The following is a 57,415-nucleotide window of genomic DNA, read 5'->3' on the forward strand; positions in this document are numbered from 1 at the left end:
CCCAGGTTTCCGATGATCCGGGTGATCGGATCCCAGGACATGTCCACGATCTGCGCGGGCTTGCGCCCTTTCTGCCGGGCCTCTGTTGTCATCGGCGTCGCTGACCTTTGCTGTGGGGGAGTCGGTCGGTGGGGGTGGGGGTGAGGTGTGTCAGGGGCGCCAGCGCGGGGCGTAGCCACTGGTGAGCTTGCGCTTGTTGTGGCGCCACTTGGGCTCGTGGTTGACCAGTTCGTTGGTGAAGCCGCGCAGCCTGCGGATGACCGCCCCGTACGGCTTGATCGCGAGCGAGGAGAGGGTGCCGCCGGGCGGCTCGTCCATGAACGGCATGAACGCGTCGGGGAAGCCCGGCATGGTGCAGCCGATGCAGATGCCGCCGACGTTCGGACAGCCGCCGATGCCGGCCATCCAGCCCCGCTTGGGCACGTTGCAGTTCACGACCGGACCCCAGCAGCCCGTCTTGACCAGGCACTTGGGCGAGTTGTAGTCGGCCGCGAAGGTCGCCTGCTCGTAGTAGGCGGCGCGGTCGCAGCCCTCGTGGACGGTGCGTCCGAACAGCCACTGCGGCCGCAGCATGTGGTCCAGCGGCGGCGGGGGAGCGGTGCCGGCGGCGTGGTAGAGCACCCAGACCAGGGTCTCCATGAAGTTCTCCGGCTGGACCGGGCAGCCCGGGATGTTCACCACCGGCAGCCCGCCCTGCGACTTGTAGTCCCAGCCGAGGTAGTCCGCGAGGCCCATGGCGCCGGTCGGGTTGCCGGCCATCGCGTGGATGCCGCCGAAGGTGGCGCAGGTGCCGACGGCCACCACCGCCCAGGCCCGGGGGGCCAGTTCGTCGATCCAGTCGTTGAGGGTCTGCGGCTGGCCGGTCTCCGGGTGGTTGCCGAAGGACGTCCAGTAGCCGTCGCCCTCGATGATGTTCTGGTTCGGGACGGAGCCCTCGATGACGAGGATGAACGGCTTCAGTTCGCCCCGCGCGGCCGCCCGGTACGGCGCGAGGAAGTCCTCGCCGCCGAGGCTGGGCGAGAGCACCTTGTTGACCAGGTTGACCTTCGGCATCCCCGGGATCAGGCCCAGGACCAGGTCCTCGATGGAGGGCTGGTCGGCGGCCGTCACGGAGACGGTGTCGCCGTCGCAGCTCATGCCCTCGGAGATCCAGAGGATGGTGATCTCGTCGAACCCCTGGTGTTCGCCGTCGGCTCGGCCGGGTTCGGCGGCGACGGCCGCGGTGCCGTTCTTGCTGGTGCTCATACGCTAGGCCTCCGATGGAGTGGGCCCCGGGGACGGCTCGGCAGCCGCCGCTGGATCCGGGACGTCGGTGCCCCCGAGCGGCTCGACTTCGTCGGGCCGGAAGTAGTGGAAACGGCCGTACCAGCCGTGCAGTTCGGCCGCCGGGTCGTCGTCCACGGTGACGGCGAGATGGGTGCTGCCGTCCACGTCGTGGAAGACGGCGGCCACGGTCGCGGTCCGGCCGGCCAGGAACATGTCCTGGGCGTCGGCGCCCCTGCCCCGCGGGCACAGCCGCACCGGGCTGCCGCCGCCGACCCGCACACCGTCGACCAGCACGGTGTCGGTGGCCGGGGAGAGCCCGTCGTCGCCGCACTCCTGCCACCAGGCGGGCCGGGATCCGCCACTGGCGGCCTCGCCGGCCGGGCTGAGTGAGCGGATGGCGCCGTGCAGCCGCTCGAAGACCTCCGGCGGCATGGTGTCGACGCGGTCGAGGATCTCGGCGGCCCGCGGGTCGGTGGCCCGCGCCTCCCGCTTCTCCTCGTCCGTCAGCAGCATGGTGCGCAGGGTGAGGATCTCGTCGATCTCACCGGCGTCGTGCAGATCACCCGGGCTCTCCGGCGCCACCTGCGGATGGTCGGGGAGGATGATCGGCGAGGAGAGCAGCAGGGCGGACACCGAGCCGTCCGTGGGGGCGGCGGCGGGGGGAACGCCGCCGAGTACCGGGAAGGTGAAGTCGTTGCGGCAGTTCCGGGCGGCATCCTGGAGGGCGGGGCCCGGGTCGATCAGGGAGACGAACTCCGCGCCCTCGACTGCGAGGAGGGTGTGGGTGGCGATGAGCGCGTGGCGCAGGGCCCGGTCGCGCGGGGCGTGCGGATCCCCCACGTGCCCTTCGTTCGCGGTGCGCACCCGGAGCCGCAGGAGACCGTCGCCGAGCCGCTCGGCCACGAGGACGGTACCCGCCCGTACTTCCTCCCGGCGCCGTACGACCCGCCCGGCGCCGGAGGGCAGCTCCGCCGTTCCGGTGCCGCCCGGGGAGCCCACCGGAAACACGTGTTCGCCCTCGGCCAGCGCGACCGTGAACTCGGCCTCGCGGGTCACCGCCTCCTCGAAGGTCAGCTGCACGGTCCCGTCGTCGCAGCCCAGCGACTCGACCGGCCGTCCGGCGCCGTCCTCGACCTGCTTGTGCTGCACCTGCAGGTACCGCACCCGCAGCCGTAGGACCGCATCCGGCCGGTGCACCCGCACCAGACATTCCGTCTGCTGGTACCAGGAGTCCGCCGAACCCGACACACCCGGGCTGACCGGACCGTCGGCCTCCACCCAGTCCCGGGGGAAGAGGACCCCGAACTGCCAGCGGGCACGATTCTTCGGCGAGGACCGCCGATAGGGGTAGAGGAGGTAGCCCTCGTAGAGCACGGCATCGGCGACGGCACTCATCTGCTCGAAGGTCGGTACGGGGCGGCCGGAGCCGTCCACCGGGGCAGTGCGGGGCGCTCTGCCGTCGACCAGTCCCTCGGCCATGCAGCCTCCTCGGATCCGTGCGCGCGCCCATACCTTCCACCACGGTCACACCGGTCACGCCCGCTCGCCTCTTCTGGCCGAGCGGCGTTGGGCCGGACGGGGGAGTGGGGGTGGGTGGTGCGTGGGCGTACGCCGGGTCAGCGGGCCGAGGGGCCGGTCAGGGCGCGACGAAAAGGGCGGGGAAGCGGGGCCCGAGCCAGGGCTTGCGGCCGAAGGCGAGCACCTGGCCCCGGGCCATCGCCAGCCACGGGTTGCGGCGGCCGAGGGCGATGAGCAGGAAGGCGACCGGATCGATGAGGATCGTGCAGTCCGCGCGGTCCTGCGGTTCCGGCGCCACCTGGACGGCACCGTCGGTGAGGGTGACGCCGAAGGCGCTGTCGGCTCCGCGCAGCCGGATCGTGTAGCGGGCGGTCAGGCCGGCGGTGGCCGAGCCGTCCGCCACGGCCGGCATCACCGAGAGCATGAAGGGCATGCACCAGGCGACCCGTTCGGTGTCGATCATGTGCGGGCGCCGCAGGGCGCGGGCGAGATCGTAGCCGTGCCCGAGCATGTGGGTGAGCAGGTAGGAGGCGAGGACGGACCGGTCCATCGGGCCGAGCGGGGTCACCGGCGCCGGGCCGTCGGACGTCGCGGCCAGCGCGTCGGCGCAGCGCTCCGCCTGCTCGGTGATCATCGCCGCGAGCGGCGCGGCCCGGCGTTCCCCGAACGCGGCCAGCGACTCGGTGTTGGCCGCCGCCAGGCTCTGCGGTGTGCCGTCCCCGTACGGGCGTTCCCGGCCCTGGGCGAGGTCGGCCATCAGCTCGTTGGCCAGCGCCAGATGGGCCGCCGCCTCGCCGACCGTCCACTGCGATCCCGGTACGGCGCCGCTCGTGTCGGAGACGCCGTCGAGCACGGCCGTGATGTCGGCGGCGGTCTGCCGTATCGCCTGCCCGAGCCCCGTGGGCAACGCCCCTCGGGCGTCCTGCCCTGCCGCCTGATCCACGCTGGTCACCCCTGTTCTGTCGCGCGGTACCCAATCAGACGTACGGGCGCACCACAACCCCCGCGGCGATCACCGCGCCCCGAGCCCCCGCAGGAAGGTGTCGACGACCGTGTCGGCGGCCTGGGCCGCGCTGAGCTCGGGCAGCTGCTGCGACGCCAGATGCATGAGCTGCGGCAGCAGTGAACTGGCCCAGGCGAGGGGGAGGTCGTCGCGGAGCAGCCCCTCGTCGGTGGCCCGCCGCAGGAAGCCGTCGACCTCCCGGACCAGGGCGTCGCGCCGCTCCCGGATCGTGTCGTCGGCCTTCAGCCGGGTGAGCTCCACCGGCCACGTGCGATTGACGCCGATGATCTCCTCGACGTACCGGTGCAGCGCCACGGCGACCGGGGCCTCCCGCAGCCTGGCGTGCTCGACGGCCCGCTCGACCGCGTCGTAGCGCGCCTCGTAGACGGCCGCCAGCAGCTCGTCGCGGGATGCGAACCGCCGGTAGACGGTACGCCGGTCGACACCGGCCTCGGCGGCGATCGCGGCGATGCTCGCGCCCGGGTCGGCGGCGAGCATACGGGCCCCGGTCGTCAGGACGGCTTCCAGATTGCGCGCTGCGTCGGCTCTCACGCGCCGAGCATAGCCGCGGATGTGGAGCCTGCCACACCTAATGGCACATCAATGAGTCGACACAGGCTCTAAGTGCTACATTGATGTGACAGATAGTGGACGGCGGCGGACAGTGACGGACGGCAGGACCGGTTCGCCTGGTTCGCCCGGTTCGCTTGCATCCCCAGGAGAGGGCACATGATCACTTACGACCGTCTGTACATCGCGGGCTCCTGGACGGCGCCCAGCGACCCGGAACTGCTCGACATCCGCTCACCGCACGACCAGGCCGTCATCGGCCGTGCCGCCCAGGCCCGGCCCGCCGACGTCGACCGCGCCGTGGCCGCCGCGCGGACCGCCTTCGACGAGGGCCCCTGGCCGCGGACGACCCCGGCGCAGCGCATCGCCCTCATACGACGGCTGAACGCCCTGCGTGAGGCCGACGCCGAGCGGATCGCCGACCTCGTCTCGGCCGAGAACGGCTCGGCCCGCTGGTTCACCCGGGCCGGTCAGCCGGGGCTCACCCGGCAGGCCGAGGCCTACCTCGGGGCGGCGGAGGGGTTCGGCTGGGAGGAGACGCTGGAGTCCGCCTCCTCGGTGCGGACCGTGGTGCGCCGTGAGCCGATCGGTGTCGTGGCCGCCGTCATCCCCTGGAACTCCCCGTTCTCGGCGGCCATGGCGAAGATCGTCCCCGCGCTGCTGGCCGGGAACACGGTCGTCCTGAAGGTGTCGCCGGAGAACTCGCTGAGCATGGGGCTGCTCGCGGAGCTGCTGGAGCGGACCGGGCTGCCGGAAGGCGTGATCAGCGTGGTCCCCGCCGACCGCGCGACCAGTGAGTACCTGGTCTCGCACCGCGGCGTCGACAAGATCGCGTTCACCGGCTCGACCCGGGCCGGCCGCAGGGTCGCGGCCATCGCGGGGGAGCAGCTGAAGCGGGTCAGCCTGGAGCTGGGCGGCAAGTCGGCCGCGGTCATCCTGCCGGACGCCGACCTCGACCGGGCGGTACAGGGGCTGAAGTTCGCGTCCCTCCTCAACAACGGCGAGTCGTGCATCGCCCAGACCCGCGTCCTCGCCCCGCGCAGCCGGTACGAAGAGGTCGTCACCGCGCTCAAGGACCTCGTGGAGTCGCTCAAGGTCGGCGATCCGGCCGACCCCGACACCTTCATCGGCCCGATGGTCCGCCGGGACCAGCAGCAGCGCGTGCGCGACTACATCGAGCTCGGCATCGAGGAGGGCGCCCGGCTCGTCACCGGGGGCCCCCAGGTCCCGCCGGGGCTGGAGAGCGGGAACTACGTCACCCCGACCGTCTTCGCCGACGTCGACAACTCCCTGCGGATCGCCCGGGAGGAGATCTTCGGCCCGGTCCTCGTGGTCATCGCCTACGACGACGAGGACGACGCCGTACGGATCGCCAACGACTCCGAGTACGGCCTATCGGGCGGCGTGTGGTCCGCCGACGAGACCCACGCCCTCGAGGTCGCCCGCCGGCTGCGCACCGGCACGGTCACCGTCAACGGCGCACCCATCTCCTTCGACGGCCCGTTCGGCGGCCACAAGGCCAGCGGCATCGGCCGCGAGTACGGCGCGGCGGGGCTTGCCCAGTATGTGGAGTACAAGTCGGTGACGCTGCCGGCGTCCGGGGCCTGACCTGGAACGTCGCTGGGCTGGTCGGACGCTCTGACATCGCGTCGGCAACTCGCGCGATGTCCCTGGATTCTCGGGGATTTCCCGGGATTTTCCGCTCGGTGTGCACTGCGTCCGATGACCCGGGCGATGGGGGACCGGCGATGCACACGGTCGGTGTGGCGGGCGCTGATTCAGTGCCGTTCTCCGTATTGTTCTGCGGTCTGCTGATCTTTCTTCCGGGTGTGGTTCCGGGTGCGTGGATTTTCCGGGCGAGAGTCCTTCCAGGGAAAGGGTGACTGCCATTTGATTCGGTGGTTGTGCATTGTGCAGATGGAAAGGGTCGCGTATTTCGGTTGCTTACGCGCCCGGTCGCGACGGTGGAGGACGCCTGCCCAGAGGGTCGAGAGCGCCGCGGTCGTGACGAGTACCAGGAGCAGCTGGGAGGTGTGGGAACCGGCGCTGTCCGCGGCGCGGGCGACCGGGTTGGGAGCGCCGAGGCGGTCGAACAGCCAGCCCAGGGCGGCAACGGCGGTGAGAGTCGCGCAGGTGCTGCGCAGGGCCGAGTGCCGGGGGAGCCGGGACAGCAGGAGCAGGCTCGGCAGCGCGAGGACGACGAGCAGGAGCTGCACCGCCTCGATACCGAGGTTGAACCCCGCGAGACTGAGGGCCAGTTGGGAGGTGGAGAGGTTCATCTCGGCCAGGGTGAGGGAGAACGCCAGGCCGTGCCCGAGTCCGAACACTCCGGCGACGACGGCCTCGTGCCCCGGGAAGAGCGGCCGCATGGCGTGGACCGCGCCGACGAGGATGCTCAGGGCGATGAACACCTCCACGGGTTGGGCCGGGATGTCCAGGCGGCCGAAGGCGCTCAACGCGAGCGCGAGGGAGTGCCCGACGGTGAAGGCGAGGGTGGTGCGGGCGATGCGGCCCGCGGCGGTCCGGGCACCGACCGTCCCGCGCCAGCGCTTCCGGTCGGTGCGCATCGTCGCGGGCAGCAGGAGGATGAGCAGGAAGAGCAGGTGGTCGGTGCCTTCGAGGATGTGGGTGGCGCCGAGCCGGAACATGGCGTAGGTCCCGCTCCAGGCGCTGCCCTTCTCCAGGTCGACGGTGAGGTTCGGGACCGTCATGTTCCGGGTGTTGATCCGGATGACGCCCACCTGGGTGGCGGCGTCCCGGCCGGTGCCGGACACCTTGCCGGTGGCCCAGTCCTGACGGACGGAGACCAGGGCGACGTGGGTGACGACCTGGTGGACGATCACGTCGTAGCCGAGGAGGAAGTGGCGTGGATCCCCGCCGGACGGCGGCGTGAGCGTGGCGTGGACGGTCAGTTCGCGGTAGGTGCCGGTGGAGGTCTGCTGCGCCCGGCCCAGCGCGATGTCCCCGAAGGAGACCGCCCAGGCCTTTCCGCTGACGGTGGTGGGGTGCAGGTGGGCGGCCAGATAGGTGCGGATCGCGGCCGTCCTCGCCGGCAGCCCGGCCTTGGTGGTCTCGTCCAGCTCGATACCGCTGGCCCGGGAGAAGTCACTGACCGGAAGCTCCAGTTCGGCCGAGACCGAGGTCTCGTGCACGTCGAGCAGGAGCACCGAGTGAGGCATGGGGTGCGCCACGGCGGGCGGCGCTGCCAGAAGCAGCGCCGCCATCACCGCTACCGCGACCCCTGCCATCATGCGCAGTGCTGATGACGGTGAAGTCGGCGGACGGTTCATCAGAACGTGAACTCCCCTCCGTAGTCGGTGTTGTGGTCGCGGTAGACGGAGTGGTAGTGGATCTGGCTCGTGTAGACCACGCCGTCCTGGCAGACGAACTCGATCCAGACCCCCGGCCCGTCGATGCGCACGTAGTCGCCCTGGGTGTCCAGCGCGGTGGTGCCGGAGTACGAGATGTAGGTCTCGTCGAGTTCCGACTTGTACGTGCTCAGCGTCGAAGCGGCGGTCGTGTCGTCCGCGACGTCGACCCAGGGCTCGATGGCGTCCAGCACCAACTGCTGCTGGGCGTCGGTCAGATCGCCGACCGAGAGGCCCTCCTTGGTCGTCGGGAAGGCGCCGTCGTCGTCCGGGCCGAGCAGCACGTCACTGAACGACTCGGAGAGTTCTGCCTCGGCCAGCTCGTCCGAGCTCAGGCTGTCGACCATCGCGAGCATCGCGTCGCGCATTCCGTCCAGGGGCGCGTACGAGGTGCCGTCGTCCGCCGTCCAGCTGGACGGCTCCACGCCGACGAAGAACGGGGTGGTGCCCTCGACCTCGCCGTCCTTGTAGGTGAGGTTCACCGCGAGGTGGTGGCCGCCGAAGTGCAGCTGCCAGGTGCCGGTCGTGCTCGGGGTGCCGAGGAAGGCCAGGTAGTAGTTGCCGCTGCCGTAGCCGCTGGCGGTCTCGCCGAGCTTGTCGTCGGCGGCCAGGATCTGGGTGATCTGGTCGTACCCGGTGTCCGCGGTGGTGCCGGCCGCCGCCTTCAGCACCGCCTTGGCCGCGGTCAGCTGGGTGTCGCTGAGCGTGCTCAGCTCGATGCCGACCCGGCAGGTGGAGCCGCACGGGAGATTGGACCAGGCGGTGGCGTTGGCCTCCGTGAAGTCCAGAAGCGCCTCGGACTGCTGGTCGCTGTCCAGGGTGTCGACGAACGCCTCGGCGGCGTCGACCACGTCCGAGACGCTCGAGTCCGCCGTGGTCGCGGCGGTGGTCGCGGCCTCCGAGGGCTGCGAGGCCTGGGGCGTGGCACGCTCCTGGACGGACGCGGCGTTCGCGGTGGCGTACACCGCGCCCAGCAGCGCGGCGGATGCGGCGGCCACGGCCACGATCGCCTTCCGACGCCTGCCCTGCGACCTGCGGTGTGTGTGTTGCGTCTGCAATTCAAGACTCCCTTCCGGGAGAAAATCGGCAGAGCTTCCCCGGGGAATTGATGCCAAGCGGGTTTCGGGAAATCCTGCCGCAGTGGATTGGTGTGGAGGATCACACCGCCCAGTGCTGTGGTCCGCATAAACAAGTTCTCTGTCCGAGGCGTGACTGACTGTCAACTTCCTTAAGGCGCAGGTAAAGCGGGGTGCCGGAGCGGAGCGGGCGGGAGAAGTCGCCAGGGGCGCACCGTGACCTCCTGCCCGGTGGCGGCGGGGCGCCCGGACCGGGCACAGTGGTCCCACAGCTCGCAGTGGAATCGTCGCGGCATGACCGCAGCTGCTGTGACCCGTGGAGGCCGCGTTCGGGTGCTCATCGTGGACGACGAGCCCGAGCTCACCGAGTTGTTGTCCGCGGCGGTGGCCGAAGCGGGATGGCGTCCCTTCGCGGCGCGGGACGGTCGCGGCGCGCTGCGCATCGCGCGGACCTGCGCACCGCACGTCGTCGTACTCGACGGGATGCTTCCCGACCTCGACGGGGTCAAGGTGCTGCGGCAGCTGCGGCGGGAGAACCGGAAGCTGCCCGTGCTGATGCTCACCGCCCGGGACGCGTTGGAGCACCGGCTCGACGGACTGTCCGCCGGTGCCGACGACTACGTGACCAAGCCGTTCTCGCTGGAGGAGGTCATGCTCCGGCTGCGCGGTCTGCTGCGCCGGGTCGGTGGGGAGGAGGCCCCGGACAACGGGTCCGTCCGGATGCTGGGCGACCTCGTGGTCACCGCGCGCTCGCGCGAGGTGCAGCGCGGCGGGGAGCAGGTCCAGCTCACGGCAAAGGAGTTCGACCTGCTGTGGTTCCTCATGCGCCACCCGCACCAGGTACTGAGCAAGGCGCAGATCCTCGACCACGTGTGGAACGCCGGGTTCGACGGTGAGGGAAACCTGGTCGAGGTCTATGTCCACAGTCTGCGCGCGAAGATCGACAAGGGCCGGGGGCGGATGATCCACACGGTGCGCGGGGTCGGCTATGCGATCAAGGCCACGGAGTAAGGACATCGCGACGCACGACGGCACCCGCGGACGGGGGCGCTCGCTCCGGGCCCGGCTGGTGCTCTTCATCTCCGTGACCATGATCGTCGTGTGCGGGGTCATGGCGCTCACCACGGTCGTCGTGCAACGCGTCTACCTGCTGGGGGACCTGGACCAGCGGGTCACCGACGCGGCCGCGCGCAGCCAGGGCGGACTGCAGCGCAGGCCGGGCGGCGCCACCGATCTCGGGTTCCTCAACGAGCGCGGGCAGCCGGTCGGCACACTCGCTGCCCGCTTCGACGACAACGGAGGCGTGCTCGCCGCCGAGGTGGTCACCGGGGACGGCCGTCAGCGGGTCCTGACGGCCGCCCAGCGGGAGGCCCTCGCCGGAATCACCGCCGACGGCGCCCTGCACACCCGTACCGTTCCGGGTCTCGGCACCTACCGGCTGACCGCGCTCGCCGGCGACGGCGTCCCGGTGCTGGCCGGGCTCCCCATGGGCGACGTACAGCGCATGATCGACGGCCTTGTCCTGGCCGAGGCCGTGATCGCCGCGCTCGGACTCGCCGCGGCCGCCGGTGTCTCGGCGGTGGTGATCAGGCGCCAGCTGCGCCCGCTGGGGCGGGTCGCGGCCACCGCGGTCGAGGTGGCGCGCGTGCCGCTGGACCGCGGCGAGGTGGGCGCGCTGACCCGCGTCCCCGGCCCGGACACCGACCCGGGCACCGAGGCCGGACAGGTCGGGGACGCGCTCAACCGGCTGATCGACCACGTCGAGCACTCGCTCGCCGAACGCCAGCGTGTCGAGGACGGCATGCGGCGTTTCCTCGCCGACGCGAGCCATGAGCTGCGCACACCGCTCGCCTCGATCGCGGGGTACGCGGAACTCATGAACCGCGGGAACGAGCGTATCGAGCCCGGGCTGGCCTGGCGTCGTGTCTCCGCCCAGTCGGCCCGTATGTCGGGGCTGGTCGAGGACCTGCTGATGCTCGCCCGCCTCGACGAGGGACGACCCCTGCAGCTTACGGACGTGAACCTCGCGACCCTGGTGGCGGAGGCGGTGTGGGACGCGCGGGCGGTCGGCGTCGACCACGAGTGGCAGCTCTCCCTGCGCCTCGACGCGCCCGCGACGGTCGTCGGCGACCAGGCCCGGCTGCACCAGGTGGTGGCCAACCTGCTGGCCAACGCACGCGTGCACACACCGGCGGGCACCAAGGTCACCGTCGTCGTGGAAGCCACCGGGGCGGGCTGTGTGATCCGCGTCCAGGACGACGGCCCGGGGATCCCCGCGGACCTGCTGCCCTCGGTCTTCGAACGCTTCACCCGTGCCGACGCCTCCCGCACGCGGGCCACCGGCGGCTCCGGCCTGGGGCTGGCCATCGCGGCCGCGATCACCCAGGCACACGGCGGGCACATCGGGGTCGAAAGCGCATCGGGGCGTACGGAGTTCTCCGTACGGCTGCCCGCGACGCGTACTTCTTCCCGCGCCGCCTCCGCTGCCGCCGGCCACTGACTGCTCTCCGGGCCGGGCGGCGCCGCGGCGCCGGCTCGCGTGGGCCTGACGAACTCTCAGCGTCCCCACAGATGTGCAGGTCAGAGCTTTGCAGATGCCCGATTCGGGCAGCTTGGCCGCTCTTGCGACTAAGGCCTGGCTAAGGTCGGGGTCCCAGAGTCGTGACTCCACGGCCGTTCATCAGCGACGTGCCACGACGAAGGGACTCAGCGACGATGCCCGAGCTCGACGCCGCACAGCCGAAGGACCGGGAGCCCGACTCCGATCACGCGGGCGCCGCCCTTGCGAGCCGTCGCAACTTCATGCGGAGGGTGTTCTTCGCGAGCGGCGCCACCGCGCTCGTCACGATGGGCGGCGCGGGGGCCTGGGCCGCGATGGCCGACGACTCCACCGGCACGGCCGACGCCTCGGCGAGCCCCAGCCCGAGCGGTCCCCCCAGCGGTGGTCCGGGCGGCGGGACCGGCGGCCCCGGCAACCAGTCGATCACCGAGGAGTTCTTCGGCCTCACCACCGACGGCAGCCGGATCGACGACCTGTTCACGGTTCACCGCACGGGCGTGACCACCGCACCGGTCGTCTCCGCCGCCAACGCCTTCCTGGCCGGTCTGACCGACACCCAGAAGACCGCGACGCAGTTCACGGTCCACTCCACGGAGTGGCGGCTGTGGAGCAACGTCGACTCCTACGCGCGCCAGGGCGTCTCCCTGGCGGACCTGACGGATGACCAGAAGGCGCTCGGCAAGGCCCTGTTGAAGTCGGCCCTGAGCGCGGACGGTCTGGAGAGCACGGAGAAGATCCGCAGGATCAACCAGGCGGCCGGGGAGGCGATCGGCAACACCACCTCCTTCAACGAGGACGCCTACTACTGGACGCTGATGGGCACCCCGTCCGAGACCGAGCCCTGGGGCTTCCAGTTCGACGGCCACCACCTCGTCATCAACTACTTCGTGCTGGGCGACCAGGTCGTGATGAGCCCCTGCTTCTGGGGTTCGGAGCCGACGACGATGGAGATCGACGGCGAGACGGTGACGGTCTGCCACGAGGAGGTCGCCGCGAGCCTGGCCTTCATCGACTCCCTGACCGACGCGCAGCAGAAGGTCGCCATCGCCTCGTCGACCAAGACCAGCGAGTCGATGAAGGCCGGCGCCTTCTCCGACAACACGGTCCAGGCGTACGAGGGCCTGCGCGGCAACGCTCTCGACCCCGCCCAGAAGAAGAAGCTCCTGGGCATCGTCGAGGCCTTCGTGGGCCGGGCGAAGGCGGACGCCGCGAAGGTGCGGATGGCGGAGGTGCGCAGGTACCTCGACGACACGTACGTCACGTGGGCGGGCGGTACCGGAGACGACGACGCCTTCTATGTGCGGGTGCACAGCCCCGTCGTCTGGGTCGAGGTCGACTGCCAGGCGCCGGGCCCGCTGCGCGGCGCCTACGGCGGCGCCGACGGTGTGCCCACCCAGATGCACGTCCACTCGATCATCCGTACCCCCAACGGCAACGACTACGGAAGGGAGCTCCTCAGGCAGCACTATCTGACCTCGCCGCACCACCGATGAGGGACTGTCCTCCCCGCGACCGGCCTCGTCCTGAACCGTCGGGCGGTGGCCGGTTCGGACTGCGCCGTGGCTCCGCTACCGGCTGGGTGTTGCGGGTCAGGACGTCGGTGACGGCGCATAGTGGTGGGCAAGACTGGTGGCGAGGTCGCGGAGGTGAGCCCTGGCTTCGATAGGGCCGTGCACAGTGATGGCGTTCCCGAACGGCAGGAGTGCTCGCACGTCCTCCAGACGCAGGAAACGGATCGTCACCTTGCGGCCGGTGGCGGATTCTTCATGGTCGTCCAGGACGAGTCGTAGGCCGAAGATCCGTTGCGCTCGCTCGATCTGGGTCTGGTCGATGGTGGCGCTGACCTCTATCGCGTGGTTGTGCTCCCACTGATCAACGAGCGCTGCAGCGACGGTGGCCAGGGTCTGGCTCTCGCGGATCCGTCGTGGCTGGTCGACTTCCTTCCACGTCGTGATCCGTTCGAGTCGGTACATCCGCGGCACTCGGGAACAGTCGGCGACGAGGTACCAGATGCCGGCCTTGGCGAACAGCCCGTAGGGATCCACGACCAGGTCGCGTGGGCCTGACTCGCGTGGGCTGTCGTACGCGATCCGTAGCCGGCGACCTCGCCGCACCGCGCCGATCAGCGAGGCCGGGGTCGTGCCGGAAGCTCGTGCCTGATGCCAGGGACGGCTGTCGACGTGCACTACGTCGGTGAGCGGCAGGAGCTCATGAACTCGACGTGGCTGTGCAGCGGCGATCTTGGAGAGCGCGCGCCGGCTTTCGACCGATGCGTCGAGCTCCGCACGTTGCTTCTCGTCCAGCCCGGTGAGCGACAGATGATCACGCTCGCCCGGTGTGAGCCGCGTGAGGTCGAGCCCGGACCCCGGCAGCATGGTCACGCCTCCGAAGCGGCCCCGGTGTGCGGTCACCGGCAGACCGGCGTCGCGGAGCCAGTTCAGGTCGCGGGTGATGGTTCGCAGGGACACTCCGAGCGCTGAGGCAAGTTCCTGTGTGGTCACGGCATCCCTCGATTCGAGGAGCAGCATCAGGGTGAAGAAGCGATCCGGGGTCACACGCAAATTTATTCAGGAATTGCGACACGATGCGGCGCATATCCCGGTCAGGCTGCTGGATGCGTACCTCCGACCTGGGAGAAGGAACAACCATGACCGCATCCGTCGTGTCCATCGTCTACGTGAACGACGCTCCCGCCGCAGCTCGTTTCTACGGCGACCTCCTCGGCATGAGCCCCTCGTTCGAGACTTCGGGATACATCACCTTCGACCTCGGGCCGGGCGCTGACCTCGGTCTGTGGTCCGGCCAGTTCGAGGACCTGTCACCGGACGTCCCGCGCACCAGTGAGGTCTGTCTGGCCGTCGACGGTGGACCCGACGAGCTCAACGCGACCTTTGAGCAGTGGATTTCCAAGGGGGTCACGATCCTGCGCGAGCCGCATGACGCGGGGTTCGGGCTGACCTTCCTCGCAGCCGATCCTGACGGGAACCGTATCCGCGTCGCACCGCGGGGCTGAAAGGCCGCAATGCGGCAGGCGCGCACTACAGGTGTCGCGGCTGCCGTCGTCCGACTTCGAGCGTCTGGTCGTCGCCACAGGGATGACCAGACGCACGCTGCCCGGCACTCGCGAGCCGGCCGGCGTGCACACCCTGTGCACCGTCGACGACGCACGTGTCCTCCGGGCCGAACTCGACCACGGGCCACGGGCGGTGGTGGTCGTCGGAGCCGGCCTCATCGGCGCCGAGTTCGCCGCCGCGGCCCGGGCACGGCGGTTGGACGGCTGCGTCGTCGAGGCTCAAGCCACGCCCATGGCCCACCTGTTCGGCGAGGCGGCGGAGGTCGAGTTGGTCGGCACTGCTTGGGCACCGAGGGCGGCGTACGCGCCGAGGACGTTCTTGAGCGGGGGTCGGCTGCCCGGGCAGGGGTTGCCCGCCGCGCGGGCCTGCGGGTGTCGGCGGGCGGTCCGTCGGGAGAGGATCTTCCCGTGAGCCAGTCAGTCAGCCTATGCCGCAGTTGCCTAGGCCCGACTAGCTCTTCTGCAGGGCGCGCGTGACACCCGCGATGACGGCGGTCGTCAGGATCCAGCCGAAGGCGATCAGCAGGTAGGCCAGCCACTGGAGGCTGCCGTTCGGCCAGTACCAGGCGGTGCGCTGGCCCAGGCCGCCGATGGGGATCAGGAGGTCGAGTGTGTAGACCAGGGGTTGGAACGGGGCGCCTTCGCCCCGTTGAACCGGCCTGGGGGCGTGCGTGCTGAAGGACAGTGCGCCCAGCAAGGTCAACGCGAGGAGCCAGACGCCGGCCAGCCAGGGGCGGTAGCCGTAGCCGACGGTCACGTCGAGCAGGTGCCCCCACGCGCGCGCGGCCCATGGCAGGGTTCGACGCCGATGGCGCTGTTTGGCCAGGAGCACGCGGCGGGCTTCGTCGTCGTGACCGGCCTTCCGGTACCAGCTCGCCAACTGTTCGTAGGGCTGGGGGTTGTAGCCGGGGCAGCGTCGTATCCACGCCACACGATGGGGCACGGAGTTCCGCCGGCGCGCTGCCTCCCGCCGTCCGGCCGCCTCGTCCACCTTGATGGAGCCGTAGACGAAGCCGTCCAGCTCCACCGCCTCCGGCCAGCTGTGCTCGCCGTCGTGGAGGTGGGACACCTGCGCGCCCTGGAGGTCCACTGTGCCGGACGGTGGCCGGGCGAGGGTGAAGTCGAAGTCGACGGCCTGCATCAGCGGAGCGACCAAGGAGGGGCCCCGGCCGTCTGGCGGTCCGTTCAGGACGGCTCCTTCGAAGGTCAGGGTGCCCGAGGCCCGGGTGCCCTGCAGCCGTACGGTCCCGTTCGCGGTGAACCCGCCGGAGAAGTCGAGTGTCGAGGCCACGGCGTTGTCCAGGGCGAGCGCCACTCCGCGTGGCCCGGGCTCCGTCAGCTGTGCGCCCTGCATGAACAGTCCGCCCGGCAACTGGGCACCCAGCAGACGCACTTCACCTCGTGCGAGGAACCCGCCCCGGCAGAACACGCCCCCTTCCATGACCAGGCCACCGGCGGCCACGGCCCAACCTCCGGGCGCGTTGATCTCGGCCTTGTTGAGGACGATTCCGCCGGTCACCCGGGCGTTGGTGAGCGACAAGGCGGTGATGTCGTGGTTGAAGGGCGAGGAAGCGCCGCTCTCCAGGAGTGAGCGGCGCAGGTCGACGTTTCCCTCGATGTGCGCCGACCCGGCGTCGATGCCGGGTACCCGGCTGCCGGTGATCACGAGCGTCCGGGTCGACGCCCCGAACAGGTTCACGGGTTCCTCGAACCAGCAGTCCTCGAACCAGAGGGACTGGCCGATCTGCGCGCCGGCCAGATCGAGGGGCCCGGTTATCCTCGCCCCCGCGAGCCTCAGACATGCGACGGCGCCCGGCTGCGTGGTGTTCATGCCCAGAAGGAGCGCCACGATCACGGCGGCCCGAACCGTCCGCCCCGCACCCCACTGCCCGCCCTCGACGACACGGTCGTCCTCGGGAACACCCGTACGCAGGTCCACCCGGCGTCCCTCGGGGAACGCGTCCCACAACTCACGTTCCGGTGAAGTCAACTCGTCGTATGAGAGCACCCATGCAGGGTAGTGATCGGGCAACCTGAGCACGACCAGAACCTGTTGGAAGAGAGGCCCGAGGGAGGTGGCTCCCCGCTTCCCCACCTCCCTGGCTCACGGAGTGCTCAGTCGATACAGAACTCGTTGCCCTCGATGTCCAGCATCGGGATGCACGACTCGTTCTCCTCGTCGGCGTACAGCGTCTGCACATGGGTCGCACCGAGCGCGACCAGCCGTGCGCACTCGGCTTCGAGCGTGGCGAGGCGCTCGTCCCCCACGAGCCCGGTGCCGACCCGGACGTCGAGGTGCACCCGATTCTTGACGGTCTTGCCTTCCGGGACGCGCTGGAAGTACAGGCGCGGGCCCACGCCCGAGGGATCACTGCAGGCGGCCCACGATCCCTGCTTCTCGGCAGGCAGGGCGCGGTTGAAATCGTCCCAGGTGGTGAACCCCTCCGGAGGAGGCGGTACGACGTACCCCAACACCTCGCACCAGAAGCGGGCGAGGCGCTCGGGATCCGCGCAGTCGAAGGTGACTTGGAACTTCTTGATCGCCGACATCGGCGCACCGTACCCCGTATCAGGGGTTCCCTGCCGGCGGTGAGCCGTTTCGATACGCTCCCGGCCATGAGACTGCGGAACTCCCGTTCGCTGGACGCCGGTTCGGCACATGTGATCGTGACGGGCGGTTCGAGCGGTATCGGGCTGGCCACCGCCCGGCTGTTCGCGGCCCGCGGGGCGAAGGTGTCGCTGATCGCGCGGGGGCCGGAACGGCTGGGCGAGGCCGCGAAGGAGCTGTCGGCCGCCGCGCGGGCGGCCGACGTGTCCGACCAGGCGGCCCTCACCCGTGCCATCGGGGAACTGGAGGAGGAGCAGGGCCGGCCCTGCGACGTCCTGGTCACCTCGGCGGGGCTCGCTCGCCCGGGGCACTTCCTGGAACTGCCCGACGAGGTCTTCCGGCAGATGATGGACGTCGACTACTTCGGCACGCTGTACGCGATCCGGGCCGTGGCCCCCGGCATGGTGGAGCGCGGGCACGGCAGCGTCGTCGCCGTCTCCTCGGCCGCCGGGCTGATCGGGATCTTCGGCTACAGCGCCTACGGACCGGCCAAGTTCGCCGTACGCGGGCTGCTGGAGTCGGTACGGGCCGAGCTCGCACCCCGCGGGGTGCACGTCGGGGTCGTCTTCCCGCCGGACGTGGACACCCCGCAGCTCGCCGAGGAGAACCAGTGGAAGCCGGCCGAGACCCGCGCGGTCGGCGGGACGATCAAGCCGCTCACCGCGGAGCGGGTCGCGGCGGCCATCGTGGACGGCATCGAGCGAAGACGCTTCGTGATCTGCCCGGACGCGGGCACCCGCGCCCTGGCCCGGTTCGGCAGCGTTCTCCTGCCCTTGCTCAACCGGGAGTTCGACCGGAGGGCCAGGGCGGTCAGCAGGCCGTGATCGCCTCAAGGCCCGTGAACGGTCGCGTCGGGCGGCATGCCGTCCGGCGGTTCGCGGCGCAGGGCCTGCCGCGTCAGCCGGCGTTGATGACCACGCACTTCACCTGCGTCCAGTCCTCCAGGTAGTCGGGGCCCATGGAGCGGCCGAAGCCGCTGTGCTTGTAGCCGCCGAAGGGGGCGCCGATGGCTCCGGCCGGCCCGCCGTCGCCGAGGGTGTTGACGGCGATCTGGCCGGCCTGGACCCGGCGGGCCAGGCGTACGGCGCGGCCGACGTCCTGGGTCCAGACGGTGGCGGTGAGGCCGTAGCGGGTGCCGTTGGCGATGGCGACGGCTTCCTCCTCGTCCTCGTAGGTGAGCACGGACAGCACCGGGCCGAAGATCTCCTCCTGGGCGATGCGCATCCCGGGCCGGACCCGGTCGAAGAGGGTCGGTTCGACGAAGTACCCGTCGTCGTACGGCGCTCCGGTCAGCTTGCCGCCGCCGACGACCACTTCGGCGCCCTCCTCGCGTCCGACGGCCAGGTAGTCCAGGACCCGCTTCTCCTGGCGGGCGTTGATGAGCGGCCCCATGTCGACGGGCTGGTCCCACAGTCCGACCCGGACGGCGCGGAAGGCGTCCGCGACCTCGGTCACGAGCCGGTCGTGCAGCGAGGGGTGCACCAGGACGCGGGAGCCGGCCGCGCACACCTGGCCGCTGTTCATGACGATGCTGCGCACGATCGCCGGGACCGCCTTCGACAGGTCGGCGTCGGGCAGCACGATCTGGGGGGACTTGCCGCCCAACTCCAGTTGCAGCGGTATGAGGTTGCGGGCGCAGGCCGCCATCACGGCGGTGCCGGTGGCGGGCGAGCCGGTGAAGCTCATCTTGCGGATGCCGGGGTGCGCGGGCAGCGCGGCGCCGGCCTCGGCGCCGTATCCGGTGACGACGTTGAGGACGCCGGGCGGGAGCCCCGCCTCCTGTGCGAGCCGGGCCAGGTACAGCGCCGTGAGCGGGGCGTCCTCGGCCGGCTTGAGGACGACGGTGTTGCCGGCGGCGATCGGCGCGGCCGTGTTGAACACCGTCATCGGGCCGGGCGCGTTCCAGGGGATGATCGCGCCGACGACGCCGTACGGCTCGCGCAGGGTCAGGCCGAGCAGGTCGGGGGAGCGGGTGGGCAGGGTGTCGCCGAAGACCTTGTCGGCCTTGCCGGCGAGGTAGGTGAGGCGGGCGGCGATGGGGGAGGGGCCGACGGGGTGGCCGACCTCCATGGCCTCCAGCCGGTTGATGTCGTCGTCGTGCTCGCGCACCAACTCGGCCCAGCGGTAGAGGAGTTCGCCGCGCACGGCGGGGCTGGTGTCGCGCCAGGCGGGCAGTGCCGCCTCGGCGGCGCGTACGGCGTCGTCGACGTCCTCGGCCGTGCCGCGGGGCACCCGGGCGAGCAGGGCGCCGGTGGCCGGGTTGACGACTTCCAGTACGGCTTTGGAGCGGGCGGGGACCCACTCGCCGGCGATGAGGTGCGTGCCGTCGGGCAGGAGCGCGGCGATGTCGAAGGAGGCGGCGGAGGCGGGGGCGGTGGCGGTCATCGAGTTCCTTGTGAGGCGGGGGTGGTGGGAGAGGCAAGGCCTGCCGGGTGGCCAGGCGGGGCCCGCTGGGTGGTCAGGCGGCTCCGGCCGGGGACCGGAGGGGCACGGCCGTACCGGCGGCGATCTCGTCGCGGCGGTGGCAGGCGACGGCGACCCCGTCGTGCTCCACCAGTTCGGGCTGGTCGGACCGGCAGATCTCCTGCGCGAACGGACAGCGGGCGGCGAAGGCGCAGCCCGCGCCGGCACCCCCGGTCACCGGGCCGGCCGGGACGGTCGTGCTCGCGAGGCGCCGCTCGGCCTGGCGGCGGCGCTGGACGATCGGGTCGGGGACCGGGGCGGCGGCCAGCAGCGCCCGGGTGTAGGGGTGGGACGGGTGGTCGGCGACCAGGGCCGCCGGGCCGCGCTCGACGACCCGGCCGGCGTACAGGACGACGACGGTGTCGCTGAGGTAGCGCACCACGGCCAGGTCGTGGGAGATGAAGAGGTAGCTCAGGCCCCGGGTCTGCTTGAGGCGGGCCAGCAGGTTGAGGACCTGCGCCTGCACGGACAGGTCGAGGGCGCTGACCGCCTCGTCGCACACGACGAAGTCCGGCTCCATGACCAACGCACGGGCGATGGCGATGCGTTGGCGCTGCCCGCCGGAGAAGGCGGCCGGGTAGCGGTGGGCGGCGCCGGGCGGCAGGCCGACGTCGTCGAGGGCGCGCAGGACGCGCTCGCGGATCTCGTCCGCGGGCAGGCCCAGGTTGTGGCGGAGAGCCTCGGCGAGGGTGTCGCCGACCGTGTGCGCCGGGTTCATGGAGCCGTACGGGTCCTGGAAGACCACCTGCATCCGGCGGGCCAGCAGCCGGCGGTCCGCACGGGTGCCGTGCGTGATGTCGGCGCCGTCGAACTCGACGCTGCCGCCGGTCACCGGTACCAGCCCCAGTACGGCGGAGCCGATCGTCGACTTGCCGGAGCCGGACTCGCCGACCAGGCCGACGGTCTCGCCGCGGCCCACGGTCAGGTCCACGCCGCGTACGGCGCTGACGTCGCCGCCGTGCCGCCGGGAGCGGCGGTAGGTGACGTCCAGGCCGCGCACCCGAAGAAGCTCACTCATGTGCTCCTCCTCCGATCAGTTCGAGCGGGCGGATGCACCGCGTCGACCGTTCCAGCTCGACCAGATGGGAGATCACGACGGGTTTCTCCTTGCAGGCGTCGGTCACCCGCGGGCAGCGGTTCTGGAAGTGGCAGCCGACGGGCCACTGCGTCGGGGGTGGCACCGCGCCCTCCACGGCGGGCAGCGGCTGGCCCGGCAGGGCGTGGTGGGGGTCGGACCCCAGCAGGCCGGCCGTGTACGGGTGCGCGGGCGTGGTGACGAGGTCGGTGACCTCGGCCTCCTCGACGACCTCGCCGGCGTACATCACCACGGCCCGGTCGCACAGGTCGGCCAGCACACCCCAGTCGTGGGTGATGAGGATGACGGAGGTGCCGCCCGCCCGCAGTTCGCGCAGCACGTCGAGGATCTCGGCCTGCACGGTCACGTCGAGAGCGGTGGTCGGCTCGTCGGCGATCACCAGGGCGGGGTCGCCCGCCAACGCGGCGGCGATGCCGACCCGTTGGGCCATACCGCCGGAGAGCTGGTGCGGGTAGCTGCCGGCCACGCGGCCCGGGTCGGGCAGCCGTACCTTCGCGAAGAGTTCCAGGGTGCGTTCCCGGGCCTGCTTGCGGGAGCAGCCGGTGTGCAGGCGCACGACCTCGGCGACCTGGGCACCGGCGGTGAAGGACGGGTCGAGACCGGAGACGGGGTCCTGGGATATCCATCCGATACGACGGCCCCGGACACGGCGCAGCGCGGCGGCATCGGCACGGGCGAGGTCGGCGCCCTCGAAGAGGACGGTGCCGGCGGTGATCGCGCCGCCGGCGGGCAGCATGCCCAGCAGCGAGGTGGCCGTGACGGTCTTGCCGCAGCCGGTCTCGCCCACGATGCCCAGGACTTCGCCTGCCCGCAGGTCGAACGACACGTCCCGGACGACCTCGGTGGGCGTGCCCTCGATGCGCAGGGACACCGTCAGACCGCGCACCGACAGCAGCGCGTCGGGGTCGGGCTCCTCGATCATCCGCGGCGTGTCCGTGCCCGTGACCTCGGCCCGCACCGGTTCCGGCGCGGCTCCCCGCGGTCGGCCCATGCGGCGGGACGGCGGCTTGTCGGCCGGCGGCGAGTACCGTTCGGCGAGCGTGTCGCGCAGGCCGTCGCTGAGCAGGCCGAGCGCCAGGATGAAGCTGATGATCATGAAGCCGGAGGGGGCGAGGAGCCAGGGGTCGGTGCCGATGTTCTTGGACGCCTCGGCGATCATGCTGCCCCAGCTCGCCCGGGTGGTGCCGAGGCCGAGGAAGCCGAGCCCGGTCTCCAGGAGCACGGCGTAGGCGCCGAACACCGAGGCCTGGACGAGAACCACTCCGGTCACCCGGGGCAGGACGTGGCGCCGGATGATGACCCGGTCGCGGATGCCGCCCGCCACCGCCGCCCGGACGTACAGCTCCTCCTTCACGCCGAGCGTCGCCGAGCGCACGACCCTGGCCAGCAGGGGAGCGCCGAGCAGGCCGTTGGCGGCCATGGCCGCGCTCTCGTTGTTGGTGAAGACCGACAGGACCACCAGCAGGACGATGATCACGGGGACGGCGGAGATCAGGTCGGCGCTCTTGAGGACGAGCCGGTCGAACCAGCCGCCCCGGTAGCCCGCGACCATCCCGGCCGGGACACCGAGGGGCAGATACACGGCCAGGGTGATCAGCACGCCGAGCAGGGTGATCTGCCCGCCGTGCATCAGCCGGCTGAGCACGTCGCGGCCGAGTTCGCCGGTGCCCAGCCAGTGCGCGCCGCTCGGCCCTTGCAGGGCCGCGGTCAGGTCCTGCTCGTCGGGGTCGTAGGGAGCGAGCGGACCGGCCAGCAGGGTCACCAGGAGGATGAGGAGGAGGTAGCCGGCGGAGGCGGCCGCGGCGGGCTTGCGCAGCAGCCGCGCGGTGAAGCCGGGTTGCGCCGCGCCCCGTCGAGGGCGTCCTCCGCCGCTCTCGGACGCCGTCGGGCGCGCGGTCGCCGGGGCCTTCATGTCCGTACCTTCGGGTTGAGCATCGCGTACACCACTTCGATCAGGAGGTTGATCAGCATCACGGTGACCGTGAAGACGAGCGCGACACCCTGGACCGTCGGGATGTCCTGTGTCTGCGCGGCGGTCACGGCCAGGCCGCCGAGGCCCGGCATGACGAACAGGGTCTCGGCGAGCACGGTGCCGCCGAACAGGGTCACCACGACCACGCCCAGCACGGTGACGATCGGCGCCGCGGCGTTGCGCAGCACGTGCCGGAAGATCACCGAGCGCTCCGGGACCCCCCGGGCGCGCAGCACCCGGACATACTCCCGGTCGAGTTGGGTGAGTACGCCGTCGCGGGTCTGTTTGGCGACCGGCGCGGTGGCCGGCACTCCCAGGGTGAGCACCGGCAGGACGAGGGACCCGAACCACTGCACCGGCGAGTCGGTGAACGGCACGTACCCCGAGACGGGGAAGAGCGGCAGCTGCACGGCGAACGCGGTCATCAGCACCAGCCCGAACCAGAAGTTCGGCACCGCGAGGCCGACCAGCGCGATGCCGTCCACGGCCCGCCCCAGCAGGCCGCCCTTGAGCGCGCTGAGGACACCGAGGGCGACGCCGGCGACGGCCGCGACCAGGATCGCGCCGCCGATCAGGGACAGGGTGGTGCCCAGGCGGGAGGTGAGCTGGTCGCTCACCGGGACGCCGGAGGTGATCGAGTCGCCCAGGTTGCCGTGCAGGGCGGCGGTGAGCCAGTCCCAGTAGCGGACCAGCAGCGGATGGTCGAGGCCGAGCTGGGTGTCGAGCACCTTGACCTGGGCGGGGCTCGCGTTCGCACCGAGGATGGTGCGGCCGGGGTCGCCCGGGACCAGGCTGGTCAGGACGAACGTCAGAACGGTCACGCCGAACACCACGGGAACCGCGCCGACAAGCCAGCGGAAGAGGATCCTGTGCATCTCACCTCGCTCCTTTCTCGGGCCGGGCGGCCCCCGTGGTCAGGTCGGGGGCCGCCCGGAGTTCTTACTTGGTGGCGTAGATGGCCAGGGGGCTCACGAAGGGAGCGCCCGCGCTGACCTTCACCCCGCCGATGCCGGGCCGGACGTAGTAGTTGACCGGGGTGAAGGCGACCGGGGCGTACCAGGCGTTCTTCACCAGGTACTCCTGCATCTGCTGGTCGAGCTTCGCGCGCTCGGCCGGCTCGGCGGCGGCCGCCTTGTCGAACAGCTCGGTCAGTTCGGGGGCGGTGCTGCCGAAGCCGTTGAAGACCTTCGAGCCGGGCATGAAGAGGTCCAGGCCCTCCAGGTACATCGGCTCCTCGGTGAACCCGCCGGAGACAGCCGGGTACTTGTGGTTGGTCTGGTCCTCGACGAAGGTGGTGATGCTGGTGACCGCGGTGACCTTCACCTTGATGCCGACCTTGGACAGCTGGCCGGCGATCGCCTCGGCCATGGTGTCGAAGCCGACGAAGGTGGCGGCCAGGACGGGCAGGGTGAAGCCGTCCGCGTAGCCGGCCTGCTTGAGCAGCTGCTTGGCCTTGGCCGGGTCGTAGGGGTATTCCTTCGCCAGGTCGGCGGAGTAGCCGTCGCCGCCCTTGATGACGGTCTGCACGGTGGGTGTGCCGGCGGAGCCGAGGAGGGCCTTGGTGACGGCGTCGCGGTCGATGGCGTAGTTGATGGCCTGGCGGACCCGGACGTCGCCGAGCGGCTTGGAGACCTCGCCCGCGCGGTCGATCAGGCTCAGCCCCTGGAGGATGACCGGGAGGCCGACGGTGGACATGCCGGCGGCCTTGGCGGAGGCGGCGGAGGTGTAGTCGCCCTTGTAGACGTCGATCTGGCCGGTCTTCATGGCGTTGACCGCGGTCTGGCCGTTCTGCACGATCCGGATCACGATCTTCTTGTAGTGCTGCTTGGTCTTGTCGTAGTAGCCGGGGTTGGCGGTGTACGTGTAGTGGTCGCCGGCCACACTGTCGGACGGCTGGTAGATGTAGGGACCCGCGCCCTGGCTGGTCCTGGTCGGCGTCAGGCTCGACGTGCTCGCCAGGCCCTTGGGGCTGATGATCTGGCCGATGCCGTACGACTGGGTCAGCAGGGTGGGCAGGATCGGGTTGGCCTTGGCCAGCTTGATGGTCAGGGCGAGCGGACCGGTGGCGGTGATGGTGGCGTCCGTCAGGTAGTGCGCCTGGTTGCCCTGCGCCTTCTTCGCGTACTCCAGGGAGGCCTTCACCGCGTCGGCGGTGACCGCCTCGCCGTCGGCGAACTTCACCCCGGAGCGCAGAGTGACGGAGAGCTCGGTGTTGCCGGTGCCGACGTACTTCCAGGACTTGGCCAGTGCCGGCTGCACGGTGCCCTCGGGAGAGAGGTAGAACAGGGACTCGTACGACAGCATCGTGAAGTCGACGGAGCCGAGGTCGGCGGTGCCCGGGTTGAGGGCGGTCGGGGCCTGCTGCTCGGCGACGGTCAGGGTGTCGCCCGGTACGGCCTTGCCGGTGCTCTGGGCGCCGGTGGCCGCGTTCTTGCCTCCGCCGCAGGCGGTCAGGGCGAGCGAGAGCACGGCGCACGCGGCGACGAGGCCGGTGCGGGCGGTCCGGAGCGATCTCGGGGTGAGCCGGCCGGAGGTGGAGTCGAGGGAGTGCATGTACTTCTCCTTGCGCCACGGGAGGTCCGCCAGGGCAACGGGAGCCGGAAGGCGGGCAGCTGGGTGTGATGAGGAACATCTGCACGTGCCGGGCGCGGACGAGGGGGTCGCGGAGCCCGGGCGGCACCCGCAAAAGGAGGGGGCCACCTGCGCGTGTTCACGGAGGGTGCGAGTCGGCCGGCGGAGGGCCGGGAGGTGCGGAGGGTCGGGTGCGTCGCGGGGGACCGTCGTGCGGTGCCGGCCGGAGCGGGCCGTGCGGAACCGGCGGTCCAGAGGGATGAGCGGCGACGAACCGGAGGTGCTCCCGCTGCTCGCGAGGATCAGGCTCAGGTACTGCGGTGGTGCCGGTCCACCGGGGGCTGGCCGGTGAACCGGGGCCTGGGCGTCCTTCGGCCGCAGTGCGGACGAGACGCGATCGGCCCAGTGGTGTAACCCTGATGAAACGGGGCCCTGCTGTCCAGCATCCGTGCAAGGGGAATGGGGTGCCGGCCGCGAAAGATAAGCGTGCGGATCATGGACTGGTGTACAGGCCGGACCCTGTTGTACAGGCGGGTCGTGCGGGCGGGCGTCAGCCCAGCAGGCCGTGCAGGGCTTCCGCCGTCGTACGCACGGTCTCGGCCCAGCCCACCAGGGCCTCCCGTGTCTCCAGGAACGTGATCGTCGAGACGTTGACCGCGCCGACGATCCCGCCCTTGGCGTCGCGGACCGGTACGGCCAGACAGCGTACGCCCGGTTCGTTCTCCTCGTCGTCCACGGCGAAACCCTGCTCGCGCACCTTGGCGAGTTCCGCGCGCAGTCCGGCGAGACCGGTGAGGGATCTCTCCGTACGCGGTGCCAGACCCACCCTGTCCACCAGCGCGGTGAGTTCCTCGTCGGCCAGACCGGCGAGGACGCACTTGCCGATGGCGGTGGTGTGCAGGGCGAGCTGCTGGCCGACCCGGGAGGAGTCCTGCACCGCGTTCGGCCCGGACACCTTGACCAGCAGGGTCACCACGTCTCCGGTGCGCACGCCCATGTGCACGGTGTGACCGATGCGCCGGCCGAGCACCTCCAGCTCGGCCCGCATCACCTGGTCCTCCTCGCAGCCCTGGGTGATCCGGGCCGCGAGGGCGCGGATCCGCGGCCCGGGGCTGTAGCTCCCGGCCCCGTCGGAGCCCAGGAATCCGGTCGCCACCAGGTTCTGGAGGATGCGGTGCGCACTGGCCTTGGGGACTCCCGCGGTGGCCGCGATGTCTCCCAGGCGGTGCGGATAGCCGGGGGCCGAGGCGGCCTCCAGCAGGTTGAGCGCCTTGTCGGTGGCGTTGCCCGCGCTGGAGCTGCGTCCCCCGCGGCCGCCCGTCTGTGAGTCCTCGGAAGTTTCGATCCCGGCCATTGACAGGCTCCCGTCGCACGGTTTCACTGATGAGCGTTCCACAACAGAATACATCATTCCACGTAATGGAACACCGGGTTGGTGGGTCGGAGGGCTGCCGCACCTGCCTCGGAGGACCCCGGAACCGCACCACGACCATCCCCGAGAGGACAACCCCCGTGCCAGAGAAGGTCCACAAGGTACGCACGACCCCGCAACAGATGGCAGAGATCGAACAGCAGTGGATCGACGAGGTCCAGGAGGACCAGGAACTCACCACCTTCGGTCTCTACCCGCAGCCCTCGCGCGGCAGCGCGGACGCCCAGGGCAGCTACCAGCTCTACCTCCCGCCCCAGTACGAGACCGAGCCCGACCGCCGCTTCCCCGTCATCTACTGGCTGCACGGCGGGTTCGGCAACGCCCGCCAGGGTTCCGAAATGGTTGCGCGGATCGACAAGGCGATCCGGGGCGAGGTCATGCCACCGGCGATCGTCGTCGTCCCGCAGATCCTGCCGATCGGCTGGTACGTCGACTCCAAGGACGGCGCCCGCCCGCTCGCCCAGATCACCGCCTTCGACCTGGTCCGGCACATGGACGACACCTACCGGACGATTCCCGAGGCCGCCGCCCGCACCGTCGAGGGCTTCTCCATGGGCGGCTTCGGCGCCCTGCACCTGGGCCTGAAGTACCCGAAGATCTTCGGCAAGGTGTCCGCGGTCGCCCCCGCCATCCTGCGCGACCTCAAGGACGAGCCGGAGGACCGCGTCAACAACACCTACTTCGGCGACCAGGAGTACTACGACCTCTGCCACCCCTGGAGCCTGGTCCTCGCGGGCGCCCCCGAACTGCGCCGCACCAGCCAGGTCCGGCTGCTGTCCGGCCGGCTGGACACCCGCCTCGCGCCCACCATCCGGGACCTGGACAACCGCTTCACCGACCTCGAAGTGCCGCACGACTTCTTCGAGTTCCCGGACGCGGACCACGAGTACGACCACATCATGGACGGCTACGGCGACAAGTACTACGCCTGGTGGCGCACCGCCTGACGGCCTCCGCCCCACCTGCTCCAGCGGGTTGATCACCCCGTCCGGGGTGTTCCCCGCCCGAGTCGCCGAACCGCCCCCCTTTCCACCGGTCGCCGACGGGCCGTCGCCCTCGGCCCACCGGTGCGGCCGCCCGCGCCCCGGGGCGCCTCCCGGACCCCGCCCCCGGGCGCGGGCCGCTCCGACGGACCAGCACCGTCGACTCCCGTGAGCGCGGACGACGACTCGGTGATCCACCTCCCCCTGAAAGGCAGCGCGACCATGCGACTGACCCCGCTGACCAGCCTCACCCCCGAGCAGACCGAACTGCTCGACACCATCGTCGGCCCCGGCGTCGAACCACCCCCGCCCTTCCTCGTCTGGGCGCGCAACATGGAACTCGCCCACTGGGTGGAGAACCTCGGCCGGTACTGCCGCAACGAGTCCCGCTTCCCGCAGAAGCTGCGTGAGCTGAGCGTGCTGATCGCCGGCCGTCACTTCGACAGCCAGGCCGCCTGGAACGCCCACATCGAGCAGGCCGTCGAGGAAGGCATACCGGCCGAGTGCCTCGACCGCCTCGCGCGCGGCGAGGACCCCGGCTTCAAGGCGGAGGACGAGCGCGTCTTCCACGCCTTCGCCCACGAGATGCTCCACGACCACTTCGTCACGGACGCCACCTACGCCGAGGCGATCGGGCTGTTCGGCGAGGACGGGGTGCTGGACCTGATCGGCTGCATCGGGAGCTTCAGCATGTCCGCGATGATGCTCAACATCTTCCAGGTTCCGCTCCGGCCGCATCTGCCCCGGCCCTTCGCCGACGTCGACGGCTTCCGGCGGGTCCCCGGAGGCGACGCCTGATGCCTCGTTCCCCGCTGCAGTTGCTCGACGGGCTCCTCGACGAGGACGGCCTGGAGACGGCCGCGCACCGCTTCGTCCTCGGGGGCCCGTTCGGCGCGGAGCCCGCCGAGGCCACCGCCGAGCGGCTCGCCCACTTCGCCGACGCCGGCGGCCTGCTGGTGGAGACCTCGCACAGCTACGCCGGCGGGCGGGCCGAGGCGGCGGTCGGCGCGTGGCTGCGCGCGAATCCCGGGACGCTGGGGGTGACCACCAAGGTCGGCCACGACACGACCGGCGGTGACATCCCGCTGAACCGGGACACCGTCCTCGCCCATGTGCGGTCCGCGCTGGCGAACCTCGGCGTCGACGTCATCGACGTCCTCCTCTACCACTGCGACGACCCCACCCGGCCCGTCGCAGAGCTCGCGGACACCCTCGTGAGCCTCGTCGACGCCGGACACGTCCGCCGCGTCGGCGTCTCCAACTGGCGGGCGGAGCGGCTGGCGGAACTCGCCGCCGCACTCGTCGCGAGGGGCCACACGCCCGTCGCCAGCTACCAGTTCAGCCTCGCCGAACCCGACCCGGCCCTGCTGGAAGGCAGCCTGCACGCCGACGCCGCCGTGCTCGACGTCGTACGACGACACCGGCTGCCCCTGCTCGGCTGGTCCTCGCAGGCCCGCGGCCACTTCGCCCGCACCGGACCCAAAGAGCACCACGACAAGCCCGATCCGTACGACACCGTGGACAACCGCGCCCGTCGGCAGCGCTGCCGGGAGCTCGCCGGACAACTCGGTTCCCGGCCCGAGACCGTGGCCCTGGCCTGGACCCTCCACCACCCCGGCGTGTGGCCGTCCATCGGCGCGCGGACCACCGCCCAGATCGACAGCTCGTTCCAGGCGCGCCGCCTCACCCTCACCGAGGAGCAGGTCCACTGGCTCCGCCACGGCCGGTGAGCTCCCGGCAGCCGACCGGGCCGCGCTTCGGTCACCGGGTTCCCGCGAAGGTCGCCGTCTGCGGGGTGTTCGTCGCCGCGAACTTCATGGCCATCATGGACACCACCATCGTCAACGTGGCCCTCCCGGCCATCGGCCGCGACTTCGCCGTCGACACCTCAGGTCTGAGCTCGGTCAACGTCGGCTACCTGGTGGCCCTCGCGGTGTTCATCCCCGTCTCCGGCTGGCTCGGTAACCGCTTCGGCACCCGGCGCACCGCGCTGACCGCCCTGCTGCTGTTCACCGTGGCCTCCGCGCTGTGCGCCACCGCCGGCTCGCTCGGAGCGCTCACCGGGTACCGCGTGCTGCAGGGCGTCGGCGGCGGCCTGCTCGCCCCCGTCGGGATGACGATGATGCTGCGCGCGTTCCCTGTGGCCGAGCGGCTGCGGGCTCAGCAGTACGTCATGCTGCCGACCGCCGTCGCCCCGGCCCTCGGCCCGGTCCTGGGCGGCTGGCTGGTGGACACCGCCTCCTGGCACTGGGTGTTCCTCGTCAACCTGCCGGTCGGTGTCCTCGCCCTGCTCTTCGGGGCGGCCGTCCTGCCCGACTTCCCCGGCCCGGGCGCACCCCGCTTCGACGTGCCCGGCTTCGTCCTCGCAGGCGGCGGGCTCGCGGCGGTCCTGTACGCCCTCACCGGCGCCCCGGACCGGGGCTGGGGAAGCGGCGGCACACTGGTTCCGCTGGTGGGCGGAGTGGCGTTTCTCGCCGCGTTCGTTCCGTGGGAGCTGCGGGCCGCCCACCCGATGATCGATCTGCGGGTGGCCGAGGACCAGCTGTTCCGCACGACCCAGCTGGTCCTGTTGCCGACGGGCGCGGCGTTCATGGGGGTGCTGTACCTCTATCCCCAGTTCCTGCAGACCGACCTGGGCTACGACGCGCTCCACTCGGGCCTGGCCACCTTCCCGGAGGCGCTCGGCATGCTGACCGCCTCCCAGCTCGTGCCCCGCCTCCACGACCGGGTCGGCCCCCGCCGCCTGATGGCCGCGGGCGGCGCCGGAGCCGCGCTGGTCATCGTCCTCCTGGCGATCCTGACGGCCGCCCCGCACCCGTTCGCCCTGTACCCGTCGATGTACCTGCTCGGGACCTCCGTCGGCCTGCTCTTCGCGAGCGCCCAGAACGCGGCCTTCGTCACCATCCCGCCCGCCCGTACGGCCGACGCCACCACCCTCCTCAACATGCAGCGGCAGACCGCCGGCGCCTTCGGAGTGGCCCTGGCCGGGACCCTGACGGCGTCGCTCGTCCCACCGGCCGGCGCCGGCACCGCCTTCGCCGACCGCATCGCCTTTCTCACCCTGGCCGCCCTGTGCCTGGGCGCCGCCGTCCTGGCCCGGCGCGTCAGCGACCGACGGGTCCGGGAGGCGTACGACGCGGCCGCTACCAGCCGCGGGCAGTGCGCTGGAGAGCGTCCCGTACCCGGACCACGTCGGGGTTGGCCTCGGCGCCGGGCCGCTGGACGAGGAACAGGGTGTTGAGCGGCGGCTCCTGCGGGGCGTGGAGGAGGACGAGACGGCCGGAGTCCAGGTACTCCTGGCACAGCGAACGGGGCAGCACGCTGAAGCCGGCGCCCGCGTTGACCGCCGAGAGCACCGCGTACAGGTTGGGCACGGTGACGGCGGCACGGGCGGTGAGCGGCCTGCCGAACACGGTGCGCCAGTAGCGGCGGACGATCGGCAGGTCCTCGGCGTACGTCACCATGGGCACCTCGCGCAGGAAGGCGCCCGGATCGTCCGCCTCGGGGTGAGCGGCGAGGCGTTCGGCCCAGGCCTGACTCGCGACCAGGAGGTACTCCTCGTCGGCGAGCGGCACCGACTCCAGCGCCCGGCCGCGGGGCCGCCGGGTGGCGATGACCAGGTCGTGGCGACCGGCCCGCATCTCCTCGAGGAGCGGCTCGGGCAGTCCCTGGGCGACCCGGAGCTGGACGCCGTCGGCGACGAGCGGGACGAGTGCGGGCAGGACCCGTACGCACAGCAGCTCCGAGGGCCCGGCCAGGTGCACCGGCGCGGCGAGCGCGTCGGACTCCTCCAGGCCGCTCAGCGCGTCCAGCGGGGCGGCGATCCGTCCGGCCATCTCGTGGGCGTACGGCGTGGGCTCCACGCCCCGGGGCAGCCGGGTGAACAGCTCGCGGCCGGTCTGCTGCTCCAGCGTGCGGATCTGCGCGGTCACCGTGGGCTGGGAGAGCCCGAGCCGCGGCGCCGCCGCCGTGAACGACCCCGCACGGTACACGGCCAGAAAGGTCCGCAGCAGGTTGAGGTCCGCGTGCTGCGGGAGCTGTCCGCCGCCGGTCTCCCGGGGCGTGACCGTGGCGGGCGTCCGGTGCTTCATGGCCTCCACCCTAACCGGGCTTGCCATCGGCTTCCCGATGGCGGAAATCGGCTTCCCTATTGGTGCCCGGATGGGTGGCCGTCCTAGCGTGAAGGGCGTCGCCGAGTGGCGGCAGCCCACCCGAGTGGCGACGATGCAGGCAGAAGCAGGGGAGAGACATGGCGGAGATCCTTTTTGTGATGACCGGTGCCGACCGGTGGACGCTGGCCGACGGCACCGCACACCCCACCGGCTTCTGGGCCGACGAGGCCGTCGTCCCCTACGAGGCGTTCAAGGCCGCCGGACACCAGGTCACCGTCGCCACCCCGGGCGGTGTGGTCCCGCCGGTGGACCCGGCCAGCCTGACCGCGCAGGCCAACGGCGGCGAGGAGAACGCCGCGGCGGTCCGGGCGGTCGTGGCGGGCGCGCCGGAGTTCCGCTCCCCGGTCGCCCTCACGGACGTACGGCTCGACGACTTCGACGCCGTGTACGTCCCCGGCGGGCACGGCCCGATGGAGGACCTGGCCGTCGACGCCGACTCCGGCCGCATCCTCACCCGCGCGCTGGAGTCCGGCCTGCCGGTGGGCGTGGTCTGCCACGGCCCGGCCGCCCTGCTCGCCGCCGTCGAGGAGGACGGCACCAACGCGTTCGCCGGCTACCGGATCACCGCCTTCACCAATGCCGAGGAGCGGCTGGCCGGCAGCGCCGACGGCGCCAGGTGGCTGCTCCAGGACCGCCTCACCGAGGCCGGACTGAAGGTCGAGGCGGGCGAGCCGTGGGCCCCGCACGTCGTGGTCGACCGGGGCGTCGTCACCGGCCAGAACCCGGCCTCCGCCGGCCCGCTTGCCGCCGAACTCCTCAAGAAGCTCCCCTGACAACGCACTTCACCGTAAGGACACCCGCATGACCGGCATGACCACGCAGAACGCGATCAACTGGCCCGAGAAGTACCTCCCCGGCACCGGCGACAACTTCGTCTCCAACGAGGTGATCGTCCAGGGCCTCACGGCCGCCCGGGTCTGGCACTACCTGACCGACACCTCCGAGTGGGAGGGCTACTACGACAACGTCGCCGACATCTCCTTCCCCGAGGGCGGCGGCCCGCAGCTGACGGACGACCAGGTCTTCAGCTTCGGCACCTTCGGCTTCCCGCCCCTGGACGCCCATGTCGTCGAGCTCCAGGCCCCGGCGGACGGCGTCCCTGGCCGGCTGTCCTGGACCGCGAAGCAGGACGGCAAGCCCGAGGAGCGGCTGGACGTGCTGCACGCCTGGCTGGTGGAGGACCTGCCCGGCGGCCGGGTGCGGATCCTCACCCAGGAGACCCAGATCGGCGAACCGGCCGCGGCCCTGGCCAACGAGCGCCCAAACCCGATGCTCAACGGCCACCAGGCCTGGCTGGACGGCCTGGTCCGCGCCGCCGCCGGGTGACTCGACTCCAGGATGCGCCTCCGGCTTTCGAGGACGCACCCGGCCGTGGCCACCGACGCCCGGCCGCGACGAGACCGGCCATGGCCCGCCTGGTGTTACGGCGAGGTGGGCAGGTGCGGGGAGCGGAGTACGAGCAGGGTGATCTCGCTGGGGGCGAAGACGCGGAACGGCGGGCCCCAGAAGCCGGTGCCGCGGCTGGTGTAGAGGAGGGTGCGGGTGCCGTGCCGGCTGAGACCGGCGAGGGCGGGCTGGTCGATGCCGACCAGGTGGTGGAAGGGCCAGATCTGGCCGCCGTGGGTGTGGCCGGAGAGCTGGAGGTCGATGCCGGCGGTCGCCGCCCGGTCGACGAACTTGGGCTGGTGCGCGAGGAGCAGGACGGGCAGGTCCGGGTCGGCGCCGTCCAGGGCCCCGGCGAGGTGGGCGCGGTGGCCTGCCAGACCGGAGGACTCGGCGGTGACGTCGTCCACGCCGGCGACCACGAGGGTGTCGCCTCCGCGTTCGAGCAGCAGATGGCTGTTGCGCAGCGGCTCCCAGCCCAGCTCGCCCATCAGGTCGACCCAGCCCTGGGCCTCGCTGTAGTACTCGTGGTTGCCGGTGACGTACACGCGGGCCCGGGTGGCCCGCACGGTACCGAGCGGGAGGGCCTGGGCGCGGCGGCGTTCGGCGGTGCCGTCCGCGATGTCGCCGGTGTGGCAGACCAGGTCGGCCTCCAGGGAGTTCACCGTCTCGCACACCCGTGCCGACCAGCGGGCGCGATCGAGCGGGCCGTAGTGGGTGTCGGTGATGAGGGCGACGCGGAGGCCGTCCAACCCGGCACCCAGCCGTGGGAGTTGCACGTCGAGCCGGCGCACGCGGGGCACGCGGCGGGCCTCGGCGTAGCCCCAGGCAAGCAGGACGGCGGACACGCCGAGGACGGCCCACGTGACGATCCGGGCCCGGTCCTGGCCCTCGCCGGCGCCGGCCACGGCCAGGGCGAGCCGCAGGAGGACGCCGAGCAGAACGGACCAGGTGAACAGGACCCAACTGGCGCCCAGCAGGGTGTCACCGACGATGGCCGCCCGGTCCTGCTGGCGCCGGCCGTGGCCGCGCATCATCGCGAGCGGCATGCCGACGAGGCCGAGGGCGAACAGGGCGGTGCCGGCCGCCGTGACGGGCAGCGGCCAGTGCTGGCCGGTGTACAGGAGCACCCAGCACGGCACGGCCCACAGCAGGACGGGAGCGATCAGGGGGATGTAGCGCATCAGGCGGTGCAGGCGGCTCTGCCGCGGTGCCTGTGCTTCGCTGTCGGCGGGTCGGGTGCTGCTGGTGTCGGTCACGTTTCCCCTCACTGACCAGGCTGCCGTCTCGCGCACTGTATCCGGTCGTCCTCGGGCCGGCGGACCGGCGTTCACGGGGGCACCGTGCGCACCTTCTCAGCCCGGCAGATCCGGCAGATCCTGGAGATCCGGGAGCCGTTCCAGCCGGTACCCGTGCCCCCGCAACGTGGTGATCCGCGGCAACCGGGCCTGCCGCCCACCCGCCTGTGCCGCCTGCGCCGTCTCTGTCGCCCGGGTCGCCTGGGTCGTCTGCGTCGCCTGTGCTGCCTCGGCCAGTCTGCGGCGCAGGCCCGCAAGCGTCACGTCGAGGGTCTTGGTGGAGCCGAACCAGTTCTCGTCCCACACCTCGGCCATCAGGGTCTCGCGCGAGACCGCCTCGCCGACCCGCTCGGCCAGCACCGCGAGCAGGTCGAACTCCTTTGCCCGCAACGGGACTTCGGCACCGAGCAGGACGCAGCGCCGGGCCGTCACGTCGACGACCAGATCGCCCAGCCGCACCGGCTCCCGGGCCGGCGCGGCCACCGCGTGCCGCCTGAGATGAGCCCGCAGCCGGGCGAGCAGCACGGTCAGGCTGAACGGCTTGACCAGGTAGTCGTCGGCCCCGGCGTCCAGCCCGGCGATGATGTCGATGTCGTCGGTCCGCGCCGTCAGGACGACGATCAGCAGGTCGGGGAGGCGAGCGCGCAGCTGCCGCGCGACGTCCAGGCCGTCCATGTCCGGCAGCCCCAGGTCCAGCAGCAGCACCTCGTACGGCGCCCGCCCGGCCTCCGCCAGCGCGCCCGCTCCGGTACGGCACCACGTCGGCGCGTAGTCGTGGCCGCGCAGTCCGGTTTCCAGGTGGCGGCCGATGGTGTCGTCGTCCTCGACGACGAGGACGCGCAGTCGGCTGCGGTCCGGTGCGGCGGGCGTGCGCATGGTCGACAGCCTAGGAGCAGCCGGGGCGCGGGGCTCGTTGTCGAGGTACGCCGTGTTCACAGGTCGCGGAGCTCCTCCACGGCGGGGCGGCGGCTGCCGCGGACGCCGTTGAAGGCCGCGGCCAGGATGGCGGCGACGGCGGCCGCCCCGGTGAGCGCCAGGTAGACGCCGGGGATCGACAGGGCCGCGGGTGGCGGGTCGAAGACGCCCGTCAGTACCTTGACCAGCATCTCCGACAGGGCCCAGCCGATGAGCGCGCCTCCGGTCAGGCCGGCGACGGCCAGCAACAGGGCCTCGGAGAGGACCATGCCGCGCAGGTGGCGCGGTCGTGCGCCGAGGACGGTGGCGATGGCGAACGTGCGGCGGCGTTCGGCGAGTCCGAGGCCGAGGACCAGGCCGCCGGCCCCGGCGGCGAGCAGGACGGCGAAGGCGAGCTCGATGCGGGTGAGGCCGGCCAGGTCGACGGAGGTCAGGCTGGTGCCGACGGTGCCGCGGGTCTGGGTGAGGTCGGTGACGGTGGCCCCGGTGCCGAGCTGACCGCGCAGCCGGTCGGCGATCTGCCGCTGGTTCGTGCCGGCGGTGTCGAGGAGGAAGGCGCCCACCGAGTCGTCGCCGGTGGCCCTGGCGATGTAGGAGGCGTTGGCGACGAAGAAGCTGTCCTTGGGGGCGGTGGGGAACTCCTTGGCGATGCCGGCGTAGTGGAAGGGGACCGTGCGCAGGGACTTGGTCCGCGCGTCCTGGATGCGCAGGTTCACGGTGTCGCCGGGTGAGAGCTGGAAGTCGTTCACGGTCTCGACGCTGACGAGGAGGTTGTCCGGGCGCTGGGCGAGGCGGCGCATCAGCTGGTCTGCGGTGCCGCCCGCGAAGTAGGCGTCCTGGAGCGAGGTGGCCCGCGCGATGGTGCCGGGGCGGACGCCGTAGAGGTCCTGGAGGTCGGAGCCGACGTAGGCGAAGCGGTGCTGGAGGGGTTCGACGTGCCGTACCCCGGAGATCTTCAGCGCTGCTCCGGCGGTGGGCGGGACCTGGGCGCCGGGTGGTTCGGTGACGGTGACGTCGGCGCCGTTGGTCAGCCGGGCGTCGACCTCGGCCTGCTGGTGGTAGGTGGCGTTGAAGACGGCGGTGGAGATCGCGAAGGAGACGGCGAGGGCGAGCAGCACCACCGACCTGGCGACCGGGCGGCGGCGCCGGGAGAGCGTGGCCGCGGTGGTGCCGGCCAGGGTCGCGGTCAGCGGCCGGACCAGCCGGGCCAGGACGGGGCGGCCGTGCGTGAGGGCGAGGAGGGTGAGGCGCCACAGCAGCAGGGCCGCGCCGATCCACAGCAGGGCGGGGCCGAGGAAGGCCCAGTAGGACACGGAGATGCTGGGGACGCCCTCGGGCGCGAGGACGAGCGCGTACTGGTTGCCCGAGGAGGCGCGGAAGACGAGCCAGGAGCCGGTCAGGAGGGCGAGATCCAGGCCGTACCGCAGCCACCAGGGCGACCGGGGGCGTCGTACGTCCTCCTGTTTGCGGGTGTCGGCGACGGTGACCGTGCGCAGGTCCCGCAGGGCGGGGACGAGGACGGCGCCCGCGGCCACCGCGGCTCCGAGGACGAAGGCGACGCCGTACCAGACGGACCAGGTCGCCGCGCTCGCGCCGAAGGAGGCCGTGCCGAAGGCGAGCCGGCCGGTGAGAGCAGCGATGCCCACCCCGGCCAGACCTCCGGCGAGACCGATCAGAGCGGCCTCCAGGCCGGCGAGTGCGGTGATCTGGCGGGGTCGCAGGCCGCGCAGCCGCAGCAACCCCTGTTCCTGGCGGCGCCGTTCGCCGCCGGCCGAGGCGACCGCCGCTGTCAGCGCGGCGGCCAGCACCGCGCCCGGCACGCCGAGGAAGAGGAAGAGGATCTGGGCGTACAGGGCGTCCTGGCGGGCCGAGTCGAGAGCCGCGCCGACGTTGTCGCCGACCAGGGCCGTGCCGGTGGCGTGGGCTTCGAGGTGGTGGGCGGCGCCGGTGGCGGCGGAGTACGCGGCGGCCGGGTCGGAGGGCAGCCGGGCGGTGTCGCGGGCGGCGTGGATCTGGGTGGTGACACCGGTGGCGCCCTGGGTGAGGGCGGCGAACCGGGCGGCGGGCAGCAGGACGACGTTGTCCGGGGGCGCGGTCGGCTGGGACTGGCTGGGGGCGCCGACGGTCTGGAAGAGGGAGTCGGCCTGGGGCAGGTCGACCACACCGTCCACCTTCACCTGGCGCAGACCGGCACCGGGCAGCTGGATGCCGATGGTGTCGCCGGGGGCCGCGTGCAGGTTGGAGGCGGTCTGCTGGGCCAGCAGGACACCCGTGGACGAGCCGGAGAGCGTGCGCATGGCGTCGGGGAAGCGGGCACGGTAGCCGTCGGGCAGGCCGAGGGCCATGCCGGGGCCGGTGGTCTGGGTGCTGCCCTGCACACGGGCGGTGAAGCCGCTGGTGTGCGCGAAGCCGACGGGCAGGGCGGTGCGGGTGCCCGGGGCTCCGGACACCAGGGACAGGACCGTGTGCGGGTCGGCGCCGGGCTGTACCTGGACCTGCCAGTCCACGGCGACCGAGCGCACGGCGCGCTGGGTCATGGTCGCCTTCGACGCGGTGAGGAAGGAGCCGAGCGCGGCGACCAGGGCGACCGCGAGCGCGATGCCGGTCAGGGCGGCCAGGAGCCGTCCGGTGCGGTGGCGGGCCAGCCCGCGGGCCCAGGCGGTGATCATGGCATCTCCTCGGCGGTCGGCGGGGTCGCGGCGCGGTTCCGGTGCGGTCCCCGCACCCGGGCGGTGGTCACGGAACCTCCTCGGGGGCGAGCAGCCGTCCGGCGCACATGCTGCGGCGGACGGTGAGCCGGGCGGCGACGGCCGGGTCGTGGGTCGTGACGACGAGTGCCGCTCCGGTGCGGTCGGCGGCCGTCAGCAGGGCGTCCAGGACGCGGGCGCCGGTGGCGTGGTCGAGGCGGCCGGTGGGTTCGTCGGCCAGGATCAGGCGTGGCGCCTGGGCCAGGACCCGGGCGGCGGCCACCCGCTGGGCCTGGCCGCCGGAGATCTCCTCGGGGAGCCGGTCGGCCAGGTCGGCGGCGTCCACGAGGGCGAGTGCCGCGAGCGCGCAGAGTCGGGCCTCGTCCTCCGGACGATCGGTGAGGACCAGGGGCAGGGCGGTGTTCTCCACCACGTCGAGGGCGGGGATCAGGCTGTCGCCCTGGAACACCAGGCCGATGTCGTACGGCCCGAGCGAGGCGGCCCGGGTGACCGTGCCGCTGGTGGGCTGTTCGAGCCCGGCCAGCAGGTGCAGCAGCGAGCTCTTGCCCGATCCCGAGGGGCCGACGACCGCGAGCCGGTCCCCGGCCCGGATCTCCAGGGCGGCCCCGTGCACGGCCACGACCGCCTGAGCTCCCCGCCCGAAGGTCAGGGCCGCGTCGGAGCAGCTGACGAGCACCTCATCAGACGGCATCGGGCGCCTCCTCGCGGCCTTGGCGCCGGGCGTCGGTGGCCTGCCGCCGGGCGTGGGTGTCCTGCTGCCGGGCGTGGGTGTCCTGCCGTGGGGCCTCGGCGGTCCTCCCGTCCGTCAGGGTGATCACCCGGTCCGCGATGCGGACGGCTTCGCGGCTGTGCGTGACGATCAGCACGGCGCACCCCTCCGCGGCCCGCTCCCGCAGCATCGACAGCACCAACTGCTCGGTATCGCCGTCCAGTTCACCGGTCGGTTCGTCGGCGAGCAGGACGGCGGGCGCGTTGGCCAGCGCGACGGCGAGCCCGGCCCGGGCCAGCTCGCCGCCGGACAGCTGTCGCGGCAGGGCGTGCGCCCGGTCGGCCAGCCCCACCCGGGCCAGCAGTTCCCCGGCCGGGACGGGGGCCCTGCGGCCCCGCGCCCGCTGCGGCAGGCGGACGTTGTCCCGCACGCTCAGGTGCGGCAGCAGGTTGCGGGTCTGCAGCAGGACGCCGATGTGCCGGGCCCGCAGCCGGGCCCGCTCGGTCTCGGGCCGGTGGCTGATCCGTACGCCGTCGACGCGGACCTCGCCGCCGGAGGGCTCGTCGAGTCCGGCCAGGCACGCCAGCAGGGTCGACTTGCCGGCCCCGGACGGGCCCACGACCGCGACCGTCTCGCCGCGCCGCACCCTCAGCGACACCCCGCGCAGCGCGAGTGTCTCCTCCTCCCCGGCCCGGTAGAAGCGGTACAGCTCGCGGGCCGTGAGGACGTCGTCGGCGACGTCGTTCGTGTGTGTGCCGTCGGACATGGTGCGCTCACCGCCAGCCGAAGGAGTCGCTGACGATGCGCCACGGGTCGACGTTGTCGGCGTTGACCGGCCCCGACAGGGTCAGGTCCACCTCGTGCCCCACGCGGTAGAAGGCGTACCGCTCGAAGGCGTCCCGCACCACCTTGCCGGTGACCGGGTCCTTCGCCGAGTCACCCTGGTAGGTCAACAGGACCACGCGTCCGGCGTGCCGGGTCACCTCACTCACCTTGGGCGAGGAGAACTTCGGTACCTGGGAGCGGAGTTGGGGCACGACGGTATTGGTCACCGAGCCGACCGTGGGCGCGCCGGAGGCCGAAACCGCGGTGATCCGCACGGTGTTGAGCTTGTCGGTGAACGCGGTGGTGCCGCCCTGGCCGGTGCGGGCCCAGCCCTCGGGCACCTTCAGGGTGAAGCCGGTGAAGGAACCGCCGGCCGGCCGGTAGGAGACGTACACCTGGCTGTCGGGGATGTCGCCGGGCGGGTTGGACTCGGTGGGCGCCGGCTGGAGCTGGCCGCCTGCGGTGGTCGGACCGGACGCGGGGCCACCGGAACCGGCGTGCGAGCCGGAACCGGAACCGGAACCGGAACAGCCCGCGGTCACCGCCGCCACGAGGGTCAGCCCGACTACCGCGTACGTCCTTGAGTGTGCTGCCATGGCCACTGCCCTCCAGGGGAACCTCGGACCGGACGGTCATGGCACCGACGCTAGGAAGCAGCCGGTTAACGCCCTGCCCGCCGAGGGTTAGACGACGGCAAAAGCGTGTGGCGCAGCGCATCGGCCCAGGTGGGCGGCGCGCATGATGAGGGCATGAGACAGCGCGTGGTGCGAGTCGCCCTGACCGCCGCCCTGGTCGCCGTCGTCCTCCTCGCGGTCCCGCTGGCCCTGGCGATCAGGTCGTCCCTGTACGCAGACCAGCGCGACACCCTGGAACGGGCGGCCCTGGCCGCGGCCGTACGCGTGAGCCCGGACTTCGTGACCGGAGACCCGGTGGAACTGCCCGCGCCCCCGGCCGGCGGGCGCCTCGGCCTGTACGACCCGCAACTGCGCCTGCGCGCGGGCAGCGGCCCACGGCCCGGTGACACCCCGGTCCGTCAGGCCCTCGGCGGTGAGCTGGTGCGGGGCCGGGCGGGCGCCGACCTGGTGGTGGCCGTGCCCGTCTCGCACGCCGAGAAGGTGATCGGCGTCGTACGGGCCTCGACCCCCGCCGCCGCTGTGCGCAACCGGGTCCTCGCCGCCTGGACGCTGCTGCTCGGCGTGGCCGCGCTCGCGCTGACCGTCGCCGTCCTTGTCGCCCGCCGGCAGGCCCGGGCGCTGGCCGCACCGCTGGAGGACCTCTCCCGGCACTGCCGGACGGTGACCGAGGGCGACCTGACCGCACGGGCCGCCCCGAGCAGCGTCGCCGAGATCGACCAGGTCGCCCGCACCCACAACGAGATGCTGCACACTCTCTCCGAACTCCTGCGCCACGAACGCGACTTCACCGCCAACGCCTCCCACCAGCTGCGCACCCCGCTCACCGGCCTGCACCTCGCCCTGGAAGCGGGCCTCGCGCAGGACGACGACACCCGGCTGCGGCCCGTGCTGGCCGAGGCGCTGGCCACCACCGAGCGACTGCACCACACGGTGGAGGAGGTGCTGCGCCTGTCCCGTTCCCGGGAGACGGCCCGCCCCACCGCCGGGACGATCGCCGTACGACAGCTGCTGCGGGAGACGGAGGAACGGTGGCACGGCCTCTTCGCCCAGGACGGCAGACGCCTGGAGTGCGCCGGCCAGGACGCACCGGCCGACGTCCGCGTCCCCGGCGCGGCCGTGTCGGAAGTGCTCGGCATCCTGCTGGACAACGCCCGGGCGCACGGGCGCGGCACGGTCCGCGTGACCGTGCGGGACCTCGAGGGCGCCCTCGCCTTCGACGTGCGCGACGAGGGTGCCGTGCCGGGCGAGCCGGCCCGGCTCTTCGACCGCGGCCGCAGCGGGGACGGGCAGGGAACGGGCATCGGCCTGGCCCTCGCCCGGGACCTGGCCGTCTCGCTCGGCGGCAGGCTCTCCCTGACCGGCCGGCACCCGGCCACGTTCACCCTGCTCCTCCCGGTGGCCCAGGACGAGAACCAAGAGGCGGGGACACCCGGGTGAGACGGAGCGCGAGACCGCCGGGCTGAGCAATTTCACGCAAACCACTTACCGACTACATCCTTGTAGACGTCAGATGAACTGTAGATGATCGAACCGGAGCGCCCACAGACGAGACACCGACGGAAGACGAGACAGAGGAGACAGTCCTTGGCTGACACCCATCGGGGCGGAATGGGCGTCGAGACCCGTCCTCGTACCGCGACGCACGTGGCGGCACCGCCCCCGACCCGGGCGTCGGCCCTCGGCGTCCCGGACGCCGCGCCCCAGCAATGGCACCGGGGCATGACCCTGGTGGCCACGATCAGCCTGTTCATCGGCACGCGCGCCGCCTGGACGACCGCGATGGCGTCGAGTCCGGCGGTCGCCGGTGTCATCTCCGGCTGCTACGCCGCCATCCTCGGCTGCGCCGTCCTCAGCCTCCTCGTACGCGGCCGACGGGCGCTGATCAGGGTCGACGCGGCCGTACTGGTCACCGCCGTCGCCCTGGTGGTCTGCGGTTACCTGCTCGACCACGCCGGCAGCGACGAAGGCGTGCTGACCGCCCAGGCCGCGAGCCAGATACTGCACGGACAGCCGGTCTACGGCCGGCCGTGGCCCTGGTTGTTCGCCACGCACGGCGTCGGGATCACCAAGACCATGTCCGGCGGCGCCGACTACACGTACGGCTATCCGCCGCTGACCGCCCTGCTCGCCGCACCGGTGTACGCCGTCCTCCACTCGACGGCGGCCGCCACCCTGGTCCCCACCCTCGCGCTCCTCGCCGCCTCGGTCCTGCTGTGGTTCCTGCTGCCGGCGCCCTGGCGGTCCGCGGCCACGGCCGTCTGCCTCGGCTTCGGTCTCCTGCCCCACTACGCCTACTCCGGCTACCCGGCCGTCACGGCCCTCGCCCTGCTCGTCCCCGTCGTGGTCCGGTGGCCCGGCACGGGGGAGGGCGGCTACCTCGGGCCGAGGGGCGTACTGCGGGCGGCCTGTCTGGGCGCCGCCTGCGCCGCCCAGCAACTCGCCTGGTTCCTCGCCCCGTTCCTCCTGATCGGCCTGTACGCCGTCCGGCGCGGCGAACTCGGCCCCCGGCGCGCCCTCGCGGTCACCGCCCGCTACACGGCCACGGCGGCCCTCACCTGGGCCGCGGCCAACGCCTACTTCGCCGTCCAGGACTTCCCGGCCTGGCTGAACGGGATCCTGCTGCCCCTGGAGCAGAAGGCGATCCTGCACGGCCAGGGCCTGATGGGCATCTCCTACTACTTCACCGACGGCAGCAGCCGCCTCGACTACTACTCCTACGGCAGCCAGCTGCTCCTGCTCGGCCTGCTCGCGGCCACGCTGCTGTTCGTGCGACGGCTGGGCCCTGCCCTCACCGTCCTGCCCTGGCTCGCCTTCTACCTGGCCACGCGTTCCCAGGACGGCTACTTCCTGATGATGACCCCGCTGTGGCTGGCGGCCGCCGCCACCGTCCCGGCCGCCGCGTTCGCCACCGCCTGGCAGCCGCGTCCGCCCCGCCTCACCGGCCGCCGCGCCAGGACCGTCGTCGCGGCCGGGCTGCTCGCCCCGGCCCTCGTGTGCGTGGTGATCGCCGCCGCGAGCCCGCCGCCGCTGCGCATGAGCCTCGCCCCGCGCTTCGCCAGGCACGGGTCACGTGTCGGTGTCACCACCATCGACGTCCGGGCCGTCAACACCACCGGTACGGCACTCGAACCGCACTTCGCGAGCCGCACCGGCCAGGGCGCCTCCAACTGGTGGACGATCGCCTCGGGTCCCACCGTGCTGGCCCCGCACGCCACCTCGGAGTACCGGGTGGAACCCGAAGGAGGCTTCCGGGTGATGCCTGGTGGCCACGGGCCGGGGAGCTATCTCATCGCCGTCACCGGCACGCCGATGACGATCACCTCGGCCCACATCCCGGCCGCCGCTTCGGCCGTCCGGTAAGGCGGTCGGTGGGCTCCGGGCGGGCCGACGCCCGGCGGCGGTCAGGATATGTTCAGGAACGGCCTGGCAGGGTCGGTCGGCATGACCCATGAAACGTCTGCGAGCCAGGTGGTTCCGGAGGCCGGCCGGACAGCCGCTTCGGGTCATCGCCCGCGCCGGAACAAGGTGCCCGAACCCACCGTCTACTTCTGGATCATCAAGGTCCTGTGCACCACGGTCGGCGCGACCGCGGCCGACCTGCTGAACGAGAAGGCCGGCCTGGGGCTGACCGGCGGCTCGGTGCTGATGAGCGCCCTGCTGGCCGTCGTCCTGGTGGTCCAGTTCCGCACGAGCGCCTACCGGGCGGGCGTGTACTGGCTCACCGTGGCGCTGATCAGCATCTGCTCCACGCTGATCAGCGACGACCTCACCGACACCGTGGGCGTGCCGCCGGCGACCGCAACGACGGTCTTCGCGGTCGTCCTCGCCGTCGTGTTCGTGGTCTGGTACCGGCGCGAGCGGACCCTGTCCCTCCGCCACATCGACACCGCCGGCCGCGAGTCCTTCTACTGGCCGGCGGTGTTCTTCACGTTCGCCCTGGGCACCGCCGCCGGTGACCTGGTGTCCGAGCGCCTGGACCTCGGGTACTGGCTGTCCGCCGCCCTGTTCGCGGCAGCCATCGCCGCGGTGGCCATCGCGCACTTCGCGCTGGACCTGGACGCGGTGTGGAGCTTCTGGACCGCCTACCTCCTCACCGGCCCCCTCGGCGCCTCCGTCGGCGACTACCTCGCCCAGCCCACCGGCGACGGCGGCCTGGGGTTGGGCACCGTCGTCACCGGCGCCCTCTTCCTGACGGTCGTCCTCGGCACGGTCGTCTACCTGTCCGCCACCCGCGTGGACGTCTCCGAACCGGAGCACCCGGCGGTACCCGCGCTCTGAGCCGAGGGAACAGCGGTACGGGGTCGCCGGGGGCGCACCGCCGGCCCGGGCCGCAGCCTGACGACGGCGTCCAGGCCGCCGCCCGGCACCGCGTTCAGGGCGACGTCTCCACCGCCGGCCCGGGTGAGCCGCTGAACCATGGAAAGGCCCAGGCCGGTGCCGTCGTGGTGGGCGTCGGCGGCCCGCCAGAAGCGGTCGAAGGCCCGTTGCCGGTCGGTCTCGGTCATGCCTGGGCCCTGGTCGATCACATGCAGTTCGACCGTGCATCCGTCGTCCGCCGTCGCGGTGGTGGTCGCCAGGGTGATCGTGGTGCCGGGCGGTGAGACGGACAGGGCATTGGACAGCAGGTTGTCGAGGATCTGTTCCAGTGCGCCCGCGACGGCCCACACCTGGCCGACCTCGGGCCCGGTCACCGCGATGCCGACACGCTGATCGCCGGCGAACGCCGTCCAGATGGCCGCGCGGTCGGCGACGACGGCGTCGAGGTCCACGACCTCCGGCGTGATCGCCGAGTTCTCCAGCCGGGCGAGGGCGAGCAGTCCCTGGACCATGCGGCTGAGGCGGGCGACCTCGTCGATCGCGTCGCCGAGGCTGTCCTGGGCGCAGGCGGCGAGGTGGGGTTCGAAGTTCTCCAGACGCAGGCGCAGGGAGGTCAAGGGCGTCTTGAGCTGGTGCGACGCCTCCGAGGCGAAGGCCTGCTGGGCGTGGAGCAGGTGCTGGAGCCGGGTTGCCGTGCGGGTGAACGTGGCCGTCACCCGGCGTAGTTCGGGCGGTCCGCGGTCGGTGTCCGGAGGGTCGGTCAGGCGGCCGTCGGCCAGTTGCGTCGTGGCCCGTTCCAGCGCCCGCAGCGGGCGGGTGATCCAGCGGGCGAGCGCGAAACCGATCAGCGCGACCACCGCCAGCACGCCCAGGCCGACGACGCCGAGGGCGACCCAGGTGGCATGCACCTTCGCGGCGATCGGGGTGAGCGGGTACAGGGTCCGCACGACGCAGGGGACGGTGTCGCCGGACCCGCCCGGCACGGTGGCGAACAGGACCTTGACGCCCGGGACGAGGTCGTCGCGGATCCCGGTGGCGGGCCGGTCGCGGAGGGCGGTGGCGATGTCCGGCTGGGACGAGAGGTCCGTGCCCACGGCGGTCGCGTCGGCGGAGTCGGTGAGGACCGTGCCGCCCCGGTCGGTGATGACCACACCGCTGCCGGTGCGCCGGGCGTAGTCTCGGGCGAACTCCGGCAGGTCCGACGCCCGCCCGTGTTCGAGTTTCTCCTCGCACACGGAGGCGAGCGTGACCGCGCCCAGTTCCGCCGTGTGGGAGAAGCGGTTCAGCTCGTTGCGGGCGTAGACGAAGCCGAAGGGCACTTCCAGGGCCAGCAGGACGAGCGCCATGAGGCTGAGATAGCTGAGCAGCAGACGGCGCGTCATCGGGCGCTTCCGCGGGGCCGGTCCGGTGCGGCCGGGGCCGGGTCGGGGCCGGTGGGCGGAACCAGACGGAAGCCGATGCCGCGGATGTTCTCGATCCAGGAGGGGTCACCGAGCTTGCGGCGCAGGGCGGCGATGTGCACGTCGAGGGTCTTCGTGGGGCCGAAATAGTCCGGCTCCCACACCGTGTCGAGGATCTGCTGACGGGAGAAGACGGCACCTGGATCCTCGGCGAGGCAGACGAGCAGGGAGAACTCCTTCGGAGCCAGGGCGATCGGCACCCGGCCCACCCGGACCTGACGGGTTCGACGGTCGACGCTGAGGGGACCGATCCGCTGGGCGCCGGCTGCGCCGACCGGGTCCCGGGCGCCGGAGGCTCCGGGCACCGGATCCCCCGCGTCTCCGGGCACGGCCCGGGTGCGTCGGGCCACGGCCCGGATCCGCGCCACCAGTTCCCGGACCCCGAACGGCTTCGACACGTAGTCGTCCGCGCCCAGCTCCAGACCGAGCACCCGGTCGGCCTCGGAGTCCCGCGCGGTGATCATGATGATCGGGACCGCAGAGCGGGCTCGTAGCTCCCGGCAGACGTCGATGCCGTCCATGTCGGGAAGCCCCAGGTCCAGGAGCACCATCGCCGGCTCCGCGGCGGACAGCCCTTCGGCACCGGTGCGCGCGTGTTCCACGGTGAACCCGAAACGGCCCAGTCCCTCCAGCAGGGGCTCGGCCACCCGCTCGTCGTCCTCGATCAGCAGCAGATGCATGCCGACAGGCTCACAAACAGCAGCCCCACCGCGCTGTACAACCGCCGTGCCATTCCCTCGTATCAGTGACCCTTCGGGTTTCTCATGTGACGGCGGCACGCACCCGGTCGTCCATGGGCGCGTGCCGCGGAATTCAGCCGGATGGTGGACTCGTGGAGGAGGGTGGTGTCGGGAAATCCAGAGTATTGCCAGCTCCTGGTGAGGAGATGGTTAAGAAACAGCACGTCGGGACCGCCGGGATTCCGCGGGAGTGCGTGGTGCGGGCAGGTGGAAGTAGCCCATGACCTGCGACTTGCTGCCGCGTGGGCCGCGCGGCAGGCATGGCTGCGCCGTGCTGTGGGCCCTGGATGTGCCGCCGTCGCGGGCTGTGGCAACACTCATGGGCGGCCCTGATTTTCCGGCGTTTCAGGGATTTCGCCTCCGGGCTCTCTGAAAACCGCCTGTATTTCCGCTTGATCGGCGCTTACACGCCTTCCCGTAGTGTCCGAAGCGCGGTCCGATTCAGGTGCGCCGCGTGCTGGAAAATCACTCGACTTCCGGGAATCCGCCATGCCCTCAGATACCTCCCACACGTCCGTGCGTCCTCCGTTCCCGCAGGGGAGAGGTGAGGGGAAGTCCGAGAGGGCGAACGACGAACTGCGGCGGGTGCGCCCGGATCTGGCGGAGCCGTTCGCGGCAGCCCTCCCCGGAGCGCGGGCCACCGTCCTGGGGCGGCTGTGGGGCGCCCTCGCGCGGGAGCCGCTGCCCGGCGTGACCGTCCGGCAGCGCGAGGCGGACACACTGGTCGTGACGCTGCGGAACGGTGACCGGCTCACGGCACCTCACGCGTGTGCCCAGCGGTTCGCCCGGACGCCCGAGGACTTCACGGTGTCGGGGCCCGCGGGGCCGGTGCGCGGGCCGGCGCAACTCCTCGCCCTGCTGGGGCTGTCCGGGTCGGCCGTGGACCGGCTCGCCGCCGAGCTGGACAACAGCGTCGTCAACCTCGCGCTGGCCCGCGCCGCGAATCCCGGACGGCCCGGCAGGCCGCGCGATTCGGCCGACGCGGAGCAGGCGGTGGTCGACGGCCACCCGCAGCACCCGTGCTGCCGTACCCGTACCGGCATGTCCGTCGCCGAGGTCCTGGCCTACGCACCCGAGCACCACCCGGTGGTCGAACTGGCCCTGCTGCCCGTCCCGGCCGACCGCTGGCAGAGCGCGGGCACCTGGCCGGCGGAGCTGCGGGACGGCGACACCTTCCTGGTCCCGGTCCATCCCTGGCAGCGGGACCATGTACTGGCACGCCACCGCGACCTCGCCGTGACGGGGCGGACGATCCCGGCCCGGCCGCTGCTGTCGCTGCGGACGCTCGCACCGGTGGCCGATCTGCCCGGCCGTCACATCAAGACCGCCCTCGACGTGCAGGTCACCAACTACCGGCGGACCATCTCGCCGGCGGAGGTGGCCGACGGGCCGGCCCTGTCGGAGCTGGTCTCGGCCGTCGTCGACAAAGCCGGGTTCGGCGACAGCCTCCGGGTGCTCCGGGAGTCGGGCGGTGGCGCGGTCCGGGTGGACGGACGAGCGTCCGGCAGCCTGGCCGCGATGGTCAGGGAGTCCACCGACTCGCACCTCGGCGACGGTGAGATCGCCGTCCCGCTGACGGCGGTGCACGCGACCGGCGCCGCCGTCGTGGCGGGCGATCCGGTGTGCTGGCTGCGGGACTTCGCCACGCTGGTACTGCCGCCCGCGCTGACCCTGCTGTCCATGGGCGTCGCGCTGGAGGCCCACGGCCAGAACACCCTCGTCGTCCTCCGGGACGGGAGGCCGCTGCGCGTGCTCTACCGGGACCTGGACGGGGTCCGGGTCAGTCCGCGCAGGCTGGCCGCCCAGGGATTCACCCTGCCGCCCCTGGCCGGCACCCGGGCGGGCGACGACCCGGACGCGCTGCGCACCAAGCTCTTCGGCGCGCTGCTCAGCGGGGTCTTCAGCGAACTGGTCGACGTCCTCGCCCGGACCCGCGCCATCGACCCCGGGACGCTGTGGGAGACGGTGGCCGAGGCCGGTCGCCGCGCGTACGCCGAACTGCCGGACCACGGGGACGAGGCCGTCTTCTTCGGCGACACCCTGCCGCTGAAGGCCACCATCGCGATGCGTCTGGCCGACGACCCCGGCCGGGCCCAGTGGACCCCCCTCCCCAATCCCCTCACCCGGTACCGCTACTTCTGACGCACGGGAGCCACCCCATGACCACCTCCGCCCTCGCGCCCGGCACCACCACCGCTCCACGGACCGATCCGCCGGACGGGACCGCCGACGCCGTCACCGCCCACACCCTGCTCAACTGCCTCGTCCGCGAGGTGTCCGCCCCCGAGCACCAGGTGACAGTCGACCACGACCACCTCCTGCTGCGCCTGCCCCATCGCGGCCTGCTGCTGCGGGCCCGGCTCCGCCGGGTCTCGATGATCGGCGCCCACCGCTTCGAGGGCCCCGTCCAACGACTCCACGACGCCGCATGGGCCACCGTCGACTGGCGGGAACTGGCCGGCTACGTCCAGGAGGAACTCGAACTGCGCACCGGCACGGCCAACGACGAGTTCCTGGCCCAGGTCGCCGACAGCCACGACACCATCCGCACCACGCTGGAACACCGCACCACGCTGGAACACCGCGCCACCTTTGACCGCCGCGCCCGTCCGGCACCGCAACCGGGCTTCGGTCCTGACCTCTATCTGGCCTCGGAGCAGGCGCTGGTGTTCGGGCACCGCTTCCACCCCACGCCCAAGGCCCGCAGCGGGGACCCGGCGGACTGGCTGGCGTACGGACCGGAGACCGGGGCCCGCATCCGCCTGCACCACCTGGCCGTACGCCGCGAACTGGTGCGGGAGGAGGGCGAGTCGGGGGAGCTGGACAGGCTGGGTCCGCCGGTGGACCCGCAGTACGTGACGCTCCCGGTGCACCCCTGGCAGTTCCGGTTGCTGCGCGGCCACGAGGGGCTGTGCGCGGCGATGGCGGAGGGCGCCGTCGTGGACGCGGGCGTCAGCGGGCCCGCATGGGTGCCCACCGCGTCGGTGCGAACGCTCTACCAGCCGGACGCGGACACCTTCCTGAAGTTCAGCCTCAACGTCCGTATCACCAACTGCCTGCGCAAGAACGCCGGTTACGAACTGTCGGGTGCCGTTGCCCTGAACCGGCTGGTCCAACCCGTCATGACCAGGCTCGCCGACCGCTTCCCCGGCTGCGCGCTGCTCGCCGAGCCCGGTTACCGCACCGTCGCCGTCGGCGGCGACACCGACCTGGCCGAGGGTTTCGGCGTCATCGTGCGCTCCGGCCTGCGTCCCCACCTCCGTTCGGGCGTGACGCCGCTGCTCGCCGCCGCCGTCGCGGACGAGTACCCCACCAGCCAGGCCCACGTCTCCCACCTGCTGGCCCGCGGCGAAGGAGACCTCCTGGCCTGGTGGGAGGCGTACCTCGGGTTGCTGCTGCCGCCCGTGCTGGCCGCGTACTTCGAACACGGCATCGTCCTGGAACCCCACCTGCAGAACGTCGTCGTCGGCGTGCGGGCGGACGGCATGCCCGCACAGATGCTGTTCCGCGACCTGGAGGGCACCAAGCTCCTGCCCCGCCATCACGAACGGTTCCTGTCCACTCTGCCGGAGGACGTCCGCGGGCCGCTGACCTACGACGCCGAACGCGGCTGGAACCGGGTCGCGTACTGCCTGCTGGTCAACCATGTCGCCGAGGTGCTCGGCGCCCTGGCCGACCTTCGGCCGGCCCTGGAACCCGCGCTGTGGGGCCTGGTCCGCGACCACATCGGCGCCTACGCCCGCTCCGCCGGTGAACCACCCCGCCTGCGTGCCCTGCTCTCCGGCGTGCCGCTGCCCGCCAAGGCCAACCTCCTGCTGCGCTGGGCCCGCCAGGCCGACCGGCACGCCCACTACGTTCCCCTGCCCAGCCCGCTCGGCGCGGACTTCCCCCGCGAGGTGACGCCGTGAGGCCCGCGCTGCTGCACCACATCGGCCGGCTGGCCGACGACGACCTGCCCGCCTACCTCTACGACCTGCCCGGCCTGCGCGAGCACGTCCGCGCCGTCCGGGCCGCGCTGCCCCGCCGCGTCGAACTGCTCTATGCGGCGAAGGCCAACTCCGACCCCCGGCTGCTGCAGACCCTGGCCGAGCACGTCGACGGGTTCGAGGTCGCCTCCGGCGGCGAGATCCGCCAAGTCCGCGGCCTCCTCCCCGAAGCCCGGATCGCCTTCGGCGGCCCCGGCAAGACCCCGGCGGAACTGGCCGAGGCCCTGGACGCGGGCGTGGAGCGCCTGCACGTCGAGAGCGAACACGAGCTGCGCACGCTGACGACCGTGCTGGGCGACCGCACGGTCGACGTGCTGCTGCGCGTCAACGTGCCGGTGCTGCTCCGTTCGGTCTCCCTGGTCATGGGCGGCTGTCCCAGCCCCTTCGGTCTGGACCCCGCCCAGCTGGACCCGTGCCTGCGGATCATCGCGGCCGACGGCCGTATCCGGCTGCGCGGGCTGCACGTCCACCTGGCCAGCGGCCTCGACGCGCGCGCCCACCTGGCCCTCGTCGCCCAGGTGATGGCCTGGGCGGACCGCTGGGCGCACCAACAGGGGATCGCACTCGACGAAGTCAACATCGGCGGCGGGATGGGCGTCGACTACACCCGTCCCGACGAGGTCTTCGACTGGGCCGCGTTCGGCGTCGGGCTGTGCCGGACGCTGGAGCGCCATCCCCGTGTCACGCTGCGGATCGAACCGGGCCGCTCGGTCACGGTCTACTGCGGCTGGTACGTCACCCAGGTCCTGGACGTCAGACACAGCCGCGGCCAGGCGTTCGCCGTCCTGCGCGGCGGCACCCACCACCTGCGCACACCGGCCGCGAAACAGCACGACCAGCCCTTCGAGGTCATCCCCGACCGGTCCTGGCAGCACTCCTGGCCCCGCCCGGAGGTCCGCGGCGAGCCGGTGACCCTGGTCGGACAGCTCTGCACGCCCAAGGACGTCCTGGCCCGCCGCGTCATGGTCGACCGGCTGCGGACCGGCGACCGGATCGCGTTCGCCATGGCCGGCGCCTACGCGTGGAACATCTCCCACCACGCCTTCCTCATGCACCCACACCCGACCTTCCACCACCTCGACGACCTGGACGCGCCCGTCGCGGACGCGTACGCAGGCCGACCGGCATGAGCCCGCGGTGCCGCCCGTCCCCCGGCAGACAGCACGGTTCGGCGCTCGCCACCCTCACCGTCCGGGCCTTCCGCCGCTACCTGCTCGGCCAGCTGACCTCCAACATCGGTACCTGGATGCAGCGAGCCGCCCAGGACCTGCTGGTCCTGCAGCTGACCGGCAACAGCGGCAGTGCGGTCGGCATCGTGACCGCCCTGCAGTTCCTGCCCCAGACCCTGTTCGGACTCACCGGCGGAGCCCTCGCCGACCGCTACCCCGGACGCCGGCTGCTGCTGATCACCCAGACCACCATGGCGGCGCAGTCACTGCTGCTCGGCGCCCTGACCGTCACCGGCACGGTGAGCCTGCCCGCCGTCCACGCCCTGGCCGTGGCCCTCGGCACCGCCACCGCCGTGGACGGTCCCGCCCGCAACGCACTCATATCCGACCTGGTCGCCCGCGATCAGGTGGCCGCCGCGGTCAGCCTGAACTCCGCCCAGTTCAACGTCGCCCGGATCCTCGGGCCCGCCGCCGCGGGCCTGACGGTGGCCGCCGTCGGGACCGGCCCGGTGTTCCTGATCAACGCGGTCTCCTACCTGGCGGTCCTGTACGGGCTGTCCGCCGTTCCGCCCGGTGAACTCCGCCACCCCGACCGGGGCCGCCCCGGCGACCAGCGCCTGACCGACGCCTTCCGCCACATCGTCGCCACTCCGGAGCTACGCCGGCCGATCGCGCTCATGGCCTTCGTGGGCACCTTCGGACTCAACTTCCAGGTCACCGTCTCCCTCGTGGCCGTCACCGTCTTCCACTCCGGCACGGCCGCCTTCGGCTGTCTCTCCGCCGCCTATGCCGCGGGCAGCCTCGGCGGCGCGCTCCTCGCGGCCAACGGAAAACGACCGCCCACCGCACGACGTCTGGCCACGGCCACGGTCGTCTTCGGTGCACTGGAGGCCGCGCTGGGCCTGATGCCCGGCTACGCCACGTTCATGGCCCTGCTGGTCCCCGTCGGCTTCGCCGCGGTGATCGTCACCACGACCGCCAACGCCCTGACACAGCTGCACGTCGACCCGCATCTGCGGGGGCGTGTGCTGTCCGTCTACTTCCTCGTGCTCCTGGGCGGCACCCCCATCGGCGCCCCCCTCGTCGGTGTCGTCTCCGACGCCTTCGGCCCCCGCTCCGCGCTGCTCCTCGGAGGCGTGGTCTCAGCGGCGGCCGCACTCGCCCTCGGGGCTCGCGGCACCGCCGATGTGGCAGTCAGGATGTGTTCAGGTTCCGGCTGGCACAGTCGGGCACCATGACCGATGAAACGTCTGCTGGTCCGGTGGTTCCCGAGGCGGGCTCACCCCGTTTCTCCGGCACTCGCGCGCCGCACAGGTTGAATCCCGGGACGAATTTCCTGGAATTATCGCCGGCTTTACCGGCCGGGGTTCGTGGGAATGAGGGCCTCCCGAAATAGGGAGCCATGCCAGGAACGCCAGCCCTGTCGCGAAAAAGAATTCCGGCGGCGCGGCCGGAGCAGGTCCGACGAGAAGTCGAAGTCATGCCGCGGACCTGCGAATACGACATCGCGCTGAGCCGTGCATTTCCAGAAAATCACCGTTCCGCAGACGTGAGGGACGCCCCTCCGTGCTGCCACCCGTTCCCTGCGAGGGTCACATGACAACTGCGACGACGTCCGAGGGCCTTCGGACGCCTGCCAGGCAGATGCTGAACAAGGTTCCCGAGGTCACGATCTGGTTCTGGATCATCAAGATCCTGTGCACCACGGTCGGCGAGAGCTTCGCCGACTGGATCAACATGAACCTCGGCGTGGGCCTCATCAACACGGCGTTGATCTTCACCGTGGTTCTGGCGGGCGTCATGGGCTGGCAGCTCACCACCAAACGCTATGTCCCGTTCGTGTACTGGCTCACCGTCGTGGTGGTGAGCGTGACCGGCACCCTCTACACCGACATCCTCACCGACAGCCAGGGCGTCCCCCTCGCGCTGAGCACCAGCGTGTTCTCCGCCCTCCTGGCCGTCGTCTTCGGGATCTGGTACGCCCGCGAGCGGACCCTGTCGGTCCACACCATCACCACCCGTCCCCGTGAGCTCTTCTACTGGCTCGCGGTCCTGGTCACCTTCGCCCTCGGCACCGCGACCGGCGACTGGACCCTGGAACTGACCGGCTGGACCGCAGGCGTCTCCGTGTTCCTGCCTCTCGGACTGATCGTCGCGATCGTCCTCGGATGGCGCCTCGGCGCCAACGCGGTGCTCTCCTTCTGGCTCGCCTACATCCTCACCCGCCCGCTCGGCGCCAACCTCGGCGACTGGCTCGGCTCGCCCGGCGGCGACGGCGGCCTGGGTCTCGGCACCGCGGCGACCAGCGTGATCTTCCTGGGCGCGATCCTCGCCACGGTCGTGTACCTCACGGTCAGCCGCAGCGATGTCATCGAGACCGACGCTCTCACTCATGCCCCGCAGGCGCTGAACCCGGCGCGCGAGCGGATCATGCTCGGTTACTACGCCGTCGTGGCGGTCGCGACCGCGGCTCTGCTCGTCTGGGCACACCACCAGCCTCACGCGGCCGCGGCCAGTGAGGAGGACGCCCCCGCACCCGTGACCGCCCACCTCACCCCGAAGCAGGCGACGTCGCCGTTCCCCCCGGCCGAGATCGCGAAGTTCCGCACGATCGCGGCCGACACCCTGGCCAAGCTCAATTCGGGCAGCCAGTCGGCCGCGACGACCCGGGTGACCGACCTCGAGACCGCCTGGGACAAGGACCAGTCCACTCTTGAGCCCAAGAGCGAGCAGTCCTGGCACTTCCTCGACGGCGAGATCGACCAGGTCCTGACCGCGCTGCGCGCCCCGAGCCCCGACAAGGCCACCGAGGTCAAGGCACTCGACACCCTCCTCACCTCACTCGGCTGACCGGCCACGACGACGACGGACCGCCTCGGCGTATCCTCTGCGCCGAGGCAGTCGGCAGACCGAGCCGGAGTCGGCACGCGGACCGCCGGCAGCCACGGCCGCCGGCGCCGGAAGCCGTGCAAGGGCTGATGCCGGGTTCCGGGGAGGGTGTCAGCGTGTCCCGGGCAGGCCCCCAGGGGGGCACCCGGCGGGCGGTCCGCGGCGATGGCGGGGCCGTGTTCTTGGTTGAGGAGTGGCGAGAATGAGCGAACACCGGCGCCGACCGTCGGGGAGGAGCGCGCCGCCCGGCGCATCGTCCGGCATACCGTCCGGCTCCGACGGCGTGCCGGACGGTGGCCGGGCCGCGGCACGCAGAGCTGCCCGGGCCCAGGGCGGGCGTACCCACCGCGCGGCGGGCACCCCACGTACGGACGCCCGGCGTACGGACGCCCGGCGTTCCGGTCGGCGCCGGCTGATCGACTACCCGCGGGCGGGCAGGCGCGGCGTCCGGCGGTGGCTGCCCTCGTGGAAGCTGGTGTCCGGCACCTTCCTGCTGTTCGTCGGCGGCCTGGTCGGCCTGTTCGGCTATGCCTACGCGACGACGACGATCCCCGGCGCGAACCCCAGTACCCAGGCGCAGAGCAACACCTACTACTGGTCGGACGGCTCGGTGATGGCCACCCAGGGGTCGACCAACCGGCAGAACGTCGATCTCGCGCAGGTCCCGAAACTGGTCCAGTGGGACTTCCTCGCCGCGGAGAACGCCACCTTCTACTCCGATCCGGGCGTCGACACGCAGGGCATGCTCCGCGCCGTCTACCACATGGCCACGGGCGGTGAGGTGCAGTCCGGATCCACCATCACCCAGCAGTTCGTGAAGAACACCTACCTCAACCAGGACCAGTCGGTCGGCCGCAAGCTCAGGGAGATCATGATCTCCCTGAAGATCGGCGGCCAGATGTCCAAGCAGGAGATACTGCAGGGCTACCTCAACACCTGCTACTACGGCCGGGACGCCTACGGGATCGAAGCCGCGGCCCGTACCTATTACCACGTGCACGCCGTCCAGCTGAACGTCAGCCAGGGGGCCTTCATCGCCGCCACGGTCAACGAGCCGAGCCTGCTGATGCACGCCGACACCGATCCGCAGGCCAAGGCCCAGGCCAAAGCACGCTGGACGTACGTCCTGGACCGCATGGCCAAGATCCACCAGATCACCGACGCCCAGGAACAGCACTACCTGGCGGCAGGCTTCCCCACGCCCGAGCCGTACACGCCGTCGGCGGGAATGTCCGGGCAGACCGGTTACCTGACGCAGACCGCGGCGAAGTACGTCGAGGCCCACACCTCCCTCACGGACCAGCAGCTGGAGCGCGGCGGCTACCAGATCTACACGACCTTCGACAAGAAGAGGGTGAACGCGCTGTCGGCGTCCGTCACGGCGATGGAGCACCGGCACCTCGACCCGAAGCACCGCTCGGCCGACAAGAACGTCCAGGTCGGCGCGGCGTCGATCGATCCGTCCACCGGAGCGATCGTGGCACTGTACGGAGGGGCCGGCTGGAACAAGGGGCACTGGACGGACAACGCGGACGCGACCGGTGTGCCGGTCGGCTCCACCTTCAAACCCTTCGACCTGGCCGCCGCTCTCGACCACGGCGCCGTCCTGTCTCCCGGGCAGCAGGCCTCACCGATCACCCCGGCCTCGAAGTTCGACGGCGACGACGGCATCACCATCAAGAACCAGCAGGGCCAGGAGCTGCCGGACCCGAACGACCCCACGGGGCTCCTGCACCAGCGCAACGACGTGACCACGAAGTGGGGTTACATCACCCTGCGCAAGGCGATGGAGGAGTCGGTCAACACGCCCTACGTCCAGCTCGGCGAGTACGTCGGCTACGACAACGTGGAGAGCGAGGCCCTGAAGGCGGGGCTGCTGCGCACGAGCCTGCAGTACGACACCCCGGGCTTCTACATCGGCACCTCCACACCGTCGGCGATCCGCATGGCCGACGCGTACGCCACCTTCGACGACGGCGGGATCCAGCACGAGCCGTACTCGGTGACCAGGGTCGTCGCCGACGGCCGCCAGCTGTCCGGCTTCGCCAGGCCCAAGGGCACCACGGCCATGCCGTCCTCGACCGCCGACACCGTCACCGACGTCCTGCAGGACGTCGTCAAGCACGGCACCGGTACCCACGCCCAGGCCCTGGGCCGCCCCGTGGCCGGCAAGACCGGCACGACCGACGACTACAAGTCCGCCTGGTTCATCGGCTACACCCCGCAGCTGACCACGGCCGTGAGCATGTTCAAGGAGGACCCGAAGAACGCCGGCCTGCAGTCCATGCAGGGCGTCGGCGGCTACGCCAAGGTCTTCGGCGCCGACATGCCCACCGAGGTGTGGACCGGCTACATGACCGCCGCCCTCCGGGGACAACCCGTCGAGCAGTTCCCGCCCGCACCCCAACTGGGCCAGGGCACGGACGAATTCGGCGCCCCCTCGCCCACACCCTCCGCTACCGCACCCCCGAGCACACCCACCGCCACCCCGACCGCACCGGCTGCCCCGAACCACACCACCGCACCGTGCCACCGGCATCGGCGGCACTGCGTCAGCCCGAGCCCGACCGACACCACCGGCACCACCGCCGGCGGGCTGCTCGGCGGCACGACCGGCGGTAACACCTCACCCTCCCCGACGACCAGCTCA

47 protein-coding genes (2 of these 47 running past the window's edge) are annotated in these 57,415 nt (G+C 71.9%); 22 read left to right on the forward strand and 25 right to left on the reverse strand.

All coding sequences use genetic code 11. The features are described 5' to 3' along the window. The 5 genes from ABZ887_RS13950 to ABZ887_RS13970 all read right to left on the reverse strand — a co-directional run. Positions 1-92: the start of a nickel-dependent hydrogenase large subunit gene (locus tag ABZ887_RS13950; protein WP_361287668.1), read on the reverse strand. It extends 1,699 nt beyond the left edge of the window; only the first 92 of its 1,791 coding nucleotides appear in the window; its start codon is at positions 90-92; the stop codon falls past the left edge of the window. A 58-nt stretch (positions 93-150) separates the two neighbouring features. Continuing rightward, positions 151-1,245, reverse strand: coding sequence for a hydrogenase expression protein HypE (locus ABZ887_RS13955; protein WP_361287671.1), 1,095 nt, complete (start codon positions 1,243-1,245; stop codon positions 151-153). A 3-nt stretch (positions 1,246-1,248) separates the two neighbouring features. Beyond that, positions 1,249-2,661: a hypothetical protein gene (locus ABZ887_RS13960; protein WP_361288033.1), complete on the reverse strand. Its 1,413-nt coding sequence runs from the start codon at positions 2,659-2,661 to the stop codon at positions 1,249-1,251. Positions 2,662-2,902: 241 nt separating this feature from the next. Further along, entirely contained in the window at positions 2,903-3,727 is an 825-nt protein-coding gene (locus tag ABZ887_RS13965; RefSeq protein WP_361288036.1) for a maleylpyruvate isomerase family mycothiol-dependent enzyme, read from the reverse strand. Between the two features lie 69 nt (positions 3,728-3,796). After that, positions 3,797-4,285 carry a TetR family transcriptional regulator gene (locus tag ABZ887_RS13970; protein WP_361288039.1) on the reverse strand — a complete coding sequence of 163 codons (489 nt, stop codon included), beginning with the start codon at positions 4,283-4,285 and terminating at the stop codon, positions 3,797-3,799. A 231-nt stretch (positions 4,286-4,516) separates the two neighbouring features. Between ABZ887_RS13970 and ABZ887_RS13975 the strand changes: the two genes are divergently transcribed. Further along, positions 4,517-5,965 (forward strand): aldehyde dehydrogenase, encoded by a 1,449-nt coding sequence (locus ABZ887_RS13975; RefSeq protein ID WP_361287674.1) that lies wholly within the window; start codon positions 4,517-4,519, stop codon positions 5,963-5,965. Positions 5,966-6,135: 170 nt separating this feature from the next. Here the strand turns inward: ABZ887_RS13975 and ABZ887_RS13980 are convergent, their stop codons facing one another. Both ABZ887_RS13980 and ABZ887_RS13985 read right to left on the reverse strand, forming a co-directional pair. Further along, positions 6,136-7,536 carry a HupE/UreJ family protein gene (locus ABZ887_RS13980; protein ID WP_361287677.1) on the reverse strand — a complete coding sequence of 467 codons (1,401 nt, stop codon included), beginning with the start codon at positions 7,534-7,536 and terminating at the stop codon, positions 6,136-6,138. Positions 7,537-7,646: 110 nt separating this feature from the next. Further along, the gene (locus ABZ887_RS13985) at positions 7,647-8,723 is read right to left on the reverse strand and encodes a DUF3500 domain-containing protein (protein ID WP_361287680.1); all 1,077 of its coding nucleotides are present in this window, start codon (positions 8,721-8,723) and stop codon (positions 7,647-7,649) included. A gap of 372 nt (positions 8,724-9,095) precedes the next feature. Here ABZ887_RS13985 and ABZ887_RS13990 point away from each other — a divergent pair, with 372 nt between their 5' ends. The 3 genes from ABZ887_RS13990 (at position 9,096) to ABZ887_RS14000 (ending at position 12,854) form a co-directional block, all read left to right on the forward strand. Beyond that, complete coding sequence (locus tag ABZ887_RS13990) at positions 9,096-9,812, forward strand: response regulator transcription factor (protein WP_361287683.1); 717 nt, start codon at positions 9,096-9,098, stop codon at positions 9,810-9,812. A gap of 79 nt (positions 9,813-9,891) precedes the next feature. Then, positions 9,892-11,301 (forward strand): ATP-binding protein, encoded by a 1,410-nt coding sequence (locus tag ABZ887_RS13995; RefSeq protein ID WP_361288042.1) that lies wholly within the window; start codon positions 9,892-9,894, stop codon positions 11,299-11,301. 215 nt (positions 11,302-11,516) lie between these two features. Beyond that, positions 11,517-12,854 carry a DUF3500 domain-containing protein gene (locus tag ABZ887_RS14000; RefSeq protein WP_361287686.1) on the forward strand — a complete coding sequence of 446 codons (1,338 nt, stop codon included), beginning with the start codon at positions 11,517-11,519 and terminating at the stop codon, positions 12,852-12,854. A gap of 96 nt (positions 12,855-12,950) precedes the next feature. On the opposite strand, the gene ABZ887_RS14005 is transcribed toward ABZ887_RS14000, so the two are convergent. Further along, on the reverse strand, positions 12,951-13,916 hold the full coding sequence (locus tag ABZ887_RS14005; protein WP_361287689.1) for a WYL domain-containing protein: 966 nt from the start codon (positions 13,914-13,916) through the stop codon (positions 12,951-12,953). Between the two features lie 92 nt (positions 13,917-14,008). Between ABZ887_RS14005 and ABZ887_RS14010 the strand changes: the two genes are divergently transcribed. Together ABZ887_RS14010 and ABZ887_RS14015 are read left to right on the forward strand one after the other, a co-directional pair. Further along, positions 14,009-14,374: a VOC family protein gene (locus ABZ887_RS14010; protein ID WP_361287692.1), complete on the forward strand. Its 366-nt coding sequence runs from the start codon at positions 14,009-14,011 to the stop codon at positions 14,372-14,374. Between the two features lie 31 nt (positions 14,375-14,405). Further along, entirely contained in the window at positions 14,406-14,846 is a 441-nt protein-coding gene (locus ABZ887_RS14015; protein ID WP_361287695.1) for an FAD-dependent oxidoreductase, read from the forward strand. A gap of 39 nt (positions 14,847-14,885) precedes the next feature. Here ABZ887_RS14015 and ABZ887_RS14020 read toward each other — a convergent pair whose 3' ends face one another. Continuing rightward, positions 14,886-16,442: an oxidoreductase gene (locus ABZ887_RS14020; RefSeq protein ID WP_361287698.1), complete on the reverse strand. Its 1,557-nt coding sequence runs from the start codon at positions 16,440-16,442 to the stop codon at positions 14,886-14,888. A gap of 107 nt (positions 16,443-16,549) precedes the next feature. Then, positions 16,550-16,984 (reverse strand): VOC family protein, encoded by a 435-nt coding sequence (locus ABZ887_RS14025; protein WP_361287701.1) that lies wholly within the window; start codon positions 16,982-16,984, stop codon positions 16,550-16,552. 66 nt (positions 16,985-17,050) lie between these two features. On the opposite strand from ABZ887_RS14025, the gene ABZ887_RS14030 reads away from it, so the two are divergent. Further along, entirely contained in the window at positions 17,051-17,866 is an 816-nt protein-coding gene (locus ABZ887_RS14030; protein ID WP_361287704.1) for an SDR family oxidoreductase, read from the forward strand. A gap of 73 nt (positions 17,867-17,939) precedes the next feature. On the opposite strand, the gene ABZ887_RS14035 is transcribed toward ABZ887_RS14030, so the two are convergent. The 6 genes from ABZ887_RS14035 to ABZ887_RS14060 form a co-directional block, all read right to left on the reverse strand. Beyond that, positions 17,940-19,427 (reverse strand): aldehyde dehydrogenase family protein, encoded by a 1,488-nt coding sequence (locus ABZ887_RS14035; protein WP_361287707.1) that lies wholly within the window; start codon positions 19,425-19,427, stop codon positions 17,940-17,942. Between the two features lie 73 nt (positions 19,428-19,500). Further along, a complete protein-coding gene (locus ABZ887_RS14040) occupies positions 19,501-20,523 on the reverse strand; it encodes an oligopeptide/dipeptide ABC transporter ATP-binding protein (RefSeq protein ID WP_361287710.1) in 1,023 nt (340 codons plus the stop codon). Next, on the reverse strand, positions 20,516-22,513 hold the full coding sequence (locus ABZ887_RS14045) for a dipeptide/oligopeptide/nickel ABC transporter permease/ATP-binding protein (RefSeq protein WP_361287713.1): 1,998 nt from the start codon (positions 22,511-22,513) through the stop codon (positions 20,516-20,518). The genes ABZ887_RS14040 and ABZ887_RS14045 overlap by 8 nt, the downstream gene beginning before the upstream one ends. Beyond that, positions 22,510-23,448, reverse strand: coding sequence for an ABC transporter permease (locus ABZ887_RS14050; RefSeq protein ID WP_361287716.1), 939 nt, complete (start codon positions 23,446-23,448; stop codon positions 22,510-22,512). The genes ABZ887_RS14045 and ABZ887_RS14050 overlap by 4 nt, the downstream gene beginning before the upstream one ends. Before the next feature lie 64 nt (positions 23,449-23,512). After that, on the reverse strand, positions 23,513-25,126 hold the full coding sequence (locus ABZ887_RS14055) for an ABC transporter substrate-binding protein (protein ID WP_361287719.1): 1,614 nt from the start codon (positions 25,124-25,126) through the stop codon (positions 23,513-23,515). Between the two features lie 568 nt (positions 25,127-25,694). Beyond that, positions 25,695-26,498: an IclR family transcriptional regulator gene (locus tag ABZ887_RS14060; protein ID WP_361287722.1), complete on the reverse strand. Its 804-nt coding sequence runs from the start codon at positions 26,496-26,498 to the stop codon at positions 25,695-25,697. A 200-nt stretch (positions 26,499-26,698) separates the two neighbouring features. Here ABZ887_RS14060 and ABZ887_RS14065 point away from each other — a divergent pair, with 200 nt between their 5' ends. The 4 genes from ABZ887_RS14065 to ABZ887_RS14080 all read left to right on the forward strand — a co-directional run bounded on the left by ABZ887_RS14065 (position 26,699) and on the right by ABZ887_RS14080 (position 30,800). Further along, complete coding sequence (locus tag ABZ887_RS14065; protein WP_361287725.1) at positions 26,699-27,523, forward strand: alpha/beta hydrolase-fold protein; 825 nt, start codon at positions 26,699-26,701, stop codon at positions 27,521-27,523. A 204-nt stretch (positions 27,524-27,727) separates the two neighbouring features. Continuing rightward, on the forward strand, positions 27,728-28,357 hold the full coding sequence (locus ABZ887_RS14070; RefSeq protein ID WP_361287728.1) for a carboxymuconolactone decarboxylase family protein: 630 nt from the start codon (positions 27,728-27,730) through the stop codon (positions 28,355-28,357). Beyond that, entirely contained in the window at positions 28,357-29,289 is a 933-nt protein-coding gene (locus ABZ887_RS14075) for an aldo/keto reductase (RefSeq protein WP_361287731.1), read from the forward strand. The genes ABZ887_RS14070 and ABZ887_RS14075 overlap by 1 nt, the downstream gene beginning before the upstream one ends. Then, entirely contained in the window at positions 29,286-30,800 is a 1,515-nt protein-coding gene (locus ABZ887_RS14080) for a DHA2 family efflux MFS transporter permease subunit (protein WP_361287734.1), read from the forward strand. Before ABZ887_RS14075 ends, ABZ887_RS14080 begins: the two co-directional genes overlap by 4 nt. Here ABZ887_RS14080 and ABZ887_RS14085 read toward each other — a convergent pair. Further along, on the reverse strand, positions 30,703-31,650 hold the full coding sequence (locus ABZ887_RS14085; RefSeq protein ID WP_361287738.1) for a LysR family transcriptional regulator: 948 nt from the start codon (positions 31,648-31,650) through the stop codon (positions 30,703-30,705). The genes ABZ887_RS14080 and ABZ887_RS14085 overlap by 98 nt on opposite strands. A gap of 158 nt (positions 31,651-31,808) precedes the next feature. Here ABZ887_RS14085 and ABZ887_RS14090 point away from each other — a divergent pair, with 158 nt between their 5' ends. Next, the gene (locus ABZ887_RS14090) at positions 31,809-32,504 is read left to right on the forward strand and encodes a type 1 glutamine amidotransferase domain-containing protein (RefSeq protein WP_361287741.1); all 696 of its coding nucleotides are present in this window, start codon (positions 31,809-31,811) and stop codon (positions 32,502-32,504) included. 28 nt (positions 32,505-32,532) lie between these two features. After that, positions 32,533-33,057 carry an SRPBCC domain-containing protein gene (locus ABZ887_RS14095; protein WP_361287744.1) on the forward strand — a complete coding sequence of 175 codons (525 nt, stop codon included), beginning with the start codon at positions 32,533-32,535 and terminating at the stop codon, positions 33,055-33,057. A gap of 95 nt (positions 33,058-33,152) precedes the next feature. On the opposite strand, the gene ABZ887_RS14100 is transcribed toward ABZ887_RS14095, so the two are convergent. From ABZ887_RS14100 to ABZ887_RS14125, 6 genes are all read right to left on the reverse strand, one after another. Further along, positions 33,153-34,373: a metallophosphoesterase gene (locus ABZ887_RS14100; RefSeq protein WP_361287747.1), complete on the reverse strand. Its 1,221-nt coding sequence runs from the start codon at positions 34,371-34,373 to the stop codon at positions 33,153-33,155. 96 nt (positions 34,374-34,469) lie between these two features. After that, a complete protein-coding gene (locus ABZ887_RS14105; RefSeq protein ID WP_361287750.1) occupies positions 34,470-35,288 on the reverse strand; it encodes a response regulator transcription factor in 819 nt (272 codons plus the stop codon). A gap of 56 nt (positions 35,289-35,344) precedes the next feature. Further along, a complete protein-coding gene (locus ABZ887_RS14110; RefSeq protein ID WP_361287753.1) occupies positions 35,345-37,996 on the reverse strand; it encodes an ABC transporter permease in 2,652 nt (883 codons plus the stop codon). Positions 37,997-38,063: 67 nt separating this feature from the next. Further along, positions 38,064-38,726: an ABC transporter ATP-binding protein gene (locus ABZ887_RS14115; protein WP_361287756.1), complete on the reverse strand. Its 663-nt coding sequence runs from the start codon at positions 38,724-38,726 to the stop codon at positions 38,064-38,066. After that, a complete protein-coding gene (locus tag ABZ887_RS14120) occupies positions 38,716-39,510 on the reverse strand; it encodes an ABC transporter ATP-binding protein (protein ID WP_361287759.1) in 795 nt (264 codons plus the stop codon). Before ABZ887_RS14120 ends, ABZ887_RS14115 begins: the two co-directional genes overlap by 11 nt. A 7-nt stretch (positions 39,511-39,517) precedes the next feature. After that, on the reverse strand, positions 39,518-40,165 hold the full coding sequence (locus tag ABZ887_RS14125) for a hypothetical protein (RefSeq protein WP_361287762.1): 648 nt from the start codon (positions 40,163-40,165) through the stop codon (positions 39,518-39,520). 153 nt (positions 40,166-40,318) lie between these two features. Between ABZ887_RS14125 and ABZ887_RS14130 the strand changes: the two genes are divergently transcribed. From ABZ887_RS14130 to ABZ887_RS14140, 3 genes are all read left to right on the forward strand, one after another. Then, entirely contained in the window at positions 40,319-41,641 is a 1,323-nt protein-coding gene (locus ABZ887_RS14130; RefSeq protein WP_361287765.1) for a HAMP domain-containing sensor histidine kinase, read from the forward strand. A gap of 147 nt (positions 41,642-41,788) precedes the next feature. Then, on the forward strand, positions 41,789-43,564 hold the full coding sequence (locus ABZ887_RS14135) for a hypothetical protein (protein ID WP_361287768.1): 1,776 nt from the start codon (positions 41,789-41,791) through the stop codon (positions 43,562-43,564). 81 nt (positions 43,565-43,645) lie between these two features. After that, complete coding sequence (locus ABZ887_RS14140; protein WP_361287771.1) at positions 43,646-44,482, forward strand: hypothetical protein; 837 nt, start codon at positions 43,646-43,648, stop codon at positions 44,480-44,482. On the opposite strand, the gene ABZ887_RS14145 is transcribed toward ABZ887_RS14140, so the two are convergent. Both ABZ887_RS14145 and ABZ887_RS14150 read right to left on the reverse strand, forming a co-directional pair. Further along, on the reverse strand, positions 44,419-45,903 hold the full coding sequence (locus ABZ887_RS14145) for a HAMP domain-containing sensor histidine kinase (protein WP_361287774.1): 1,485 nt from the start codon (positions 45,901-45,903) through the stop codon (positions 44,419-44,421). The two genes, ABZ887_RS14140 and ABZ887_RS14145, sit on opposite strands and share 64 nt — an antisense overlap. After that, positions 45,900-46,661 (reverse strand): response regulator transcription factor, encoded by a 762-nt coding sequence (locus ABZ887_RS14150; RefSeq protein WP_361287777.1) that lies wholly within the window; start codon positions 46,659-46,661, stop codon positions 45,900-45,902. The genes ABZ887_RS14145 and ABZ887_RS14150 overlap by 4 nt, the downstream gene beginning before the upstream one ends. A 645-nt stretch (positions 46,662-47,306) precedes the next feature. On the opposite strand from ABZ887_RS14150, the gene ABZ887_RS14155 reads away from it, so the two are divergent. From ABZ887_RS14155 to ABZ887_RS14180, 6 genes are all read left to right on the forward strand, one after another. Then, on the forward strand, positions 47,307-48,863 hold the full coding sequence (locus ABZ887_RS14155) for an IucA/IucC family protein (protein ID WP_361287780.1): 1,557 nt from the start codon (positions 47,307-47,309) through the stop codon (positions 48,861-48,863). 17 nt (positions 48,864-48,880) lie between these two features. Continuing rightward, positions 48,881-50,629: an IucA/IucC family protein gene (locus tag ABZ887_RS14160; protein ID WP_361287783.1), complete on the forward strand. Its 1,749-nt coding sequence runs from the start codon at positions 48,881-48,883 to the stop codon at positions 50,627-50,629. Further along, on the forward strand, positions 50,626-51,837 hold the full coding sequence (locus ABZ887_RS14165; RefSeq protein WP_361287786.1) for a type III PLP-dependent enzyme: 1,212 nt from the start codon (positions 50,626-50,628) through the stop codon (positions 51,835-51,837). Before ABZ887_RS14160 ends, ABZ887_RS14165 begins: the two co-directional genes overlap by 4 nt. Further along, positions 51,834-53,114: an MFS transporter gene (locus ABZ887_RS14170; protein ID WP_361287788.1), complete on the forward strand. Its 1,281-nt coding sequence runs from the start codon at positions 51,834-51,836 to the stop codon at positions 53,112-53,114. Before ABZ887_RS14165 ends, ABZ887_RS14170 begins: the two co-directional genes overlap by 4 nt. Before the next feature lie 406 nt (positions 53,115-53,520). Beyond that, entirely contained in the window at positions 53,521-54,726 is a 1,206-nt protein-coding gene (locus tag ABZ887_RS14175; RefSeq protein ID WP_361287790.1) for a hypothetical protein, read from the forward strand. Between the two features lie 241 nt (positions 54,727-54,967). Beyond that, positions 54,968-57,415, forward strand: partial view of a transglycosylase domain-containing protein gene (locus ABZ887_RS14180; protein WP_361287793.1) — the 5' portion only. It continues 33 nt past the right edge of the window; only the first 2,448 of its 2,481 coding nucleotides appear in the window; the start codon lies at positions 54,968-54,970; the stop codon falls past the right edge of the window.

Origin of the sequence: Streptomyces sp. NPDC047061, assembly GCF_040643955.1 — a bacterium.
GTDB lineage: Bacteria > Actinomycetota > Actinomycetes > Streptomycetales > Streptomycetaceae > Streptomyces.

Bases quoted from the DNA above. Each gene is read 5' to 3' on its own strand.
- ABZ887_RS13955 (WP_361287671.1), bottom strand. From the start codon at position 1,245: ATGAGCACCAGCAAGAACGGCACCGCGGCCGTCGCCGCCGAACCCGGC.
- ABZ887_RS13960 (WP_361288033.1), bottom strand. From the start codon at position 2,661: ATGAGTGCCGTCGCCGATGCCGTGCTCTACGAGGGCTACCTCCTCTAC.
- ABZ887_RS13970 (WP_361288039.1), bottom strand. From the start codon at position 4,285: ATGCTCGCCGCCGACCCGGGCGCGAGCATCGCCGCGATCGCCGCCGAG.
- ABZ887_RS13975 (WP_361287674.1), top strand. From the start codon at position 4,517: ATGATCACTTACGACCGTCTGTACATCGCGGGCTCCTGGACGGCGCCC.
- ABZ887_RS13980 (WP_361287677.1), bottom strand. From the start codon at position 7,536: ATGCCTCACTCGGTGCTCCTGCTCGACGTGCACGAGACCTCGGTCTCG.
- ABZ887_RS13990 (WP_361287683.1), top strand. From the start codon at position 9,096: ATGACCGCAGCTGCTGTGACCCGTGGAGGCCGCGTTCGGGTGCTCATC.
- ABZ887_RS13995 (WP_361288042.1), top strand. From the start codon at position 9,892: ATGATCGTCGTGTGCGGGGTCATGGCGCTCACCACGGTCGTCGTGCAA.
- ABZ887_RS14000 (WP_361287686.1), top strand. From the start codon at position 11,517: ATGCCCGAGCTCGACGCCGCACAGCCGAAGGACCGGGAGCCCGACTCC.
- ABZ887_RS14010 (WP_361287692.1), top strand. From the start codon at position 14,009: ATGACCGCATCCGTCGTGTCCATCGTCTACGTGAACGACGCTCCCGCC.
- ABZ887_RS14025 (WP_361287701.1), bottom strand. From the start codon at position 16,984: ATGTCGGCGATCAAGAAGTTCCAAGTCACCTTCGACTGCGCGGATCCC.
- ABZ887_RS14030 (WP_361287704.1), top strand. From the start codon at position 17,051: ATGAGACTGCGGAACTCCCGTTCGCTGGACGCCGGTTCGGCACATGTG.
- ABZ887_RS14035 (WP_361287707.1), bottom strand. From the start codon at position 19,427: ATGACCGCCACCGCCCCCGCCTCCGCCGCCTCCTTCGACATCGCCGCG.
- ABZ887_RS14040 (WP_361287710.1), bottom strand. From the start codon at position 20,523: ATGAGTGAGCTTCTTCGGGTGCGCGGCCTGGACGTCACCTACCGCCGC.
- ABZ887_RS14045 (WP_361287713.1), bottom strand. From the start codon at position 22,513: ATGAAGGCCCCGGCGACCGCGCGCCCGACGGCGTCCGAGAGCGGCGGA.
- ABZ887_RS14050 (WP_361287716.1), bottom strand. From the start codon at position 23,448: ATGCACAGGATCCTCTTCCGCTGGCTTGTCGGCGCGGTTCCCGTGGTG.
- ABZ887_RS14055 (WP_361287719.1), bottom strand. From the start codon at position 25,126: ATGCACTCCCTCGACTCCACCTCCGGCCGGCTCACCCCGAGATCGCTC.
- ABZ887_RS14060 (WP_361287722.1), bottom strand. From the start codon at position 26,498: ATGGCCGGGATCGAAACTTCCGAGGACTCACAGACGGGCGGCCGCGGG.
- ABZ887_RS14065 (WP_361287725.1), top strand. From the start codon at position 26,699: ATGGCAGAGATCGAACAGCAGTGGATCGACGAGGTCCAGGAGGACCAG.
- ABZ887_RS14075 (WP_361287731.1), top strand. From the start codon at position 28,357: ATGCCTCGTTCCCCGCTGCAGTTGCTCGACGGGCTCCTCGACGAGGAC.
- ABZ887_RS14085 (WP_361287738.1), bottom strand. From the start codon at position 31,650: ATGAAGCACCGGACGCCCGCCACGGTCACGCCCCGGGAGACCGGCGGC.
- ABZ887_RS14090 (WP_361287741.1), top strand. From the start codon at position 31,809: ATGGCGGAGATCCTTTTTGTGATGACCGGTGCCGACCGGTGGACGCTG.
- ABZ887_RS14095 (WP_361287744.1), top strand. From the start codon at position 32,533: ATGACCGGCATGACCACGCAGAACGCGATCAACTGGCCCGAGAAGTAC.
- ABZ887_RS14105 (WP_361287750.1), bottom strand. From the start codon at position 35,288: ATGCGCACGCCCGCCGCACCGGACCGCAGCCGACTGCGCGTCCTCGTC.
- ABZ887_RS14110 (WP_361287753.1), bottom strand. From the start codon at position 37,996: ATGATCACCGCCTGGGCCCGCGGGCTGGCCCGCCACCGCACCGGACGG.
- ABZ887_RS14115 (WP_361287756.1), bottom strand. From the start codon at position 38,726: ATGCCGTCTGATGAGGTGCTCGTCAGCTGCTCCGACGCGGCCCTGACC.
- ABZ887_RS14120 (WP_361287759.1), bottom strand. From the start codon at position 39,510: ATGTCCGACGGCACACACACGAACGACGTCGCCGACGACGTCCTCACG.
- ABZ887_RS14125 (WP_361287762.1), bottom strand. From the start codon at position 40,165: ATGGCAGCACACTCAAGGACGTACGCGGTAGTCGGGCTGACCCTCGTG.
- ABZ887_RS14130 (WP_361287765.1), top strand. From the start codon at position 40,319: ATGAGACAGCGCGTGGTGCGAGTCGCCCTGACCGCCGCCCTGGTCGCC.
- ABZ887_RS14140 (WP_361287771.1), top strand. From the start codon at position 43,646: ATGACCCATGAAACGTCTGCGAGCCAGGTGGTTCCGGAGGCCGGCCGG.
- ABZ887_RS14145 (WP_361287774.1), bottom strand. From the start codon at position 45,903: ATGACGCGCCGTCTGCTGCTCAGCTATCTCAGCCTCATGGCGCTCGTC.
- ABZ887_RS14150 (WP_361287777.1), bottom strand. From the start codon at position 46,661: ATGCATCTGCTGCTGATCGAGGACGACGAGCGGGTGGCCGAGCCCCTG.
- ABZ887_RS14160 (WP_361287783.1), top strand. From the start codon at position 48,881: ATGACCACCTCCGCCCTCGCGCCCGGCACCACCACCGCTCCACGGACC.
- ABZ887_RS14170 (WP_361287788.1), top strand. From the start codon at position 51,834: ATGAGCCCGCGGTGCCGCCCGTCCCCCGGCAGACAGCACGGTTCGGCG.
- ABZ887_RS14175 (WP_361287790.1), top strand. From the start codon at position 53,521: ATGCTGAACAAGGTTCCCGAGGTCACGATCTGGTTCTGGATCATCAAG.